Consider the following 55,670-nt stretch of genomic DNA (forward strand, 5'->3'; position numbering starts at 1 on the left):
CTCGGTTCACTTCCCGGCCAATGCCGCCAACGGCACCGCCTCGGCCATCGCCGCGTAGCCCGTGTCGCTCGGATGGATGTGGTCGCCGCTGTCGTATTCGCGGCGCAGTCGCACCGGATCGGCCGGATCGCGCAGCGCGGCATCGAAATCCGCGACATCGTCGAACGCGTGACTGGTCCGAATCCATTGATTCACCGACTCGCGGATCGCCTCGCGCTCCGGCGGCAACGAAGCCGGCGTCAGCGTCGCGCCGACAATGCGCACACCGTGCGCGTGCGCCTGTGCAATCACCCGCTTGTACCCCGCGATGAGGTCGTCAGCGTTCACATGCGTATGCGGCGCGTCGCAGTCGAGACCGCCGCGCGGCGGCATCGCCTGAAAGTTGATGTCGTTGATGCCGATGAGCAGCACGGCCGTCTTCACCCCGGGATGATCGAGTGCATCGCGTTCGAAGCGGCGCTCCAGCGCGTCGCCATAACAGGGCGAGTCGCTCAATAACCGGTTGCCGCTAATCCCGAGGTCGATCACGGCCAAACCCGGCTTCTGCTCGCGCGCGAGCCGTCTGACCAGCGCATCCGGCCAGCGGCGGTTCTGGTTCAGCGAGGAACGCATGCCGTCCGTGATCGAATCGCCGATCGCCGCGACGGTCGTGGCACCGTGCGCCTCGACGGCGAGCCCCGTCACCCACGCATACTGCGTGAAACGCTGCGAGAAGGCCGCACCCGATGCGTCGGCTACGTGATCGCCCGGCCGCGAGACGTAATTCACCTGGCTCGCCACCCTATGCCATGCGACCATCGTCTGCTCGGGTCCCATATAAGCGCTGATCGCGTACGCTGCGCCCGGGCGCAGTTCGACGCGCACCGGATCGCTGTCCACGGCTTCGCCGGGCGGCACCGTCACGCCTGGCCGTCCGCCGAACATCACCCGCACCGCGCCCGCTTCGCTCGCGGCCGTCCCGCCCGACGACGGCGCGATTCCCATCGCCTCGATAACGAGCGGTGTGCGCCCGTACTCATTGCTGACATGCACGCGCGCGGCCTGGCCACCCAAGGTCGGATAGACGATCTGCCGAACCGTGCGCCCCGCGACGGCCGGCGCCCGGTAGAGAGGCGGCGGCGCCTTGAGCGGGGGAATCGACTGCAACGCCGTCGCCCAGCTCGTCACCCAGGAGCCCGAAGGTTGGTCGGCAAACGAAGGCCCGATAACGGCCAGCGAAGCAAGAAGGGCGGCGCCGGCCGCAACGCGCGAGAGAGCAATCTTCATCCGGAAGAGCAGGGAAGAACAAAACGCCCATTGTGCCCGATGCCTCGCAACATCGACCTTCCAGTCCGCCGACAAGACGAAGATCTACCTTCGCCCCGTGATCGGGACACGCCGCGAGCGATTCGCGCCCGATCCGCTACAACTCAATAAGCCGGTTCGGTCACTCTTTTGCCCCAGCGCAAAAATTTATTTACCGACCGGTCGGTTGATTTATACTGCGCACCATACCCAACCTCGAAGAGAGCGTTCGCCATGTACACGCAATCCCTGGACATCCCCGGCAACGTCGCTCCGCTCGATGCGGACGCCGCCTCGCCGGAGCAGACCCGCTTCGATGCCGTGATGGCCGCCGACGGCAAGATCGAGCCGCAGGACTGGATGCCCGAAGCCTACCGCAAGACGCTCGTGCGCCAGATTTCGCAGCACGCGCATTCGGAAGTGGTGGGCATGCTGCCGGAAGGCAACTGGATTTCGCGCGCGCCGAGCCTCAAGCGCAAGGCGATCCTGCTCGCCAAGGTGCAGGACGAAGCGGGCCACGGCCTTTACCTCTATAGCGCGGCGGAAACGCTCGGCGTCTCGCGCGACCAGCTGGTCGACGCCCTGCACGCCGGCAAAGCCAAATACTCCAGCATTTTCAACTACCCGACGCCCACCTGGGCGGACGTCGGCGTGATCGGCTGGCTTGTGGACGGCGCCGCGATCATGAACCAGATCCCGCTGTGCCGCTGCACCTATGGCCCTTACGCGCGCGCCATGATCCGCATCTGCAAGGAAGAGTCGTTCCATCAGCGCCAGGGCTTCGACGCCCTGCTCGCGATGATGCAAGGCACCGACGCCCAGCGCGAGCTCGTCCAGCAGGCCGTGAACCGCTGGTGGTGGCCGGTGCTGATGATGTTCGGCCCGAGCGATGCCGATTCGGTCCACAGCAACCAGTCGGCCAGATGGGGGATCAAGCGCATCTCGAACGACGACCTGCGCCAGAAGTTCGTCGATGCGACCGTCGAACAGGCCAAGGTGCTGGGCGTGACGCTGCCCGACCCGGACCTCAAATGGAACGCGGCGCGCGGCCACTACGACTACGGCACGATCGACTGGGAAGAATTCTGGCGCGTCGTGAACGGCGACGGCCCCTGCAATCGCGAACGTCTCGGCACGCGCGTAAAGGCTCACAACGAGGGCGCCTGGGTGCGTGAAGCCGCCCTCGCCCATGCCGAAAAGCAGCGTCAGCGCGCGGAAAAGCACGCCGCGTAACTTACACAGGAACAAGGAAGGAGATCACAGATGAACAAGGAATGGCCGATCTGGGAAGTGTTCGTGCGCAGCAAGCAGGGTCTCGACCACAAGCATTGCGGCAGCCTGCACGCCGCCGACGCCTCGATGGCGCTGCGCATGGCGCGCGACGTCTACACGCGCCGCCAGGAAGGCGTGAGCATCTGGGTGGTGCCGTCGTCGGCGATCACGGCTTCCGATCCGAACGACAAGGCCGAGCTCTTCGATCCGGCTGGCGACAAGATCTATCGCCACCCGACGTTCTATACGCTGCCCGACGAAGTCAACCACATGTAAGAGCGCCAACATGACGACGCCCACGCAAGAACACCTGGCGTACGTGCTGCGCCTCGCCGATACGGCGCTGATCCTCGGTCAGCGCAACACGGAATGGTGCGGCCACGGTCCGATCCTCGAAGAAGACATCGCGCTCGCCAACATGAGCCTCGACCTGATCGGCCAGGCGCGCCTGCTCTACACGCACGCCGCGACGCTCGACAAGGCGCTCAACGGCCGCGAGCGCACCGAGGACGACTACGCCTACTTCCGCGCCGAGCGCGAGTTCGCCAACTACACGCTCGCCGAGCTGCCGCACTTCGGCCCGCTCGCCGGGACGACGCATTCGGCCAACGACTACGCCGTGACGATCGCGCGCAACTTCCTCTACGCCTCGCTGATGGCGCATCTGTGGACCGCGCTGCTGCGCTCCGCCGATCCGCAACTGGCCGCCATCGCCGAGCGTTCGATCAAGGAAACGCGCTACCACGTGCACCACGCGCGCGAGTGGCTGATCCGCTTCGGCGACGGCACAGAGGAATCGCACCGCCGCGCCCAGGCTGCGCTCGACTGGCTCATGCCGTACACGCGCGAATTCTTCAGCACCGACGCGGTGGAAATCGCCGTCGCCGAGGCCGGCATCGCGCCCCTCACGGCGCAGCTCGAAGCCGCGTGGCGCGCCGACGTGGAAGCCGCGCTCGAAGAAGCCACGCTCACGCTGCCGGAATCGGTCAAGCACGTCACGACCGGCAAGCTGGGCGAGCACTCGGAACATATGGGCTACGTCCTTGCCGAGATGCAAAGCCTCGCCCGCCAGCATCCGGGCGCGCGCTGGTAAGCCGGGCCCGCCCGCGCGACCAATCATGCAGCCAATCAAGGAAGTCACGATGCAAGCGATGGCAGATCACGCGCTCGAGCGCGCCTGGGAAGTGCTGGAATCGGTGCCCGATCCGGAGATTCCGGTGGTCTCGATCCGCGAGCTCGGCATCTTGCGCGACGTGCGCCGCGCCGCCGACGGCCAGCTTGAAGTGGTCATCACGCCCACTTACTCGGGCTGCCCGGCGATGTCGCAGATCGCCGAAGACGTCGCACACGCGCTCGATAGCGCCGAACTTGCGCCGTATCGCATCGCGACAACGCTCACGCCCGCGTGGACTACCGACTGGATCACCGACGAAGCGCGCGAAAAACTGCGCGCCTACGGCATCGCGCCGCCCACGGGCAATTGTGGCGGCAGCGCGGGTCATTACGCGGCCGAACAGCCGATTACGTTCATCCCGAAGCTGCCCGCGCCCGCCTGCCCGCATTGCGGTTCGCAGCACACCGAGCGCCTCGCGCAGTTCGGTTCGACCGCCTGCAAAGCGCTGTACCGCTGCCTCGACTGCCGCGAACCCTTCGACTACTTCAAACCCTACTGATATGGCCACTCCGCAATTCCATTCGCTGCGCATCCGCGAAGTGCGGCCCGAAACCGCGGACGCGGTCTCCGTCGCCTTCGAGATCCCGCCCGAGCTTCGCGACGCATATCGCTTCACCCAAGGGCAGTTCGTCACGCTCAAGACCCACATCGACGGCGAGGAAACGCGCCGCTCGTACTCGATCTGTGTCGGCGTGACCGACTACGACCGCGACGGCGAGCTGCGCATCGGCATCAAGCGCGTGCGTGGCGGGCGCTTCTCGAACTTCGCGTTCGAGCAGCTCAAGCCGGGCCATGAAATCGACGTGATGACGCCCGACGGCCGCTTCTTCACGCACCTGAACGCGGAACACGGCAAGCACTACGTGGCCTTCTCCGGCGGCTCGGGCATTACGCCGGTGCTCGCGATCATCAAGACCACGCTCGAAACGGAGCCGCGCAGCGCGTTCACGCTGGTGTACGGCAACCGCAGCGTGGACCAGATCATGTTCGCCGAGGAGCTGGAGGATCTGAAGAACCGCTTCATGAACCGCTTCATGCTCTACCACGTGCTCTCCGACGACCTGCAGGACGTCGAGCTCTTCAACGGCGTGCTCGATCAGGCGAAGTGCGCGTCGTTCCTCGACTCTCTGCTGCCGGCCGCCGAGATCGACGAAGCGTTCATCTGCGGCCCGGCGCCGATGATGGACGCCGCCGAAGCCGCGCTCGAGGCCGCGGGCGTGCCGTCCGGCAAAGTGCACGTCGAGCGCTTCGGCACGCCGCTGCCGCAAGCGGGCGTGCCTCCCGTCGAGATCACCGGGAACACCCCGGCCGCCGACCTCGAAATCGTGCTCGACGGCAAGAAGCGCAAGCTGCGCCTGCCCTACGAAGGCGTGAGCCTGCTCGACGTGGGCCTGCGCGCGGGCCTCGCGCTCCCCTATGCGTGCAAGGGCGGTGTGTGCTGCACCTGCCGCGCGAAGGTGATCGAGGGAGAAGTGAAGATGGACAAGAACTACACGCTCGAAGAGCAGGAGGTGAAGGACGGCTTCGTGCTGACCTGCCAATGCCATCCGGTGAGCGAGCGCGTGGTGGTGAGCTTCGACGAACGCTAACGCTAGAGGCCGCTCCCGCCACTCTTGCGGGGCGCTCGCGCAACAGAACGCTTTCGGCGCTCAGGCGATCCGCTTACACTAGGGGCCGCCCGCAACCGGCATGGTGCCGGAACGCGGGCGGTCCTTTTTGTTCTGGCATTCCTCCTGATGACCACGATCCACCTCACTCACAGCGAGCCGGCAGCGGCCGCGCTGCGCCAGGCCCTCAAAGCGGATGGCCGGACCGAACGCGTGATCGCGCTGTCCGACGACCTGACGGTCGGCCCGCTGCGCGACATCGACGAGCCCGCCGACCCGGCCGCGGCCCAGCGCGCCGCGTTCTGGCAGCGCTTGGGCGGCGTGCCCGAGACGCTGACGGCCCACGACTGCGCGGCGCTCGACGCGCTCGAAGCCGACGATGCGAACGTGGTGATCTGGCACACCAACGACGCCGCCAATCAGCTGACGCTGCGCCGCATCTGCTACCGGCTGCGCAACGTGCCGCAGCGCCTGAACGAAGTGCGTCTCGCACCCGACGAGGTCATGGGCGAAACGGCGGCGGCGCGCCTTGCGGCCCGCCTGCCGGACGCCGCGCCGATTTCGGTGCTGCGCATCACGCGGCTCGCGCTGGAATGGCAGGAAGCGAAGTTCGCGAACGGCGAGACGCGCCGCTGGCGCGACAATACATTTACGAGCGGCACCTGGGCGGATCTGGATCAGTTGATCCTCGACGCCGTGAGCGCAGCTCACACGCCGTGGCTCGCGCCGGACGCGATCGCGACGGCCCTGCCGCGCGCCGGAGCGGGCGCGCCGGTGGCCGAGCCCGTCGTGCTGTGGCGCCTGCGCGAACTGGCCGCAGCCGACGAACTGCGCCTGCGCGACGACATGCACGCGGCGCCGGCGAACGCCGAGCCGCAACCCCGCATGGCCACGCTTCGCGCGGCAACGCAGCTTCCCCTTCCCCGCTGACAAAAGTCCAACATGGCCCGTACCCGAGCGCCCGACCACGAGACCCAACGCGACCAGATTCTCGAACTCGCCGCCGCAAAATTCGCGCAGACGAGCTATCCGAGCACGTCGATGTCCGATCTCGCCGCGGCGAGCGGCACCTCGAAGGCGCGCCTCTACCACTATTACGAGAGCAAGGAAGCGATTCTCTTCGACCTGCTCGACCGGTACACGAAGCGGCTGATGCTGATCATCGCCGAGGTGGAAGGGGCAAGCCAAAGACGCCGCCTGGACGAACGGGAGACGTTTGCCGAGCTGGTACGCGCGTTCCTCGCCGAATATGAGACGTCGCACAGCCGCCATGTCGCGCTGCTCAACGACGTCAAATACCTCGTCGACGCACAGCGCGAGATCATCCTGAACCGCCAGCGCGACGTCGTGGCGGCGTTCACGCGCCAGCTCGCGCGCGCCTACCCCGGGCGCGTCACCCCGGAGAACCAGACGGCGCTGACGATGATGGTGTTCGGCATGATCAACTGGACCTTCACGTGGCTCAAGCCGGGCGGCCGGATGGCCTACCGGGACTTCGCCGAACAGGCGATCGCGGTGATCGACCACGGCTTGCAAGGGGCTTGAGCGCGGCGTGCGGGCCGGACTGCTGCGCTGCACCGCAGCATGATGTTCTTCCGCAACACTCCGGGTCCTTATGCGCCCCCCCAAAATTAATCTCATAAAAATCAATCCGTTGCGCCAATCAGACTCTTAATTAGGCGCAACACTCAAATCGGAAATACGGGTTTTCCCTAGCTCCACCCCAGGGTTTTCGCTAGAATTCGTTTTGCGGCGCATCATGCCGCATGAATTTTAAGGAGAACCGACCCATGAACAAGCTTTCGACCCAAGCCTTAGCGCCGACGCTTTCGTCCGGCCGCACGCTGACGTCCGGTCGTTCGCCCGCCATGGTGCGCGTCCTCACGTCGGCCGACCGCGAGCGCCTGCTCAAGCACTTCCTCGCGCTCGACCAGGACGATCGCCTGCTGCGCTTCGGCCAGGCTGCGCCCGACCATGTGATCGAGAACTACGTCCGCTCGATGGACTTCACGCGCGACACGGTGTTCGGCGTGTTCGACCATCAGCTGCAACTGGTCGGCGTAGGCCATCTCGCCTACCTCCCCGCGGACGGCAACGGCCGCACGGCCGAATTCGGCGTTTCGGTGCTGGAAAGCGCGCGTGGACAAGGCATCGGCTCGAAGCTGTTCGAGCGCGCCGCCATCCGCAGCCGCAACACGCATGTCACGACGCTCTACATGCACTGCCTGTCGCGCAACGCCACGATGATGCACATCGCGAAGAAGTCGGGCATGAAGATCGAATACGCCTACGGCGAAGCCGACGCTTACCTCTCGCTCGAGCCGGCCGACCAGAGCAGCATCATCGCGGAAATGCTGCAGGAGCAGGCCGCCGTGTTCGATTACGCGCTCAAGCGCCAGGCACGCCAGGCGTCCAGGCTGATCGAGTCGATCCTGCCGCAGGCTATCGCGGCCTGAATCCTGCCCCCGTCGGGGTGAACGAAAAAAGCGGCTTCGGCCGCTTTTTTCATTCCTGCTTCATTCCTGCGCCGCCGCCGGCATTTCAACGGATCAACGGATCGGCAGCGCCGTCGTCTCCTTGTACGTCTGGAGCGAAAAGCTCGACCGCACGTCGATCACCGAAGGATGGTGCAGCAACTGGTCCTGCACGAAGCGCGAGAAGTGCGCCATGTCCTCCACCTGCACGCGCAGCAGGAAATCCATGTCGCCGGTCATGGCGTGGCAGGCCACGACTTCCGGCCAGGTCTGCACCGCCGCGCGAAACAGCTCCGCGTGCGTGACGCCTTCCCGTCCCGCCGCTGTTGGGCCGCGCTTCTCCAGCCGCACGCTCACGTAGGCCAGCAGGTCCAGCCCCAGCTTCTGCGCATCGAGCAGCGCCACGTAACCGCGGATCACGCCGATTTCCTCCAGCCGGCGGATACGCCGCAAACACGGACTCGGCGAGAGATTCACGCGCTCCGCGATCTCCTGATTCGAAAGCCGACCATTCTCCTGAAGAATCGCCAGAATCCGCCGGTCGATCGCGTCCAATTCCAGATCAGCCATTTTCTGCCATCTAATGATTTCTTGATGGCATTTTATAGCTCAACTTGGAGATCTAAAGCTCAATATCGCAAGCTTCCTCCCGAATTGAACGACTACACTGCCTGCACGAAATTCGTGATTTGGGTTAGGAGACAACCATGCAGGTTCCCACCTGGGATAACCCCGTCGGCACCGACGGCTTCGAGTTCATCGAATACACCGCGCCGGACCCCAAGGCGCTCGGCAAGCTGTTCGAGCGGATGGGCTTCACGGCCATCGCCCGCCACCGCCATAAGGACGTCACCCTGTACCGCCAGGGCGAGATCAACTTCATCGTGAACGCCGAGCCCGACTCGTTCGCGCAGCGCTTCGCGCGCCTGCACGGCCCGTCGATCTGCGCCATCGCGTTCCGCGTGCAGGACGCCGCGAAGGCCTACCGGCACGCACTCGAGCGCGGCGCCTGGGGCTTCGACAACAAAACCGGTCCGATGGAGCTGAACATTCCGGCCATCAAGGGCATCGGCGATTCGCTGATCTACTTCGTGGACCGCTGGCGCGGCAAGAACGGCGCGACGCCCGGCAGCATCGGCGACATCAGCATCTACGACGTCGATTTCGAGCCGATCCCCGGCGCCAACCAGAATCCGAAGGGCCATGGCCTCACCTACATCGACCACCTGACGCACAACGTTCACCGCGGCCGCATGAACGAGTGGGCGGAGTTCTACGAGCGCATCTTCAACTTCCGCGAAATCCGCTACTTCGACATCGAAGGCAAGGTAACGGGCGTGAAGTCGAAGGCGATGACCTCGCCGTGCGGCAAGATCCGCATTCCGATCAACGAGGAAGGTTCGGAGACGGCCGGCCAGATCCAGGAATACCTCGACGCCTATCACGGCGAGGGCATCCAGCACATCGCGCTCGGCACGAACGATATCTACGGAACGGTCGATGGCCTGCGCGCGTCCGAGATCGCGCTGCTCGACACGATCGACACGTACTACGAACTCGTGAACCGCCGCATCCCGAACCACAGCGAGCCGCTTGAAGAGCTGAAGAAGCGCAAGATCCTGATCGACGGCGCCCCCGAGGACCTGCTGCTGCAGATCTTCACCGAGAACCAGATCGGGCCGATCTTCTTCGAGATCATCCAGCGCAAGGGCAATCAGGGCTTCGGCGAAGGCAACTTCAAGGCGCTGTTCGAGTCGATCGAGCTCGACCAGATCCGCCGCGGCGTGGTGCAGGACAAGGCCTGACCCAGGCCTGGCCGCGATGCGGCCATGAAAAAAGGGCGAAGACCGCAAGATCTTCGCCCTTTTTGTCTTTCTGGGCCGCCGCCGCACACCCGGCAGGCGCCCCGGTGAATGGAATGCCGCGCGGATCAACGCGGCATTGCGGAAATCATCAGGATTGGCGCTCGGCCTTCGCGGCCCCGGTAACGCCGATATCGGCCTTCGCGCACTGCGTGTATTGCGCGGTGCGGACGAGCGCATTCGACGAGCCATTGCTGCTCGCGTTCGAATGCAGCGGCGCGCTCATGGCGAAGAATGCGGCCGAGACCGTCAGAAAGGTCTGGATATGCCGATTGTTCATGCTGTACTCCTTTTTTCAGACTGCCTGTTGCGGTAGTACCCCTATTTACTGCCGGGGGCGCTGCGCGGTTTGCACAGGTGGGGGATTAGACAGAAATATCAAGATGGGTTCCGGATGCGTGTAGTTTTTACACGTTGTTACGCCAGACAGCATTCGGACACATCCTCTGTTACACAATTTCCACACAGTTGACACAAGGTGCGCGGCCGCGAATTCGGGCTTCCCTCGCCCAATCGCCCTTTCTCGCGCTAAGCGGCGGGTTTGCCCCAGTGCTACCATCGGTAAAAACACGCCAATATGGCGCCCCGGGCCGGAGCATCCACAAGATGCCGAGGCACTGAAGTTCTGGTGATCCCAAGACTAATGGTGGATGGAGGAGTACCCACAATGAATGCCCCGCTAGACGCTGGTCAGCGTGCTTCGCTCGAAGCCGCGCTAGCTTCCGTCACGCTCGACGACAAATACACCCTTGATCGCGGCCGCGCGTACATGAGCGGCATCCAGGCGCTGGTGCGTCTGCCGATGCTGCAGCAGGAACGCGACAAGACCGCCGGTCTCAATACCGCGGGGTTCATCTCCGGCTATCGCGGCTCGCCGCTCGGCGGTCTCGACCAGTCGCTCTGGAAGGCGAAGCAGCATCTCGCCGGCCATCAGATCGTGTTCCAGCCTGGTGTGAACGAAGACCTCGCGGCTACGGCCGTCTGGGGCTCGCAGCAGGTGAACCTGTACCCGTCGGCAAAGTACGACGGCGTGTTTTCCATGTGGTACGGCAAGGGCCCCGGCGTGGACCGCTGCGGCGACGTGTTCAAGCACGGCAACTCGGCCGGCTCGTCGCGTCACGGCGGCGTGCTCGTGCTCGCCGGCGACGACCACGCGGCCAAGTCGTCCACGCTCGCGCACCAGTCGGAGCACATCTTCAAGGCCTGCGGCCTGCCCGTGCTGTTCCCCTCGAACGTGCAGGAATATCTCGACTTCGGCCTGCACGGCTGGGCCATGAGCCGCTACTCGGGCCTCTGGGTCGCCATGAAGTGCGTGACCGACGTGGTGGAATCGTCGGCTTCCGTCGAGATCGACCCGCATCGCACCCGGATCGTCCTGCCCGAAGATTTCCTCGTGCCCGACGGCGGGCTCAATATCCGCTGGCCGGACCCGCCGCTCGTGCAGGAAGCGCGTCTGCTCGACTACAAGTGGTATGCCGGGCTCGCCTATGTGCGGGCGAACAAGCTCGACCGCGTCGAGATCGACTCGCCGCATGCGCGCTTCGGCATCATGACCGGCGGCAAGGCCTATCTGGACGTGCGCCAGGCCCTCACCGACCTCGGCCTCGACGACGAGACCTGCTCGCGCATCGGCGTGCGGCTCTACAAGGTGGGCTGCGTGTGGCCGCTCGAAGCGCAAGGCGCACAGGCGTTCGCGCGCGGGCTCGAAGAGATTCTGGTGGTCGAGGAAAAGCGTCAGATCCTCGAATACGCGATCAAGGAAGAGCTCTACAACTGGCCCGACGCGCAGCGTCCGCGCGTGTACGGCAAATTCGACGAGAAGGACGGCGCCGGCGGCGAATGGTCGGTGCCGATGGGCAACTGGCTCCTGCCCGCCCATTACGAGCTCTCACCCGCGATCATTGCGAAGGCGATTGCCACGCGCCTGGAAAAGTTCGACCTGCCCTCCGACGTGCGCGCGCGCATCGCCACACGCATCGCCGTGATCGAAGCGAAGGAAAAGGCGCTCGCGAAGCCGCGCGTGCAGGCGGAGCGCAAGCCGTGGTTCTGCTCGGGCTGCCCGCACAATACCTCGACGAACGTGCCGGAAGGCTCGCGCGCGATGGCCGGCATCGGCTGCCACTACATGACCGTGTGGATGGACCGCAGCACGAGCACGTTCAGCCAGATGGGCGGCGAAGGCGTGGCGTGGGTCGGCCAGGCGCCGTTCACGAACGACAAACACGTGTTCGCGAACCTCGGCGACGGTACGTACTTCCACTCGGGGCTGCTCGCGATCCGCGCGGCGATCGCCTCGAAGGCGAACATCACCTACAAGATTCTCTATAACGACGCCGTCGCGATGACGGGTGGCCAGCCCGTGGACGGCGTGCTCACCGTGCCGCAGATCACGCATCAGCTCGCCTCCGAAGGCGCGGCGAAGATCGTGATCGTCACGGATGAGCCGGCCAAATACAAGGGCGTTACGTCGCTCGCACCGGGCGTCACGATCCATCACCGCGACCAGCTCGACACGATCCAGCGCGAGTTGCGCGAGATCCCCGGCACGACGATCCTGATCTACGACCAGACCTGCGCCACCGAAAAGCGCCGTCGCCGCAAGCGCGGCACGTACCCGGATCCGGCGAAGCGCGTGGTCATCAACGAGGCGGTCTGCGAGGGCTGCGGCGACTGCTCGGTGCAGTCGAACTGCCTCTCCGTGGAACCGCTCGACACCGAGTACGGCACGAAGCGCCAGATCAATCAGTCCACCTGCAACAAGGACTTCTCGTGCGTGAACGGTTTCTGCCCGAGCTTCGTCACCGTTGAAGGCGGCCAGCTGCGCAAGCCGAAGTCGAGCAGCGTCGCGAACGACACGATGCCGGCCGTGCCGACGCCCGACCTCCCCACCCTCGCGCAGCCGTATGGCGTGCTCGTGACGGGCGTGGGCGGCACCGGCGTCGTGACGATCGGCGCGCTGCTGGGCATGGCCGCGCACCTGGAAAACAAGGGCGTGACCGTGCTCGACGTGACGGGCCTCGCGCAGAAAGGCGGCGCGGTGATGAGCCACGTGCAGATCGCGAACCAGCCCGCCGACATCCACGCCACCCGCATCGCCATGGGCGAGGCGAAGCTCGTGATCGGCTGCGACGCCATCGTGACCGCCGGCGACGACTGCGTCTCGCGCATGCAGGCCGGCCAGACGCACGTGGTGCTCAACAGCGCGCCGACGCCCACGGCCGAGTTCATCAAGAACCCGAGCTGGCAGTTCCCGGGCTCGAACACCGAAGCGGACGTGCGCGCGGCGGCGGGCACCGACAACGTCTCCGCCGTCGATGCGAACCGCTACGCCCTCGCACTGCTCGGCGACGCGATCTACACGAACCCGTTCGTGCTCGGCTACGCGTGGCAGCGCGGCTGGCTGCCGCTCACGCACGAGTCGCTCGCGCGCGCGATCGAGCTGAACGCGGTGCAGGTGGAGAAAAATCTGGCAGCGTTCGAGTGGGGCCGCCGCGTGGCGCACGACCGCGCCGCCGTGGATGCGCTCGTCAAGAAGCCGGCCGTCGAGCAGAGCACCGAAGCTGCGGGGGCGAAGATCGTCTCGCTGCACACGCCCAAGGCGCTCGACGCGCTGATCGACAAGCGCGCGCAATACCTCGCCGCGTATCAGAACGACGCCTGGGCGTCGCGCTACCGCGCGCTGGTTGCCGACGTGCGCACGGCGGAAGGCAAGATCGAGCGTCCCGATGGTCAGTTCCCGCTGACCGAAGCTGTCGCGAAGAATCTGCACAAGCTGATGGCGTACAAAGACGAGTACGAAGTGGCGCGGCTCTACGCCGACCCGGCGTTCATCGAGAAGCTGAAGGCGAGCTTCGAGGGCGACTGGAAGCTGAACTTCCATCTCGCGCCGCCGACCTTCGCGAAGCACGACGGCAAGGGCCACCTGGTAAAGAAGCAGTACGGCCCGAGCATGCTCACGGCAATGCGCGTGCTTGCGAAGCTCAAGTTCCTGCGCGGCACGGCATTCGATCCGTTCGGCCGCACCGAGGAGCGGCGTCACGAACGCGCGCTGATCGGCGAGTACGAGGCGCTGGTGCGCGAACTGGCAAGCGGCGCAAACGCGGAAAATCTCGCGCTCGCGGTGGAGCTGGCGAGCCTGCCGGACGGCATCCGCGGCTACGGTCACGTGAAGGAGAACAACCTCAAGGCCGTGCGGGCGAAATGGGCGGCGCTGCTGGACAAGTGGCGCTCGCCGCAAGGCGGCGCCGCGCGTCACGCCGCCTGAGGGCGAGCAACCGTTGGTCTGAAAAGACAAAGGCCGCTCCGTGAAAACGGAGCGGCCTTTTTCATTGACGGCCTGAATCAGGCGAATCAGGCATCAAGCCGGCGCGTTCAGCGTGCCGCCGCCTTCGCAACTGCCGCGTTCGCCGAAGCCACCGCCGTCATGTTGATGATGCGTCGCACGGTTGCCGCCGGCGTGAGAATATGCACCGGCTTCGCCGCGCCCAGCAGGAACGGACCGACCGTCACGCCTTCGCCGCCGATCACCTTCAGCAGGTTGTACGCGATGTTCGCCGCTTCCACGTTCGGCATGATCAGCAGGTTCGCCTCGCCCGCGAGCGTCGTGCCCGGGAACGACTGCTTGCGGATCAGCTCCGAAAGCGCCGCATCGCCGTGCATTTCGCCGTCCACCTCGAGCTGCGGCGCGCGCTGTGCGATCAACTCGCGCGCGGCCTGCATGCGCTGCGCCGTCGACGAACGCACGCTGCCGAAGTTCGAGCTGGAGAGCAGCGCCACCTTCGGCACGATGCCGAACTTCTCGATCTCGCGCGCGGCGAGGATCGTCATGTCGGCGATCTGCTCGGCGCTCGGCACTTCGTTCACGTAGGTGTCGGAGATGAACAGGTTGCGGCCCGGCAGCATCAGCAGGTTCATGGCCGCGTAGTTCTCGGCCTCCTTCGCCTTGCCGAACACTTGCTCGACGAACTTCAGGTGATAGTCGAAGCTGTTGAGCAGGCCGCAGATCATGCCGTCGGCGTCGCCCAGATGCACGAGGATCGCGCCGATCAGCGTGTTGAACTTGCGCATCGACGCCTTCGCGACCTCGGGCGTGATGCCCTGGCGCGCACCCAGGTCATGGTAGGCCTGCCAGCTCTTCTGGAAGCGCGGATCGTCTTCCGGATCGACGATCTCGAAGTCCGTGCCCGGACGCAGCTTCGAGCCCATTTTCTTCAGACGCATTTCCACCACCGAAGGACGACCGACGATGATGGGCTTCGCGATCTTCTCGTTGAGCACGAACTGCGCGGCGCGCAGCACGCGCTCGTCCTCGCCCTCGGCGAACACGATGCGCGCGCAGTTGGCCTTCGCCGCCGCGAACACCGGACGCATCACCATGCCCGAGCGGTAGACGGTCGCGCCCAGCTGCTCGCGGTACGCGTCCATGTCGGCGATCGGGCGCGTGGCGACGCCCGAGTCCATCGCGGCTTGCGCCACGGCCGGCGCGATCTTGATGATGAGGCGCGGGTCGAACGGCTTCGGAATCAGGTATTCCGGGCCGAATTCGAGCGTGTGGCCTTCATAGGCCTTCGCCACTTCGTCGCCCTGGTCGGTTTCCTCGGCGAGTTCCGCGATCGCGCGCACGCACGCGAGCTTCATCTCTTCCGTGATCGTCGTTGCACCCACGTCCAGCGCGCCGCGGAAGATGAACGGGAAGCACAGCACGTTGTTGACCTGGTTCGGATAGTCCGAACGGCCCGTGGCGATGATCGCGTCCGGGCGCACCTTCTTCGCTTCTTCCGGACGGATTTCCGGCTCCGGGTTCGCCAGCGCGAGGATCAGCGGCGTGTTGGCCATGTCCACGACCATCTCGGGCTTGAGCACGCCGGCGCTCGAACAGCCGAGGAACACGTCCGCGCCCTTGATGGCGTCGCCGAGCGTGCGCGCGTCGGTGTTCGCCGCGTAGCGGGCCTTCGACGGATCGAGATTGCCGCGGCCTTCGTAGATCACGCCCTTCGAGTCGACGACGAGGGTGTTCTCCTTCTTCAGACCGAGCTTCACGAGCAGGTCCAGACACGCGATGGCCGCCGCGCCCGCGCCCGAGCACACGAGCTTCACGCTGCCCAGTTCCTTGCCCACGACCTTCAGGCCGTTCAGGATCGCCGCGGAGGCAATGATGGCCGTGCCGTGCTGGTCGTCGTGGAAAACGGGGATCTTCATGCGCTCGCGCAGCTTCTGCTCGATGTAGAAGCACTCGGGCGCCTTGATGTCCTCGAGGTTGATGCCGCCGAGCGTCGGTTCGAGCATGGCGATGGCGTCGACGAGCTTGTCCGGATCCGACTCGGAAAGCTCGATGTCGAACACGTCGATGCCGGCAAACTTCTTGAACAGGCAGCCCTTGCCTTCCATCACGGGCTTGGCCGCGAGCGGGCCGATATTGCCGAGACCCAGCACGGCCGTGCCGTTGGTCACGACGCCGACGAGGTTGCCGCGCGAGGTGTACTTCTGCGCGTCGAGCGGATCCGCGTGGATCGCCTCACACGCGGCGGCGACGCCGGGCGAATACGCGAGCGAGAGATCAAGCTGGTTCGAGAGCGGTTTGGTCGGCGTGACCGAAATCTTGCCCGGCTTGGGATTCTGGTGATACGCCAGCGCGCTTTGCTTCAGTTGTTCATCCATTTTCAGGCCTGCCTGGACGTGAGAGACGTGAGAGGTTTTATGGTCATGAACCCGCCGTCCCGCACGGCACGCTCAGGGCTTCGATTGCGTCAGGCCTGCGGCCGGACCCATGGCGAAGCCACCTCTTGCGGCCGGCGAAGCGGCGAGGGCGAATTGGCGGGGGGAACTAGTGTACACCCCGGGCACAGCGCGGGAACTCGGGGTGAGGACTGATACCCGGGATAGCGCGGACAGAACTGTCCACGGGTGAAACGGCGCGACGGGAAGGGGATGTGCGGGCGCCGCTACGCCAGCGCGGCGCCGCGCCGTTCCGGAATCAGGAACAGCGTCGCGAGTATGTCGAGCAGATAGATCGAGGCCAGCATCGCGAGCGCCGCGCCGAACGAAAACCGCGCCGCCAGCGCGCCGACGGCCAGCGGCCCGAAGCCGCCCACGGCCCGCCCGATGTTGAAGAGCACGTTCTGGGCGGTGGCGCGCGCGGCCGTGGGATAAAGCTCGGAGATGAGCGCGCCGTACCCGCCTATCATCCCGTTCACGAACAAGCCCATTGCCGCGCCGCCCAGGAGCAGCGCGACCGGCGTCGAGAGATGCGCGTAGGCAAACACCATCGCGACCGCCCCGGCCTGGTAGAACAGGAACGCGGGCTTGCGCCCGAAACGGTCGGCGGCAATACCGAAGAGCCAGATGCCGAACGCCATGCCGGCGACCGTCGCCGCCGTCCAGAGCCCGGACTTCGTCAGCGAGTAGCCGAAGGATCGGGACAGATAAGCGGGCAGCCAGATCATGAGCCCGTAGTAGCCGAAGTTCTGCACCGAACAGAGAACCACGACACCCAGGCTCGCGCGCGCCGTGCGAGCGTCGGCCACGAGCAAACGCAGCGCGCGCGGGCGCTCGCCCCGTACCGCCTGCCCCACGCGCGACGCGTGGGCGACGAAGAGCGCCGGCTCCTCGACGCGCCGGCGCACCGCGAACGACACGACGGCCGGCAGGAGACCGAGCGCGAACATGCCGCGCCAGCCGATCACGGGCAAGAGCCACGGCGTGAGAAGCGCGGCGGCGAGCACGCCGAGCTGCCAGCCAAGCCCGACATACGACGAGGCCCGCGCGCGCAGGTGAGCCGGCCACGCCTCGGCGACGAGCGCCATGCCAATGCCGAACTCGCCGCCCAGACCGACACCGGCGATCGTCCGGTAGACGAGCAGATCCGCATAGCCGCGCGCGAGCGCGCAGAGGCCGGTAAAGACGGCGAACAGCAGGATCGTCCAGGTGAGGACGCGCACGCGGCCGTGGCGGTCGGCGAGGAGCCCGAACACGACGCCGCCGGCCACGGCGCCGACGAGCGTCCACGTGACGAGCGAGCCGGCCTGGGCGGTGGAGAGATGCAACTCGGCGCTGATGGCCGGCAGCATGAAGCCGAGCATGAGCAGATCGAAGCCGTCCATCGCATAGCCGAGCACCGACGCGACGAGCGCGCGCAAGGCGTGGCCGCGTGTCGTTTCGACAGCAGCAACGGGAGGAGAGACGACGGTCATGGAGACTTCCTGTACGCGAGCCGGGTGCTGGGTGTCGGCCCGGATAAACCCGCGAGAGTGTAATGGCGAGCTCGCGCGGTCACAACCGCGAAAGAAAAGCGGTGAAAGAAAAGCGGCGAAAGCAGGATCGACCGGGGCACGATCGATCCCCCAAATACCGCTCATACGGTGCGCGACGCACACCGATCCGGCGCGCCAACTCGTCTCAAAAGATCAAGTCGGGTAAAATACCGGCCTACGCGCGCAAGAGAAGCCGTCCGGACCGAGCGGGTGAACGTCACCCCGCATCGCCCCGCACCTTCGAACCGCGCACGCCAGAGACCCCTGCGGTACAGCCGGGTCCGCCGTGCCAGCGCCGCCGGGCTTTGCGCCCACCCTCCCTCGCTCTCATATCCAAGGATTCGCCCATGACAGGCTACGATCGCCAGACGATCTCGGACACGACCGCCAAGATGCTGCTCGAAGTGAAGGCCGTGCACTTCAACGCCGAAAAGCCCTTCATCTTCACCTCCGGCTGGGCGAGCCCGGTCTACATCGACTGCCGCAAGCTGATTTCGTATCCGCGCGTGCGCCGCGGCCTGATGGAAATGGCCGAAGCCACGATCCTGCGCGACGTCGGCCATGAGCAGATCGACGCCGTGGCCGGCGGCGAAACCGCGGGCATTCCGTTCGCCGCGTGGCTCTCGGACCGCCTGATGGTGCCGATGCAGTACGTGCGCAAGAAGCCGAAGGGTTTCGGCCGCAACGCGCAGATCGAGGGTCTGCTCACCGAAGGCCAGCGCGTGCTGCTCGTCGAAGATCTGACCACCGACAGCCGCAGCAAGATCAACTTCATCAACGCGCTGCGCACGGCGGGCGCGACGGTGAACCACTGCTTCGTGCTGTTCCACTACAACATCTTCAAGGAAAGCGTGTCGGTCCTCAAGGACATCGACGTGGACCTGCATGCGCTCGCCACGTGGTGGGACGTGCTGCGCGTCGCGAAGGCGTCGGGCTACTTCGAAGCGAAGACGCTCGACGAAGTCGAGAAATTCCTGCACGCGCCGGCCGAATGGTCCGCGGCGCACGGCGGCGCAACGGCGGCACCGCAGTAAGTCCGCGTACGCGGCGCGAGCCGCCGTGCCAACGCAAAAGGCCATCTGCCCGCCAGGCGATGGCCTTTTTTCATGGGCGCCGCGCCGTGGGCGCCACGAGCGCGTTACCCGACCGCACCGGGCAGCATGGCGTCAATGCGAAGCTTCGACATCGTGACGCGTGTCAGGCATGTGCGAGGAGAGGTTCAGCAAGCCATTGCTCTGCGCATACTGAAACAGTTCCGAGTCGCGGTCGAGCCCGAGCTTGCGCATGGCCGTGTTCTTCTGCGTGCTGATCGTCTTGATGCTGCGGTTGAGCCGTTCCGAGATCTCCTTGATCGTCATGCCCGACACGAAAAGCCGCACGACCTCCAGTTCGCGCCTCGACAAGAGCACTTCGTCGGTCTTGCCGCCGCTGTTCAGGCGCAGCGATTCGAGCGCCACCCTCACCTGCGGGCTCATGTATTCGATGCCGCGGCTCACCTGCTGCACCGCGAGGCCGATATGGCCCAGATCGTCGGACTTGTGAACGACCGCGATCCCCCCCAGTTCCCCGAGGCGTTTGAGCAGGGCGGCATTCTCGAGCATCGTCAGGACGACGATGGGAATACCGGGAAAGTTGCGGCGCAAATAGCCGATCAGCGGCAACCCGTCGCCGAACTGCCCACCGGGCATGGCGAGGTCGGTCACGAGCACGTCGCACGGAGTCGTCAGCAGCGCCTTGATCAGCTCGGTGGACTGGCGTGCCCGCGCGACAACCTGGACACCCGGAAATTTGAGGAGCGCTTGTTCCGCGCCGAACAAGATAACAGGATGATCGTCCGCAACTACGATCCTGATTGGCTGCTGCATTCCCCCTCCTCTCGGCAGACCTGTATTCCTTCGGGCAAGCCTGCTTGTTCTGTTCTGGCGTACCCTCACGTACATGCTGCAAGCCTCTGCCTGACACAGCCCGCGATCCTCGCCGGCAGACGAGGGCGCACGCGACTATAGCCGATGTCCTCTGCCGCGAAACGCCCGTTGTGGCGAAGCTTCGCCCAGAAATGCCGCTATATTTGATCGAGTTCAATTCGGAGCACAATTCGAATCAGCTCGGCAGCCCATGCCGGGTTGGCCCAAAAAATAAAGGAAACCGTCCGATGGCTTGCCCGTATGTCGCGATCACGGCTCCGCTCGCCCGTCGCGCGCTCGGCGTGGCGCGTGGTTCGGTCTTGCTCGCCGCTGCCCTGCACGCCGGCGGCATGGCGTATGCCGAAGGTCCGTTTTCGGTTTCCAGCACAACTTTCGCGAATGGCGGCAGTGTCGCGGCTGCTCAGGTCTTCAATGAAGGCGGCTGTGAGGGCGGCAACCGCTCACCGCAGCTCTCGTGGCGCAATGCGCCCGAAGGCACGCGCAGCTTCGCGATCACGATATTCGATCCCGACGCGCCCGGCCGCGGCTGGTGGCACTGGGCCGTCGCGAACATTCCGGCGCGCGTGAAGGCTTTGCCGGAAAATGCGAGCGGGTCCGGTGCATTGGCAAAGCTCGGCGCCATCGAGGCGCGCAACGACTTCAACACGGCCGGCTACGGCGGTCCCTGCCCGCCGCCCGGCAAGCCGCATCGGTACGTGATCACGGTCTACGCCATCGGCACCGACAAAATAGCGGGGCTCGAACAGGGGCGCCCGGCGCAAATGTTCGATCACGAGATAGGCGGCGCGATGCTTGGCCGCGCCCAACTCACCGTCGGCTACGGCCGCTGAGCGAGGCCAGCCACGGCATCGCGCGAAGCCATGCGCCGACACGATGCTGGCCGGCCAGCCAAGCGCGCTGGCTAGCGGAGAAAAGCCTGGGAAAAGCCACGCCAAAGCGCCGCCGCATTACGGTCACACGACAGCCGCACCATGGGGTTGCGGGGCGCCGGCAGAGCCGCGAGCCGCGAAGGTTCCCGCCGGTACGGGTTACTCCCGATTTTTTTCCGGCCAGCCCGCACCGCCGCGCGCATGAAGTCTTAAAATATCGTTCCGGCGCCGAACGGATCCCCCGTTGTCCACGCGCGCCCCGGGCCCATTTAACTGCGCACCCCGCACCCCGCGTTCAGAGAGATCGAGATGAGCACGAAAGTTTTTGTCGACGGACAGGAAGGCACGACCGGCCTGAAGATTTTCGAATACCTGTCGGCGCGCGCCGACGTCGAAATCCTGCGGATCGACGAAGCGAAGCGCAAGGACGTCGAGGAACGCCGCCGTCTCATCAATGCCTCCGACGTGACGTTCCTCTGCCTGCCCGATGTCGCCTCGCGCGAATCGGCTTCGCTGGTGGAGAACGACCGCACCGTGCTGATCGACGCGAGCACGGCGTTCCGCACGAGCTCCGACTGGGCCTACGGCTTGCCCGAACTCACCCGCCAGCAGCGCGAGCGCGTGCGCACGTCGAAGCGCATTGCGGTGCCGGGCTGCCACGCGTCGGCATTCGTGCTGGCGATGCGCCCGCTTGTCGAGGCCGGCCTCGTCGGTCCCGATTTCGCGGCGCACGCTTACTCGCTGACCGGCTACAGCGGCGGCGGCAAGAAAATGATTGCGGAGTACGAAGCAGGCGGCAACCCGAAGCTGATGAGCCCGCGCCCCTACGCGCTCGGCCTCGCGCACAAGCACCTGCCGGAGATGAAGGCACACGGCGGACTTTCGTCCACGCCCGTGTTCACGCCGGTAGTCGGCCCGTTCTACAAGGGTCTCGCGGTCACGACCTACTTCTCGCCGAAGCAGCTCACGCGCGGCGCGAAGCCCGAGGACGTGCTGGCGCTTTATGCCGAGTACTACGCGGGTGAGGCGTTCGTGCGCGTAGCGCCGTTCAACGCCGACGAGAACCTCGATGGCGGCGCCTTCGACGTTCAGGCGAACAACGACACGAATCGCGTGGATCTCTTTGTGTTCGGCAACGACGAGCAATTCGTGACGGTCGCGCGCCTCGACAACCTCGGCAAGGGCGCCTCGGGCGCGGCGATCCAGTGCATGAATCTCGCGGTGGGCGCGGCGGAAGACACCGGCCTCAAGGGCTAAGCGGGGCTGAACGACCCGCCGCCGCTCGCACACTGCTGCGGGCGCAATGCAAAACCGGAGCCTCGCGCTCCGGTTTTTTTATGCCTGTCCACGGGCACGCCGCAGCATGCGAAGTGTAGGGACGAAAAAAAGCCCGCCTAAGAGGCGGGCTTAATCCATATCAGAGGAGACATGGAGGAGACAGAAACAAGTATAGCCGCCTAGGTGATGCAATGCAACATGTAAAGTAGTACGCACCCTAGTATGCCCCCTGAGTGTTGTGAATTTGCAACATCAACCTAACCGCCGATCATCGAAAGAATGAAGGTCAGCTGATCGAGCCCCACCGGACGCACGAGATGCACGTCGAAGCCCACAGCAAGCACCTCGTCGCGGCGGCGCGAGTCGGGCCATCCGGTCAGCGCGATCAGCAGCGGCTCGTGTGCGCCGCAAGCGTCGCGAAGGCGCCGCACAAGGATTGCCGGTTCGTCCTCCAGCAGGGAAAGCGCGACGATGGCCACGTCCGGCGTAAAGCGGGCGGCCGCCAGCAACGTGTCGTCGAGCGTGCGCGCAATGTAAGTCGCGTAACCGAGATCGGCTAACAGCGTGCCTAGTCCCGTCAGCGACTGTTCGTCGTTGTCGGCGATCAGGATGCGCTTGTCCATCCCCCGTCTCCCCATCCCATGCAGAACTGTCGCGCCCGGCGTCGTTGTCATGCCGGCCGGTTCCGGCCGCGCGGAGCGGCGCTCTACGCCTCCGCGCTCGTCATTGTGGCCGCCCGTTTCGACGCGCATCGTGCGTCAACGCGCAGTCATATGAGGATTGTCAGGCCGACACCCCGGCCGCCGCCAATACTTCGACGAGCGAATCGCGCAACAGTGCGACGGCCCGCACGAGCCGCCCCGGCAGCGCATGATGCACGAGCCAGGCGTCGACACCGGAATCGAAATCCACCACCTCGACCGCCTGGAGCGCGTCGCGGAACGGACTGCGCGCCAGCACGTGCGGCGACACGATGCCGATGCCGAGTTGCCGCGCCACGAGCGAGAGTTGCAGATCGGAGCCGAATGCCTCGACGGCCACGTTGAACGGCAAACCGGCGCGCGCCAGCGAGCGCGAGAGCGCCGAGCGCATGCCGCAGCCGTCCTGGTTGAGCACCCACGGATGCAACGCCAGATCCTCCAGCGTGACCGGATCGCTGGGCAGACCCAGCGCGCGTGCCGCGACCACCGTCGTCGGCATGAAGGCGAGGCGTGTGCGCTCGAGCGATTCCGGCAGCGCGCTGTCGCCCGGCATCAGCACGACGGCGGTGTCGATTTCGGCACGCTCGACGGACTGCAGCAATCCCGGCGACCAGCCCGCCGTCACGCGCAGCGTGAGCTTGGCAAAGGCGCCCCGCAGGCGATCGAGCGGCTGTTCGAGCGCGAGGTCGGAGAGAAACGGCGGCACGCCGATGCGCAGTTCGCCGGCCGGCTCGCTCTCGGGCGACCCGACGGCCAGCAGTTCATCCACGGCGCCCAGCACGTTGCGCGCGAGGCGGTAGACCTCGCGGCCCGCGGCGGTGGGCTTGAGCGGCTTGGCCTGACGGTCGAGCAGCGCGAGACCCAGCGTGCTTTCGAGGCTCTGGACCCGGCGCGTCAGCCCGGGCTGAGTGAGATGGAGCCTTTCGGCAGCGCCGACGATCGAGCCGCTTTCCACCACGGCCACGAAGGCTTGCAGATCACGCGTGTTCAAAACAATCTCGCATAATTAATATCAAGATATTTCAATTGTCGCATAACCATGTGGCTTCTAGGATAGGCGAAACCGTCTCATCTGGAGCGCCAACATGACTCGCCTCGCCGAGCTTTCCTCCCCGTCCTGTCCCGTCGTCACCGCCGACAAGCCGCACGCCGACCTGCAAGGCGAACTCCACGCCGGCCAGCTCACCACGGCGATGACGCTGTTCTTCAGCGCGACCGTGGGCTTCATCGTCATCAATCTGTTCGCCGCGCAGCCGCTCACCGGGCCCATGGCCGCTTCGCTGCGGCTGCCGCACGCGTTGGCCGGCCTGATCTCGATGCTGCCGCAGCTCGGCTACGCCGCGGGCCTCGTCCTGCTTGTCCCGCTGTCCGATCTGATCGAGAACCGCCGTCTGATCGTGCGCACGCTGCTCGCCTGCGCGGCGCTGCTCGCCGTGCCGCTTTTCGCGCATTCCGCCTGGGCGTGCCTCGCCGCGCTATTTCTCGCGGGTGCCACGTCCAGCGTGATCCAGATGCTCGTGCCGATGGCCGCCTCGATGGCGCCGGAAGCGCAGCGCGGCCGCGCGGTCGGCAACGTCATGAGCGGGCTCATGCTCGGCATCCTGCTCTCGCGGCCGCTCGCGAGCCTGATCGCCGGATCGATGGGCTGGCGTGCGTTCTATGGTGCGGCCGCGCTCATCGACGCGCTGCTCGCCATCGTGCTCGCGCTGCGCCTGCCGCTGCGCACGCCGCACGCCCCTACGCGTTATACCGGCTTGCTGCGCTCGCTCTGGACGCTGCTCGCCACCGAGCCCGTCCTGCAACGGCGCGCGATCTCGGCGAGCCTCGCGATGGGCGCGTTCAGCGTGTTCTGGGCGTCGATCGGCCTGCGGCTCGCGCAAGCGCCGTTCGGCTTCGGCATGCACGGTGTGGCGCTGTTCGCCCTCGCGGGCGCGAGCGGCGCCATTGTCACGCCGCTCGCCGGGCGGACCGGCGACCGGGGAGGCGGTCGCGCCGCCCTGTGCTTCGCACATCTGCTGATGCTGGCTGCGCTCGTGCTTGTCGCCGTGGCCGGAGCGGGCGGATTCGGCTTTTCGCCCCGCGCGCACCCGCACCTCGCGCTCGCCGCGCTCGTGATCGGCGGCGCGGCGCTCGACGCCGGCGTCGTGATCGATCAAACGCTGGGCCGGCGCGCCGTCAATCTCATGAATCCCGCCGCGCGCGGGCGGCTGAACGGATTGTTCGTCGGCGTGTTTTTCATCGGCGGCGCGCTGGGCGCCGCGCTTTCAGGCGTCGGCTGGGCTTTCGCGCAATGGCCGGGCGTGTGCGCCGTGGGCGTGGCGTTTGCCGGAGGCGCGTTCCTGTATGGCATCGTGGGGCGAACCAACCGGGTCGGGACGTAGCGGCATTATCAATACCGCTCAACGCCAGGCGGCGGGCCTCACGCCCGCCCTGCGCGCCGCGCCGCCACCTTGCCGAGCACCGCGAAGTCGCGCTCCCCGTCGCCGTGCGCGACAGCTTCGATCAGGCTGTCACGCACGACGCTTGCCACCGGCATCGGCGTGGACACCGAATCGGCCGCCGCCAGCGCGAGCCGCACGTCCTTGAGACCGAGCCGCGCCTTGAACAGCGCGGGTTCGTAACGGTCTTCCGCAATCATGGCGCCGTAGCCCGCGTACACCGGCCCCGGGAACGGGCCGCCCGTGATCATGTCGAGAAAGTCGCGCATCCCCACGCCATGCCCCGCAAGCAGCGCCGCCGCCTCGCCCAGCGTCTCCACCGCCGCCCCCAGCATGAAGTTCGCCGCGAGCTTCATCACGTTCGCCTGCTGCGGCAGCGAGCCGATGCGGCAGGTCCTCTGCCCCACGGCGTCGAAGAGCGGCTGCACGCGGTCAACCGCCTCGGCGTCGCCGGCCGCGATGATCGTGAGCTTTGCCGCCTTCGCGACGTCGGGACGCCCCATCACCGGCGCCGCCACGTAATGCAGACCCCGCTCGGCATGCTCGCGCGCCAGCTCCCCGGCCAGCGCGACCGAAATCGTCGCCATGTTGACGTGCACGAGACCGCGCGGCGCCGCATCGAGCAACGCCGTGCCGAACACGTCGCGCAGCGCCGCGTCGTCGGCGAGCATCGAAAAAACGGCGTCGCCCGAAAAGGCCTCGGCAGCCGTCGCGACGATCTGCGCGCCCGCCTCGGCCAGCGGCCGCGCGCGCTCCGACGTGCGGTTCCAGACGCGCACCCGATGCCCCGCCTTCAGCAGATTCGCGACGATCGCGCTGCCCATCTCGCCAAGGCCAATAAATCCGATATCCATTACATCCTCCTTCGTCTCAAGAACGCGCAAGTAAAGCATAGGCTCCCGCGCGCTGCCGACGGACGCCCCGACGCGGACAGTCGGTGCGATACTGACCGCATGGTCACCGCCACCTTTCGCTTCTACGAGGAGCTGAACGATTTCCTCGCGCGGCCGCTGCGCCGGCGCTCGTTCAGCCGGCAGTGCGCGCCCGCCGCCACGGCCAAGCACATGATCGAGGCGCTCGGCGTGCCGCACACCGAAGTGGAGCTGATTCTCGTGAACGGCGAATCCGTGGGCTTCGACCATCCGCTCGCCGACGGCGACCGCGTCGCTGTCTACCCGAAGTTCGAGGCGTTCGACATTCGTCCCTTGCTCCGCGTGCGCACCGCGCCGTTGCGCGAACTGTGTTTCGTCGCCGACGCGCATCTGGGAGGCCTCGCTCAATTGCTGCGCCTGGCGGGCTTCGACACGCTGTACGACAACAACTACCCCGACGACGAGATCGAGGCGCTGGCCGCCGCACAGCATCGCGTCGTGCTCACGCGCGACCGCGAATTGCTCAAGCGCCGCTCGATCACGCATGGCTGCTACGTGCGTGCGCTCAAGCCCCAGCTACAACTGCGCGAGATCTTCGAGCGGCTCGACCTCGCCGCCAGCGCGCGCCCGTTCCGGCTCTGCCTGTCCTGCAATGCGCCGCTGCACACCATCGATCGCGACGCGGCGCGCGAGCGCGTGCCGGAGGGCGTCTTCGAGCGCCAGACGCGCTTCGTGACCTGCGACATCTGCCGGCGCGTGTTCTGGGAAGGCTCCCACTGGCGGCGCATGCGCGCCCTGATGGACGGCCTCGCGGCCGACGGACACGCCGCGCCCGCCGCTTCTGGCCCGTGATCGGGCCCGGACTCGCCCCTGACTGGCCCCTGATTCGCCGGGATCCTCAGGGGGCGGCGACAACGAACGTAGCAATGGACGCTGCCGCGCGAATGCGTACAATGCGCGCCACTGCCCAATACCGGAGCCGCAAACATGGCGATGAAAAAAACCGACCTTGAGAAGAACAAGGCGCTGAAACTGATGCAATCGACGAAGCAGGCGGGGCCCGAGCGCTTTGGCAAAGGCTCGGCGCCGGCCGAGCTGGACCGCCGCGAGCGCCGCAAGCTCGACCAGGCGCAAGGGCTCGTGCCGTTCGCGTGCAAGCTCAACGCCGACCTGGTCGCGCAACTGAAGTCGCGTGCCGAGAGTCATCCGGGCGGCCTGAACGGGCTGCTGGCCGACTTGCTGGAAGCGGGTCTTGCGCGCGAGGCGTCCTGAACGTCGTCGCAACCCATCGGTCGTGTCGGCAAGACACGGCGGCAAAAAAGCCAGAGCGTCGCTCTGGCTTTTTTTTGCGAGGTGCCTGGCGCAAGACAATCTGCTTTCAGTTCGGATACGATCTGGATTCGTCTTCCCGGCAAATCGCATACAGACCGTTGCTCCCGCAGCCGTCTTCGCAGAACGAGAAATCCCGCTTGAAATCCTTCTTCCGCCCACATCTGCGCGCCAACCTGCTCATGCTGGCCGCCGCCATGATCTGGGGCTCGGCGTTCGTCGCCCAGCGACTGAGCCTCGACGCCATCGGACCGTTCCTCTTCACCGGTCTGCGCTTTCTGCTGGGCGCCGCCGTCGTGTCGGCACTCGTGCTCGCGCAGCGCCGCACGACGGCGCGCCGCACCCTGACCGCGCCGCCACCGCTCCTCGATGCGCAGCTGCTGCGTTCGGGCTGCATGCTCGGGCTCGTGCTGGCCGTGGCCATCTCGCTCCAGCAGATCGGCCTGCGCTATACGAAGATCGCCAATGCCGGCTTCATCAGCTCGCTCTATGTCGTGATCGTGCCGCTGCTGGGCGTGCTGCTGCGTCATCGCACCGGCCCCGGCACCTGGATCGGCGCGCTGCTGGCCGCAGTCGGGCTTTATTTCCTGAGCATCAACGATCACTTTTCGATCATGTACGGCGACTGGTACCAGCTCGGCTGCGCGATCGTCATTTCGATTCAGGTGATGCTCGTGGGCCACTATGCGCCGCGTCACGATCCGCTCGTGCTTTCCGTCGTGCAGTTCGTCGCCTGCGGTGCAGCCTGCCTGCTGGTCGGCCTCGCCTGCGAACCGCTCCAGCTCGCGAGCCTCGTGCGCGCCGCTCCGGCCATCCTCTACGGCGGCGCACTCTCCGTGGGCGTCGGCTACACGATCCAGGTCGTCGCGCAGCGCGACGCCGCACCCGCGCATGCGGCGGTGATCTTCAGCATGGAAGGGGTATTTGCGGCCATCGCGGGATGGGTCGCGCTTGGCGAGACGCTCACGTCGCGCGCCCTCGCCGGCTGCGCGCTCATGCTGGCGGGCCTGCTCGTCTGCCAGTTGCTGCCGTCCCGCCAGCCCGAAACACATCGAGCCGCTCAGCCGCAGCCGGCCGAACCGGCCTGATCCCGCAGCGATTCGTAGCGCGCATCGATCGTCGCGCGCGAGCAGGTTATCCACGGCGCCTTTTGGACAAGCTGGGGATGACCTGGCGAACGTCCTGTGGAGGACTTCTTGATAACTGCCGCACACACGAGAGATGCGCAAAAGTTATCCCTGAAGCGCGAACGGCATTCAGGGTTTATCCGCATGGCTATTCGTTCGGCATCGTTTTGAACCGGCAGGTATTTTCTGCCTTGTCCACAGTAAATGCCCTGCTTTGTTAACTGTTATTACGTATACATATAGATTGGTATTAAAACCAATAACGTGTTCGGCATTGGCTGCGCGCCTATGCTGCACAGATGCGCAGCGTCGATGAAGAACAAACGCTGGGCCGTTCTAGCCAACCGCCATCATGCGCTCGACGGTATCGGCCAGGTTATGCAGGCCGACCGTGGCCGGATTGCGTTCCACCACGCCAAAGCATTCGGTCCGGCGCGGCGCCGGGTCGACGACAAAATTCCGCGGGTACTGTCCGAGCCGTTCGAGCGGCAGTAGCCGCTCGGGCGGAATCACCTCGAACGCCGTGCCCACGGCGATGAATAGATCGTCGGGCGTCATGGCCGCCTGGATGCGCCAGAGCGCCTCGTATTCGGGCGCGGCTTCGTTGAAGAACACCACGCCGGGCTTCACGCCCTCGATCTCGCCACAGGCGGGACAAGCCGCCTTCGGATCCAGCCCAGGGCCGCTCGCCGGGAAACGATAGTCGCAGTCGGTGCAAAGCAGCGAGATCATGTCGCCGTGCAGGTGCGTGACCTGGCGTGCGCCCGCCTGCTCCAGCATGTCGTCGATATTCTGGGTGACGAGGTGCACACGCTCCGTGCCCCAGGTGTCCTGCCACTGGGCGAGCAGCCGATGCGCCTCATTGGGCCGCGCGCCGGCGCATTCGCTGATGCGCTGGTTGTAGAAACGGAAAACCGCCGGCCGGTTGCGGCGCCAGGTCAGGTAGTTGCACACCTCGTCGATGCTGGCGTGCGACCAGATGCCATCGCCCGTGCGGAACGTGGAGATGCCGCTCTCCGCAGACAGTCCCGCCCCGGAAAACACGTACAGGCGCGGCGCCCGTCCTCGCTGTTGTTCGGCCAATTTCATCTCCTTGCTTGATCGGCGCCATTATGATGCCGCCTCGCGCTTCGGGCAGCCTTCGCACGCGCCTCCACCGTCTGAGGGCAGCCCAGAAACACGAAGGGCGCTGAAGACTGCTTCAGCGCCCTTTCCGACTACCGCTTATCGACGTTCGTGGAGAGATGGATTAGAAGTCGTTACACAATCCATCTCGCTCAGTCGCGTACCAAATCCCCTGAATAATCATGGCTCTGCGCGGAGCGCAACCGTTTCTCTCGCCAACGCTAGCAGCCAAAGTGCACAGCGAATGAATTTTCGGCACATACGGATTAGAAACCGATACGCCCGCCAGGTAAGGCATCTCGTGAGAAAGTGCGCTTGCCTCGGATGCGCCAACCTCACTCTGCCTCCCGCCGACGTTCGTCCCTTGCCGCCTTCCGTGCTTGCAGCCATGCATCGTATTCAGGGTCCTCAGGCACCACTGACGATGATGGCACAGTAGCGGTCGGCGCAACAGGCCGCTTTTCACGCCCAAGTGCGGCGGCCGTCCGCTCGTCCCATTTACGGTTGTTCTCAAGTATGACGGGCGCCCTCGCGTCAACGACGGAGGTACCCGCGAGGTCCTGGATGTTCCCGTTAGCGGCGCGGTGGCGCACTGCATCGGCAGTACCTTTTTGCTGCTCGACGGTAAGCTGGCCCTTAACCTTCCGCTGCCTCTGGTCGCTCTCCGTCTCGAGCATCGCGTCAGCCATTTTGGTCAGTGAGAGCTCCTGCCAAGTGACATTCTGAATCCGGTCCAAGTCCTCCCGGATAACCGTCAGTTCTTCTACCTCCTCGCTATCGGGGAGTTTCCAAAGGAGATACAGAGGGTCTGAGGTGAATCGCTTCACCTTGACGGCCAATGACAGGCCATATTTGGTTCGCTCTTCAGCCCAAGCCTTCATGCGCAGCGACGAATAGCGAGGGCCTCCGAAAACGACGCGCCCGTTTACGACGACGCGGTCTTCCCATGCAATGAATCGGGTGAGGAGTTCACGCTCAGTCCACTTCTTTCGAGCGTCGCCTCGGCGCTCCCCCTGCTGGGACAAAGCCGACGGCCGTCAACGACGCGAACGAGATACGACATGAAATGGCCCCGCAAGTTTGCTGAATGGCTTTTCCGCTTCGCTTCATCGCAGGAGAATATCGACCGGGTCGCGTTCTGGCTCGGAGGGACCGTCTCGATTCTCGGACTCGCAGTGGCCGTCGTCGTCCTGGTCGCGATAATACTTCGGTGAATCACCAGCCACACCAGAATTTCGTTCGGTCAGCAGCATGACGGCCGCTCTCGGAAACAACGTGATATGTCAGCAGCCTTTCGTCGTTATGTGGGAATCGACTACTCGGGAGCGCGCACTCCGACTGACGGTCTGAAGGGGTTGCGCGTGTACGTTGCGCAGGCCCCGGACGCGCTGCCGGAGGAGGTTCTTCCACCTCCCGGTCCGCGCAAGTACTGGAGCCGGCGCGGCGTAGCCTTCTGGCTCGCTGACCTGCTGAAAGAGGACATTCCGACCATCGTCGGCATCGACCACAGCTTTTCGTTTCCGCTGCGCTACTTCGAAGTCCATCAGCTCGTACGGGACTGGTATGCGTTTCTGGAGGATTTCCAGGCACACTGGCCGACTGACCAGGAGCACGTATACGTCGATTTCGTGCGGGACGGGCTCATCGGAAATGGCAGCGCGCGGCAGGGAAATTCGCGCTGGCGGCGCATTGCGGAGGAACGGTGCAGGGCGAAATCCGTGTTCCACTTTGACATACAGGGAACCGTCGCCAAGTCGACGCATTCCGGGCTGCCGTGGTTGCTCTACCTGCACCGTCAACTCGGAGAGAGAGTCCACTTCTGGCCGTTCGACGGATGGGATATTCCGCCGAAACGCTCGGCGATAGTCGAAGCCTATCCATCGATGTGGAGACGCGGTCGCACTACGCCGGTGAATATGACCGACGACCAGTACGACGCGTACACCATTGCCGCATGGTTGCAACTCGCCGACCAGGGGGAACGCCTTCAGTTGGCCCTGCGTCCACCGCTAACTCAGGCGGAACGGTCCGTGGCTGAGCTCGAAGGGTGGATTTTAGGAGTCGACTCTCCCGCCACGCCCGATGCACTGAAATGAGCGCTAGCACAGCCGAGACTGGTCGTCGGCAGACTAGCTTCTAGCCTCAAGAGTTCATATCCTCGATGTCGCCTGAAACGACCGCCAACTCAGGCCGGAGAGCCGGGAGACCAGGCCGTGAGCGGCGAAGACTCTCTCCTGAATGAGTTCGCGTGTTGCTTTCCCGGCGGGAGATTCGTCGCGCCAGATTATCCCGCCGGACAGTGACCAGCGGTTCTTTCGTGCGTCCTGACTACGCCGACGCGAAGCTGCTGGATGGGACCTGCGCACGATTCTTGATAGGTCCCGGTAAAAACGGCGAAAAATTGTCAAATACGTTCCATATTCTCGCAAATTAATCGTATTGCATAAAATTGTGGTTTTCTCTATGTACTGGCGAGCATAGTCGAGAATTCGATGTTGTCTCGAATCTTGATTCATCATACGATGCGCATCACGCGTTAAAAGCAATAATCTGGACAAGGCAGGCCGTTATGGGTGTACAGGACCTTATCTCAATAATCAATACGGGCATCAGTCAACAGGAGCGGCTTCTCAAGCTGGATACGCCCCTGGGTTCCGGGGTCCTGTTGCCACAGCGCGCCATCGGCCAGTCGCATATCGGGCGGAACTTCCAGTTCACCGTCGATGTCGTTTCTCTGAAAGACTCGCTGGAACTTAAGAGCCTTATTGCGCAGCCTGTAACGCTCTGGATTCAGCAGCTGGACAAGTCGTATTTGCCGCATAACGGCTACGTGCATACTGTCCGTCGTCTTGGCTCAGATGGGCGACTCACCAGCTTTCAGATTTCTTTCTCATCATGGCTCCATTTTCTGAAATTCCGGAAGGACGCGCGCATATTTCAGGACATGTCCGTTGAATCCATCCTGACGACGGTATTCAATAATCATCCGCAAGCGCGAGGTGCGTACCGCATCGCGCTGCGAAAGCCCACACCCAACCGTTCATTCTGCGTGCAGTACGAAGACGACTGGAATTTCGCGAATCGCCTGATGGAATCAGAGGGGCTGTTCGGGTATTTCGAGCAGGCGGAAGACGGCAAGTCACACACATTCGTTGTGACCGACGATGTGTACAGTTTCAAACCACTGGAGCCCGTGCAGGTCGAGTTCTCCCGGGCTACCGTCAACAGCGAGACGGATGCCTTCGTGCAGTGGACCGCTACGCGTACGCTGCAGAGCGTGTCCTATGCGACAAGCACGTTTGATTACAAAGCACCGCTATCGGTGAAGAGAAAGCAGTATCCAACGCTCGGCAATCAAGGGGCGCTCCCCGGGCAGACGGAAGTCTACGAGTACACGGGACCCTACACATACCTCGGGAGCGACCGCGGCGACCAATTGACCAGGTTGCATCTGGAAGAGTGGGAGTCGCGCGCCAAGCGCTTCGTTGGCATCGGTGGTGTGCGTCGCGTCGATACCGGCCGGTATTTCCGGCTCGAAGACCATCCCGAGCACGACCGCGACAGCGCACAGGACCGCGAGTTCTCGATTATCTCGGTTGACTGGTACATCGAGAACAATCTACCCGTGGGCAACAACCTCCCCTTCCCGCATAGCCTGGAGCGCCAGCTGGCATCGATGCGTGAGGACTACAAGGGGGTGGACTCGGCCCTCGTAGTTAGAGATATGGATGGAAGCGAAGGCTTCTATCTGGCAGAGGTCGAGGTTCAGCGGCGCTCAGTGCCATTCCGCAGCCCGTTCGAGCATCACAAGCCGCGGATGCAGATGCAAACGGCGACCGTGGCGGGACCTGCGAACGAGGAGGTCTATACCGACGAGCTGAACCGCATCAAGGTTCAGATGCATTGGGACCGGCTCAATCCCGGAGACCAGAACGCTTCCTGCTGGATGCGCGTGGCGTATTCAGATACGGGTGGTGGCTACGGCGGCGTGCATATCCCCAGGGTTGGCGAAGAGGTGGTGGTCGACTGGCTCAATGGAGACTGCGACCGGCCGATTGTGACGGGGAGGCTGTACAACGGGGCCAACACGCCGCATTGGCATTCCAACGGTTTGCTCTCGGGCTATAAGTCCAAGGAGTATGGAGGTAGCGGCTACAACCAGCTGGTAATGGATGACGCGACTGGTCAGAACCGGGTCCAGCTTTACTCGAGTAGCGCGAACGCGACCCTTCATCTCGGGTACCTGATTGACCAGAGCGGCAACGCGCGCGGTAGCTATCTTGGCAGTGGCTTTAACCTCTCGGCCGATAGTTATGGCGCTGTCCAGGCAGCGCAAGGCCTGTATGTCTCGACAAATTCGCGCTCAGGACCATCGAGCCAGCCCTTCGATGCACGCGAGGCGACGACCCAGCTCATCGGCTCGGAAAGCGTCATGGAAGCCCTGTCGGATGCCAGCACACAGCACCAGGCGGAGACTCTGCAGCCCGGACATGACGCCTTGAAGGCCTTTACCGACGCCACCGACCATAGCGTTGCTGGAGAAACCTCGGGTGGCCAGACGGCCGGCGGTGGCACCGGCAAGGCCAAGGCCTTCAAGGACCCGGTGATGCTGTTTTCGAGTCCAGCCGGTATCGCGATGTCCACGCAGAAGTCGGTGCACGTCGTGCCCGACGAGCAGCTTAATCTTGTGAGCGGCCAGAATACGCATGTTGCGACCGGCAAATCGCTGATTGCCAGCGTCAAGGAGCGCCTCAGTCTCTTTGCGCAGAATGCGGGAATGAAGCTTTTTGCCGCGAAGGGCAAGGTCGAGGTGCAAGCCCACTCGGACAACATCGAGCTGACGGCCCAGAAGACCATCAAGATTCTCTCCGCGACTGAGAAGGTGGAAGCTGCGTCGGCTAAGGAGGTGCTGCTTACCAGCGGGGGCGCTTATATCCGCATCGCAAACGGCAATATCGAAATTCATGCGCCCGGCTCAATTAGCGTGAAAGGGACCCAGCACGCCTTCTCGGGGCCGGCACGGACCAACTACGCCCTGCCAGACCTGCCTCAATCGTCGCCGGTACCGTTCAGTCAGAAGCTGCTGTTCCGTTCGGCCGACGACGGTACGTCTGCGAGCCAGGTCGGTTACGCGCTGTTCGGGACGACTGCCGCGAGCGAAGTGCCGCAACGCTTGCTCAGCGGTATCTCGACAGCTGACGGTTCGGAGCGGAAACTCAATCCCGATGAGACAGAACAGTTAACGGCGCTCTATGGGCAGGGAGATTGGGGAGCCTATTACGACCTCGACATCGACCGCGAGAAGGACGAGGTCGCCAGCGCTGACAGGACCGGCCAATCTGGAGTTGCATGACGATGACAAGCGCAAGTGAATATGTCGTTCAACCCGGTGACACGTTGAGTGCCATCGCAACCCAAAATAATACGACCGTCGACCAGCTCGTATCACTGAACAACATTGCGAATCCGAGGCTCATCTATCCAGGCCAACGACTGCAGCTTCGTGACACGAGGGCCGACGATTCAGAGGCATTCTTCAGCGAGCTCTGGATTCGCGTTTCCGATGCGAATGACGTGCCCATTCCCAATCTCAAGACGACGGTCGTAACAGACGCGGGCGAAGACGAACATGTCACCAATGAACACGGTCTCGTTCCGCCAGTTCAAACGAAAAAGTCGGATGAAAAGGTGCACGTTTTTGTTGCCAAAATCGATGGGGGCAAGAAGAAGGTCGCGGAGCTCAAGCCGCCGGCGGGCGTACATCAGGTGAGGCTTCAAAGTCCCAAGTTGAAGGCCGACCTGCCCCTGCGGGTGCACCAGGGAGGCTCCGACCATCAGGAGGCTGCCCCACTGCCTTTGCAGCCGGGTGAAATCCAGCACAATCGTGACAGCGCGGGCAATCCCGTTGTGAACTGCGGCGTTGAGTGCCCAAACAAGGACAACCTGCGACTAGGTCCGAACGCCAAGTACCGCGACTTCATTCTTGCGGCGTCAGCACGCGCGGGCATCATCCCACAGGGCATCGCCGCATTCTGCGAGGCGGAAGCGCTCAAGATATTCATCCCCAAGCTCGACAAGGATGGCAAGCCGGTCAAGAACAAAAAGAGCCACCTGACGGTCATGTTGAATACGGGAGAGTGGAACCCTGACAGCTACAACGAAGGGGGCGCTGGCGGACTGACCCAGTTCTTGCCCAATACGTGGCATGTGATGGCCACTGCGAGCGGTTCGTTCCTGCACGACAAGATTCAGGAAAAGTGCGCAAGCGAGCACGTTACCCAGCTGCCATCCCATGAAATTCTGGAGATGCGCAAGGACCCCGAAACAGCCATCCTGACAGCAGGGGACTACGCAAAGATGAATCTGCAAGACTTGCGAGGCAGGGGCTACAAGCTTGATAACGTTGCCGATGTTGACAAGGCCAAGCTCGCCTATTGCGCGCATCACGAAGGCGCGCGCGGCCTTTCCCGAATCGTGAATGGCACGTTGGACGACCAGGATGCTCACAAGCTGCTGGTCGCCCAGTTCAGAACCAAGTATTCAGATGGCACCGAGAAGGCGAAAAAGTATGAGAAGGAGGTTGGCCTTACTGGCGCGGCCGCCTACAAGAAGTTCCTGTTTGACTACATTGATTCCAAGATAAAACCGATAAACTTTGCATGTGACCCTTCAAAGCTGAAGACCCCGAAGGGAATCGAAGCCATATTGAATGACATCAAAGGTTGAGAATGCGGAAAAGAAAGCTGGTCGCGCTCGCTACGATGCCCCTTCTGAGCAGCGTTTTCGTGCCCCTTGCCGGGGCTTCGGATGCTGTCAGGACCTTGGAGTGCTCCGCTGTCACCAAGGACGGTGTTTCGCATGACCTCTCACTGACCGAAGCAGGTGGTGTCGTGACGAAATTCTCGTATCTGTCGAGCGTCCGCACGCCTGGACTGGCAACGAACTGCACGGTTGATTCCGGAGATGTTCACGGCACGCCAGTTGTTGCAGGAGATATCACAACCTTCAAGATGGAAGGCGATGACGTGGTGCTTATCCAAAAGTCTCCGAAAGGGTGGGTCTTTGATTTGTCGAAGCTCAAGGCCACAAATTATTGTGACGGGACCATTGCGCAACGCGTCGTACTGAAGCCGGGTGTCAAGAAATGTGGCGTCGTGTCAGCGCCGGTCTGGTAACGCAAGTCGCGTAGAAATCACGCGAACCAGGTTGACCTTTTGACATTAGGCATTGACCGCTATCGCTCCTTTTTCCGCCGTGATTACCGCCAGCCCTTCGGTGTAGTCCGTGGACTCACTGAGCTGCGTCCATAGACTCGACATCCAATCGATGAAATCTTGGTCACGTAACCTAACGCCACATGGGCATCAAGCCTTGGGCGCCACATCCCGGCGGCATGGCTAAACGAAAATCAGTAACGATATGGGCGGCGCTTGAGCTGCTGACTCCGGTATTCACACCGACACAAAGGTGGCCGACGCCGCACGGTCAATTACAAGAACCAGTCTTTCACGGAAGAGCAGAAGGCCTATAACGGCCTGGGAGCGTAGTCATGGCATGGGACGGCCCATTCTGGGTGAAGCTGCGCCGTCAGCTGACCGATGAGGAAAAGCCGCGGCAACTACGGGTCGACCTACCTGCCAGCAGTCAGACGCAAACCGACCGCTCGGTGTTCGCGATGAACGAATCGTGGCTCGAGATGACGAACACTGCATACCTGCAACGGGGCATGCTGACATATGGATGCCTCATGCTCCTGCCGCTAGGTGTGCTTTTCGTCGGCGGGATGATATGGGCAATGCTCAATCCGCCGCCCAACACCCACGGGGCCGAGCTGGCTCTCGCAATGGCCTTCGTAGTCTGCTTCATGCTGTTCGGGTGCTTCCTCGTGTTCGCGTCGCTGTGGGGCCTTCATCAGGAAAACTTCACCTGGACGCGAATCCCCATTCGCTTCAATCGCCAGACGCGCATGGTGCACGCGTTTCGTGGGGCGGGCGCCAAGGGAGTGATTTCGGTCCCTTGGGAAAGAGCGTTCTTCTTTATTGAGCAGCTGTCGAAGGACCCGATTTCGCGCGGCACACCGTACGGCTTGCGTTGCCATGTACTGGACGACCAGGGGTGCGTGACGCAGTCGTTTTCGTTTGGCCGACGGGTCTACACCCTTGACGATGAGACGACCGAAAACGGTCGCTCCATCGTCCACAACCTGAACGACCAGTTCGAATACATACGCAGATACATGGAGGGCGGAACGTCCGGTGTGCCCGCTCCCGACCTGGTGCGGACCGAGGTGTCATTTCGAAATAGTTGCAGAGTAGTATTTCGCAATGACAAGAAGCTGCTTGCCGAAGGCAACATAGTCGCCACGTTGCTAGTTAGGGTGCTCAAGCCGTTCGCCGCGCTGACCGCGGTTCTGCACTATATCGGCATGCGCACCAGCCGCGAGCCCGTCTGGCCCGCGGATTTAGACGCAAGTCCGACCTCGTTCGCAAAGGTTGGAGCACCTCACACCCTGACCGTTATGAGCAAACAGGTCGCGCTCGAGGGAGACCTCTGCCAGTGCAAGTGCGAACCACTACCCAAGCTGATAGCCTCGCAGACAACGGGGACGCATTCAGCGTGAATCGGGTCCCTTGAAAATCGGCAGGCTCCGGAGTGCGATTCGCCCCGATTTATGTTGCTCTGGCGACTCGACTCTCATCGGAGAGACAAGGCAGTTCAAACGGGGCGCAAGGTTTGTGATGGAATCCGCCCAACTGATAGCATGGTCAAGGCAGACCGTTCTTTCTTGGCGCACATACTGCATACAGCCGAGGGTCACTATGCCGCGCCGTTCGAGCACGTGAGCCGCGAAGAAGCGAAACGATTCATTTTGACCATGTTTCGCGCGAAACCAGTCGAAACACCTCGATAGGAACACGACAACGATGCAGCAGGCTACCTATACCGTCGAGAACGCGGTGGCGTTGTGCCCAAACTGTCATCGCGAGCGCCACTACGGAATCAACTACGCCAGTGACGCTACGAAGTGAGTGCGAGGCTGGCTTTTTTTCGTCCGAACGCTAAAGCGAAATGGGCGGGCCAAGGCTGCGCGGTTGCAGCATGATTTCGCCTCTCGCGCGCCAAGCTGATACCATGAGTGCATAACAACTATAAAAGAGACGCACTCATGAATTCAACTCATACATCCTGCCGCGAAGTTCGCGCGACTCAAACGATTGCCCGTTTGTACGAGGCAGAGGCAGAACAGCACAGTTCATACTGCCCCGTCCGCGTGGCCAACATCCAGCGCTGGGCAAAGTATCTCGAAAAACTCGCCGAAAAAGCCAACAAGCGCAAGCAAACAAGCGATGCCGTCCTGTGGAGGCTCCATGCTAGTGTCTTTCTAGCGACGTAGCAGCTACGCACCGGAGCATGCGTTTGGACTGCGGGGAAAACGAAACGGGCGGGCCAAGGCCGAAGCCCCGGTCCGCCCGTTTCGAGAAATTCATTCGCGTACACCTTTTCCGGGATTTCCCCTTTAAAAGCAGGCGATTTGGTGTTTTGGGATTAGAAGTGTTTACCTCGCAAATTCAACTGCTTGGAAGCGTGTAACGGCTTCTTTAGCGGAGATTTCGGCATTGTGTAACGACTTCTAATCCATCTTGCCAGTTCGTCGCCAACAACGAACTCAACTCACTCCACCGTCACCGACTTCGCGAGGTTGCGCGGCTTGTCCACATCGGTGCCGCGCGCGCAGGCCGTGTGATACGCCAGCATCTGCAGCGGCACGACGTGCAGGATCGGCGAGAGCAGCCCATAGTGCTCCGGCATGCGAATCACGTGTATGCCCTCTTCGCTCGTGATATGCGTGTCGGCATCGGCGAACACATACAGCTGGCCGCCGCGCGCGCGCACTTCCTGCATGTTCGACTTGAGCTTCTCGAGCAGCGTGTCGTTCGGCGCCACCGTCACCACCGGCATGGCCTCTGTCACGAGCGCGAGCGGCCCGTGCTTGAGTTCGCCGGCCGGATAGGCCTCCGCGTGGATGTACGAGATTTCCTTGAGCTTGAGCGCGCCTTCCAGGGCGATCGGATAGTGCAGCCCGCGGCCGAGGAAGAGCGCATTCTCCTTGCGCGCGAACTCCTCCGACCACGCGATGATCTGCGGCTCCAGCGCGAGCACGCCGTTGAGCGCGGCCGGCAGGTGGCGCAGCAGCTTGAGGTACTGCGCTTCCTGCTCGGCGCTCACGTGGCCGCGCAGCTTGCCGAGCGTCACCGCGAGAATGAACAGGCCCACGAGCTGCGTCGTGAACGCCTTCGTCGACGCCACGCCGATTTCGCGGCCCGCGTGCGTGAGGAAGCGGAATTCGGTGAGGCGCGCCATCGCACTCGTGGCCACGTTGCACACCGCGAGCGTGTGCTGCATGCCCAGCGACTGCGCGTGCTTGAGCGCGGCCAGCGTGTCGGCGGTTTCGCCCGACTGCGAGATCGTCACGACGAGTGCGCGCGGATTGGGCACCGACTCGCGATAACGGTACTCGCTCGCGATCTCGACCTCGGTTCGGATCTTCGCCACCGACTCCAGCCAGTACTTGGCCGTGAGGCCCGAGTAATAGCTCGTGCCGCACGCGAGGATCAGGATGCTGTCGATACCCTGGAACACCTCGCGCGCGTTCTCGCCGAACAATTCCGGTTCGAACGACTCGGCGGCCGGAATGGTATCGCCGATGGCGCGCGGCTGCTCGAAGATTTCCTTCTGCATGTAGTGGCGATACGGGCCGAGCTCGACGGCGGCGCCGTAAGCCTGCACCTCGCGCGCCTCGCGCACCACGATGTTGCCTTCACGGTCGGCAATGCGCACGCCTTCGAGCGTGATCTCGCAGACGTCGCCCTCTTCCAGATAGCTGATGCGGCTCGCGCTGCCGGCAATGGCGAGCGCGTCCGAGGCGATGAAGTTCTCGCCCGCCTCGCCGTAGCCCACCACGAGCGGCGAGCCCGCGCGTGCGCCCACCACGGTATGCGGCTGATCCTTGTGCACGACGCCGATCGCGTAGGCGCCCGCGAGCTGCCCCACGGCCTCGCGCACGGTGGCGAACAGATCGCCCTGGTAGAGGCTGTGGATCAGGTGCGCGATCACCTCGGTGTCGGTCTGCGTGACGAACTCGTAGCCCTTCGCGCGCAGCGTCTCGCGCAATACTTCGTAGTTCTCGATGATGCCGTTGTGCACGAGCGCCAGCGCCTCGTGCGAGAAGATCGGGTGCGCGTTGTTCACGGTCGGCGCGCCGTGCGTGGCCCAGCGCGTGTGGGCGATGCCGGTCACGCCTTCGAAGTGCGCTTCGCGCACCTGGTCGTCGAGCTCGGCCACGCGCGCGACGCTGCGCACGCGCTGCGGTCCTTCGGACGTGACGATCGCCACGCCGCACGAGTCGTAGCCGCGATATTCGAGGCGCCGCAGTCCTTCGATCAGAACGGGCACGATGTTACGTTGCGCTACTGCGCCGACAATGCCGCACATGGATTTCGATCCTTTGCAAAGAGAGGCTGCACGGTAGCGCTGCCATGGCGCGCTGCCGGCTGCTGCAATGAATTACTTCTTTTTCTTGACGGGCCGCACATAACCCGCCTTCTCGACCTGGGTCTTGCCGTTGAGCACGAGCATGTCGTCGGCTACGTCCTTCCACACGGTCGTGCCGGCCGCGACGGTCACGCCGCTGCCCACACGCACGGGCGCGACGAACTGCGTATCGGAACCGACGAAGACGTGGTCGCCGATCACCGTGCGATGCTTGTTCGCGCCGTCGTAGTTGCAGGTGATGGTGCCCGCGCCGATGTTCACGCCGGCGCCCACGTCCGCATCGCCCACATAGCTCAGGTGATTGGCCTTCGAGCCCGTGCCGATGTTCGCGTTCTTCACCTCGACGAAGTTGCCCACATGAACCTCGTTGGCGAGCTTCGCGCCCGGGCGCAGCCGCGCATAGGGTCCGAGCACGGCCGCTTCGCCGACCGTCGCGTCTTCGATATGCGTGTAGGCGTCGATGCGCGTGCCCGCGCCGATCGCGGCGTTGCGGATCACGCAGTTCGGGCCGACCGTGACGTTGTCCGCCAGCGTCACGTCGCCTTCGAACACGCAGTTCACGTCGATCGACACGTCGCGCCCGCACTGGAGCGAGCCGCGCACGTCGATGCGCACCGGGTCCGCGAGCGTGACGCCCGCCACGAGCAGCGCCTCGGCGACGTTGCGCTGGTGCACGCGCTCGAGTTCGGCGAGCTGCTGCTTGCTGTTGACGCCGAGCGTTTCCCACTCTTCGTCGGGCTGCGCCGTGACAACGGGGTGTCCCGCCGCGATGGCCTGCTCGACGACGTCGGTGAGATAGAACTCGCCCTGCGCGTTGTCGTTTTTCAGCGCACTGAGCCAGCCCGCCAGCGGCGCGCTCGGCGCGATGACGATGCCCGTGTTGATTTCGGCGATACGGCGCTCGGCCTCGCTCGCATCCTTCTGCTCGACGATGCGCACGACCTGGCCCGCCGCGTCGCGCACGATGCGGCCGTAGCCGGTGGGATCGTCGAGCGTGACGGTCAGCACGCCGTAGCCGTCCTTGCCTGCCGCCTCGGCGAGGCGCCGGAGCGTCGAGGCGCGCGTGAGCGGCACGTCGCCGTACAGAACGAGCGTGGGCACGCTCGTGTCGATGAACGGCAGCGCCTGCTGGAGCGCGTGGCCCGTGCCGCGCTGCTCGTGCTGGACGGCGAACTGGACGTCGGGCGCGGCGACGGCCGCGCGCACCGCGTCGCCGCCATGGCCGATCACGACGACGAGTCGCGTGGGCTTGAGCGTGCGGGCGGTATCGATGACGTGCGAGAGGAGCGGCCGGCCGGCCAGCGGGTGCAGGACTTTGGGCAGCGCGGAGTGCATGCGCTTGCCCATGCCCGCAGCCAGAATCACGATGTTCATGGCATCGGCGAACAGGAATTTGAAGCTGTCGATTCTAGCATGCGGGTTTGCCCCGAAAGCGCGCCGCGGCGGCCAGTTGAGCCTTGTTTAACAAGGCTTTACGCGCGAGCCGGGGAGTGCGCGCAGCGGCACCGCCGGACGGGGTCAAAACCCCGCATCCGGCGGCGGTCAAACGTTAAAGTTCGTCGAACTTCGTGAACGAGATCGGCGCGCCTTCGGTGGAGGGTGAAGGCGTATCCGTCGAGCACGGCTCCTCGTCGAAGGCGATATCGCCCTGCGGGTCGGCCTCGCCCGTCGCGCGCAGGCCCTTGAAGCCGAACAGCGAAGCGTCCATCAGGTGCGACGGCACCACGTTGCCGAGCGCATTGAACATGTTCTCCACGCGGCCCGGGAAACGCTTGTCCCATTCGCGGATCAGCGCCTTCATCTCGGCGCGCTTGAGGTTCGGCTGGCTGCCGCAGAGGTTGCACGGAATGATCGGAAATTCGCGCAACTGGGCGTACTTTTCGAGATCGACTTCCTTCACGTAGGCGAGCGGCCGGATCACGATGTTCTTGCCGTCGTCGGACTGCAGCTTGGGCGGCATGCCCTTGAGCTTGCCGCCGTAGAACAGGTTCAGCAGCAGCGTTTGCAGGATGTCGTCGCGATGGTGGCCGAGCGCGATCTTCGTCGCGCCCAGTTCGCCCGCCACGCGGTACAGAATGCCGCGGCGCAGCCGCGAGCACAGCGAACACGTGGTCTTGCCCTCGGGCACGAGGCGCTTGACGATGCTGTAGGTGTCCTGATTCTCGATGTGGAACGGCACGCCGATCTGCGTCAGGTACTCGGGCAGCACGTGCTCGGGAAAGCCCGGCTGCTTCTGGTCGAGATTGACGGCCACGATCTCGAAGTCGATCGGCGCGCGCTCGCGCAGGCGCAGGAGGACGTCGAGCATCGCATAGCTGTCCTTGCCACCCGACAGGCACACCATCACCTTGTCGCCGTCCTCGATCATGTTGTAGTCGCCGATCGCCTGGCCGACCTGGCGCGCGAGCCGCTTGAAGAGCTTGTTGTTCTCGTAGGCTTCCTTCTGCTCGCGGCGCGTGAGCGCGCGGTGGCCTTCGGCTCCGGTCTCCGGCGCGGCCCCTTCGAGCGGGCCGCGGTCCTCCACCGGGAGGGTTTCGGGGGCGTTCATGAATCAGTCCTCTTTGATGCGAAAGACCTCGACGCCCACCGCGTCGCAGTCCGGATAAACGTCGGGCTTTTCGGTCGAAAGGCGTACCGCGCGCACGAGCGGATGCGCGAGCAGGGCCGTCGCGAGATCGTCGCAGAGGGTTTCCTGCAAATGGATGTGGCCCTGGCCCACGCGCGCGGCCACGGTCGCGCGCATGTAATCGTAGTCGACCACTTCGCGCAGCTTGTCCTCGCGCGGCGTGGTCTGCGCGAGCGGCACGAACAGGTCGACGTTGATGACGACGCGCTGTTCGCCGCGCTTTTCGAAGTCGTGCACGCCGATATTGATGTTCACTTCGTAGTTGCGCAAAAAGAGCCGGCGGCAATCGGCGAGCCGGGGGTGCAGCAAGACGGCGGACATAGTCGTTCCAGTCGGTAAAAAAACCGTGCCTTCGCGGCACGGGCGGCGCCGCTCAGGCGCCGGTCAAAAACATCACGTCACGCGGCAGCGGCACGAGGTGCTGGCCGCCGTCCACGACGAGCGTCGTGCCCGTCACGCCGGACGCACTCGCCAGATACAGCGCGGCCTCCACGAGATCCGCGGGCCGCGACGCGCGCTTGAGCGGCGTCACCTGGTGCGCGGCCGCGAAGCTCTCCGGCGTCTGGTCGCCCGACTGCAGCGTGAGGCCCGGCGCGAGCCCGACCACGCGCACCTTCGGCGCGAGCGCCTGGGCGAGCGCGACGGTGGCGTTCGCGAGCGCGGCCTTCGTCAGCGTGTACGAGAGATAGTCCGGATTCATGTTGTACAGCTTCTGGTCGAGCACGTTGATGACACACGTGCGCAGCGACTCGTCGGCCGCCGCGGCCTCGGGCGTCGCCTCGTACAGCGTGCGCGCCAGCACGAGCGGCGCGCCGACGTTGATCGCCATGAGCTGCAGCAGCTTTTCGTAGCCGACGTCGCGCGCCGAGTCTTCGTCGAAGCGCGACGCGTTGTTCAGCACGCACGCGGGGCGCCCCAGCGCCGCCGTGCAGGCAGAAACGAGCCGCGCGACCTGGCTTTCGTCGGCGAGGTCGGCATGCAGCGCCACCGCGCGGCGGCCCAGTGCCTCGATCTGCGCGACGACTTCGTCGGCTGCCGCGCGCGACTCGCCGAAATGCACCGCCACGTCCCAGCCGTGCGCCGCAAAGCCCACCGCCAGCTCGCGCCCGATCCGCCGCGCGCCGCCTGTCACCAGCACCACGCGCGCGGCGGCCGGGCCGCCCGAAAAATCGGGGCCGGATTCAGAGGCCGCCGTGCGGGAGCCGGAAGCCGGGTGGATGCCGGAAGTAGCGCTCATTTACAATGCCGGGATGAATCCGAAAGCTCACGAGCCCGATAGTTTACCTGTTCCCGAGCCGATCGCGCTCGCGCAGTCCGAGGCACTCGCCGCGACGCTGCGCGCGCAGATCGCGGCGGCGGACGGCTGGCTGCCGTTCGACCGTTACATGGAACGTGCGCTCTACGCGCCGGGGCTCGGCTACTACGGCGGCGGCGCGCGCAAGTTCGGCTTCGATGCCCGCGACGGCAGCGACTTCGTGACGGCGCCGGAGCTCTCGCCGCTCTTCGCCGCCACGCTCGCGCGCGCGCTGGCCGAGGCGCTGGCCGCGAGCGGCACGCGCGCGCTGATGGAGTTCGGCGCGGGCACGGGCAAACTCGCGGCAGGCATCCTGCTCGCGCTCGATGCGCTCGGCGTCGACTTCGATTCCTATGCGATCGTCGATCTGTCCGGCGAGTTGCGCGCGCGCCAGCGCGAAACGATCGAAGCGCTCGCGCCGCATCTCGCGCCGCGCGTGACGTGGCTCGACGCGCTGCCGGCGCAGTTCGAAGGGGTAGTGATCGGCAACGAAGTGCTCGACGCGATGCCGGTGCGCCTCTTCGCACGCAAGGATGCGGTCTGGCACGAGCGCGGCGTGACCGTCGACGCGCAAGGCGCGTTCGTTTTCTCCGACCGCCCCGCCATGAGCGGGCTCGATGCGCACTGGCCCGAAGGCGTGCTTGCAGGCATCGAGGGCAGCGAGGACTATGTGGCCGAAACGCATGAAGCGGCGCTCGCATTCACGCGCACGGTCTGCGCGATGCTCGTGCGCGGCGCGGCATTCTTCATCGACTACGGATTCCCGCGCCGCGAGTACTACCACCCGCAGCGCGCGCAAGGCACGCTCATGTGCCACTACCGGCACCGCGCGCACGGCGATCCTTTCCTGTACCCCGGCCTCCAGGACATCACGGCGCACGTCGAATTCACCGGCATTGCGGAAGCCGGTGTCGAGGCCGGCGCGGAGCTGCTCGGCTATGCGTCGCAGGCGCGCTTCCTGATGAATGCGGGCATTACCGAGGTGCTTTCCGAGATCGATCCGCGCGATGTCCAGCGTTTTCTGCCCGCCGCGAACGCCGTGCAGAAGCTCGTCTCCGAGTCGGAGATGGGCGAGCTCTTCAAGGTGATCGCGTTCTCGCGCGGCATCGACGCCACGCTCACGGCGTTCGCGCGCGGCGACCGCAGCCACACGCTATGACGAGGCGCGCAACGCCATGATCCGCTGGCTCCTGACCACCTTCATCGCCGTCGCGATCCTGTCGAGCGCGCAGCCCTGGCTGCGCAAGCTCGGCATCGGCAGGTTGCCAGGCGACATTACGCTGCGTATTTTCGGCCGCGAATATCCGCTGCCGTTCATGTCGACGCTTGTGCTTTCGATGGCGCTTTCGCTGATCGTGCGCGCGCTCTGAAGGTCACGCGGCTGCGAGCGCATCCTCCACCGCTTTGACGCGCGCGCGGTGCACCGCTTCCTTGATTTTCTCCGCCTCGCCGCCGCAATCCCGCGCGACGGCGCCCGCGTCGACCGAGCGCGCCGCCACCAGCGCCACACGCAGCCGCTCGGCCTGCGGATAAGGCGCGTTCTCCCAGCCGAGGCGCCCGCGCAGATCCGCTTCGCAGGCTTGCAGCGCTTCCGCGAAACGCGCGGGCTTGCGCAGCGCGTCGCCGCGTTCGAGCATCCGCACGAGCGCCGCGCCGCCCATTTCCATCACGCGGTGCATGTTGCCGTGTTCGCGCGCCACGAGCACGGCCAGGTCGCGGCACTCGTTGGGCACGCGCAAGCGGTCGCACAGCGGCTTGAGCAGATCGACGCTGCGCCCTTCGTGGCCGATATGGCGCGGCAGCACGTCCTCGGGCGTGGTCGCCTTGCCGAGGTCGTGCGTGAGCGCCGCGAAGCGCACCGGCAACGCATAGCCTTGCGCCGCCGCGTAGTCGATCACCATCATCACGTGCACGCCGGTATCGACTTCCGGGTGGTAGTCGGCGCGCTGCGGCACGCCGAAGAGGCTGTCCACTTCGGGCAGCACGCGCGCGAGCGCGCCGCACTCGCGCAGCACCTCGAACATGCGCGAGGGCTTGTCCTCCATGAGGCCGCGCGCCACCTCTTGCCACACGCGCTCGGGCACGAGCGCATCGGCTTCGCCCGCTTCGACCATGCGGCGCATCAGCGCCATGGTTTCGGGCGCGACGGTGAAATCCGCGAAACGCGCCGCGAAGCGCGCGACACGCAGAATGCGCACCGGGTCTTCGAGAAAGGCCTCGCTCACGTGACGGAACACGCGCGCGCGCAGGTCGCCCGCGCCGTCGAACGGATCGACCACCGGCCCGCTCATTACGTCGCCCGGCAGCATTTCGCGCGCCATCGCGTTGATCGTGAGATCGCGGCGCGCGAGGTCCTCTTCGAGCGTCACGTCGGGTGCGTAGAAGAACTGAAAGCCGTGATAGCCGGCTGCGGTCTTGCGCTCGGTGCGCGCGAGCGCGTATTCCTCGTTCGTCTGCGGATGCAGGAACACCGGAAAGTCCTTGCCCACGGGACGATAACCTTGCGCCGCCATCTGCTCGGGCGTCGCGCCCACCACCACGTAATCGCGGTCGCGCACCGGCAGCCCGAGCATCTCGTCGCGGATCGCTCCGCCTACGACGTAGATCTTCATGGAGCGAGTTCGTCGTCCGCCACGATATGCGTCTCGCGGCGCGCGGCTTCGATCCAGGCGGCCACGGCCGGCAGCGCCGTCACGCGCTGCACGTAAGCGGCGGCCTCAGGAGAAAGCTTCGGCTGGTAGCTGTTGAAGCGCATCGCGACCGGTGCGTACATCGCGTCGGCAATGCCGAACTCACCGAACAGGAATGGCCCGCCGCTCGCGGCGAGGCACTCGCGCCAGAGCGCGTCGATGCGTGCGATGTCGGCGAGCACGTCCGGCTCCGTGCCTACGCCAGGACGCGTGCAGCGGATGTTCATCGGCATCGCGTTGCGCAAGGCGCCAAAGGCCGAGTGCATCTCGGCGCTGATGCTGCGCGCGCGGGCGCGGGCATTCGGCTCGCGCGGCCAGAGCGCGTGCTGCGGATAGCGGTCGGCGAGCGTTTCCGCGATCGCGAGCGAGTCCCACACGGCAAAGCCCTCGTCGGACACGAGGCACGGCACCTTGCCCGAGGACGAGTACGTGAGGATCGCGGCCTTGGTGCCCGGCTCGTCGAGTTCGATCAGCACCTCCTCGAACGGAATGCCGAAATGCGTGAGCAGCAGCCACGGCCGCATCGACCACGACGAATAGTTCTTGTCTCCGATTACGAGTTTCATCACAGGCTTGAAGTGTAGGGTTGGAAAGATGCGGCTAGCGCCCCGCGTGCGTGCGGAACAGATTGAGCCGCGAACGCTGCGAGGCATCGCCGAGATACAGCGGCGCGACGGCTTCGATGCTGACCGGTTCGATGCCGAGTTCCGGCGCAAGCGGGCCCGACAGCACGCTGTCGACTTTCATCGAATCGAGATTGTCGCGCGTGAGCATCGGCTCGCCCGGTGCGATTTCGAACGAGAGCGCCTGCAGCCGCGCAAACGCATCGGGCAGCCGCATGATGCGCGCATGGCGGCCCACCACCTCGCCGCAATACGCGACCAGCTGCTCGAGCGTATAGACGCTCGGGCCGCCGAGTTCGTAAGTGTGCCCGCTGGCGGCGTCGAGATCGAGCACGTTGACGATCGCCTTCGACACGTCGCCCACGTACACGGGCTGGAACTTCGCGTCGGGCATCGCGAGCGGTATCGCGGGAAAAAGCTTCTGCAGCAGCGCGAAGCGGTTGAGAAACAGGTCGTCGGGGCCGAACACCACGGAAGGCCGGAAGATGGTCGCGGCGAGCGCGGCCGACGCATGCACGGCCTTCTCGCCGTCGCCCTTCGAGCGCAGGTACATGCTGGGCGCGCGCGGATCGGCGCCGATCGCGCTCACGTGCATGAGCCGGTGCACGCCCTTGCCTTCGCAGGCGGCCACGATCTTCGTCGGCAGCTCGACGTGCAGCTTCGCGAAGCCGGCCCCATAGGGATCGCCGCGCCCGCCGTTGAGCGTGCCGACCAGATTGATGACGGCGTCGGCGCCTTCCACGAAGCTCGCGAGCGCAACGGGATCGAAGACATCGGTCTCGATCACGTCGATGGGAAGCAGCGTGAGATGGCGGGCGCTGTAACGGCGCCGCGTGGCGATGCGCACGTTCTTGCCCGCCTCGACGAGCGCGTTGACGAGATGACTGCCGATGAACCCCGAACCGCCGATCACTGCGATGGTTTGATGTCTCATCTCCGACCTCCCTGGTGCAGGCGGCGGCACTGCCGGCTGCGGGGTTCGCCTTCAGGTTCACCCCGCGCGGTTTCGCCCGGCCGGCGCGCGCAAGCCGCAGGGGCCGAACGTGCCGTCATGCGCCGTCATGAACCGCGAGCGCCCAGGGCGGACGCGGCGGCGCGGCGCCTAAGGCGCAATGTAACCGAGACGCGCCTTCAGCGATTGCGGGCGGCCCTCGAACAGCGCCGCATAGTAGACCGTGTTCGACAACACGTTTTTCACGTAATCGCGGGTTTCCTGGAACGGAATGGTTTCCGCGAAGATGGCGCCCTCAACGGGCTGCTGCAACGACTGCCGCCACGCGCTCGGGCGCCCCGGTCCGGCGTTGTAGCCCGCGGTGGCAAGCACGGCGGAGCCGTCGAACTGATTGTAGATCATCGACAGATAGTTGGTGCCGAGCAGGATATTCGTGTCGATGTCGTTGAGCTGGTCGCGCGACAGCGGACCAAGGCCGATCTTCCGCGCCACCATCTGCGCCGTGGCCGGCATGATCTGCATGAGGCCGCTCGCCCCCACGCCCGAACGCGCGTTCATGATGAAGCGCGACTCCTGGCGCATGAGGCCGTAGGCCCATTCGACGTCGAGGCCTGTCGTTTGCGCGTCGCGGTCGACGATGTCGCGATACGGCGCGAGATAGCGCAACGAGAAGTCGTGCTCGCTCACGGTGCGGTCTGCCGTGTTGACGGTGCGGTCGAGCAGCTGGATGCGCCTGGCGTATTCGGCGGCGGCAAGCAACTGGCGGTCCGTCATGCTGCGCAGCGGCCAGTTCCATTCGCGATTGCCTTCAAGCCGCAGGTTCAGCGCATAGAAGCGCTGCGCGAGCGCGAAGCCGGGCGTTTGCGCGGCCTGGGCGATTTCGGCGTCGGTGACCGTGGTCTTCGGCGGAATCGTGATCTTCTGGCCAAGCTCTTCGAGCGCCAGTTGCCCGTAGAAATTGTAGCCCTGCGAGATCTGCGTGAACTCCTGGTTGGCGCCGGCCACGTCGCCCGCCTGCTTGAGCGCGCGGGCGTGCCAGTAAACCCACGAAGGCTGCGCGCGCAGCGCCGCGGGCATCTGCTCGATCGACCAGCGCACCATGGTCCAGTCGCCGCCCAGCAGCGCGGCGCGCACGCGCCACTCGTAAGCGGGATTCGAGAGCGGCGCGTTGGCCGAGAGGCGATACCAGTCGAGCGCGCCCGGCACGCGCTTCTGCGCGGCCTCATAGCCGATCGTGCCCCAGCCGATCCCGCGCTCCGGCAAGGCCAGCGACGGGGCCACCGCCGCGAAGGTCGCGGCGGCCATCGCCGGATCGTTGCGCGCCATCACCGTGACGGCGAGCAGCGCGAGCTGATGCGAGAGCGGGTCTGCGCTCACGCCGGCGGCCAGCGTGATCGGCGGCGTGTTCACGGCCTGCGAGAACGCGGCCGGATCGGGCTGCGTGGCGAGGCCGCCAAGCAGCTTGAAGCCCGTGCTGGTCTGGTTCTGTTCGTAGGCGAGACGGATTTGCTGCCACACGTCGTCGCTCGTGAACTGGCCTTTGATCGCGAGCGCGGTCACGAGGTCCACGCAGCCGTCGCCGTAGTAGCGCGGATCGGTGAGCAGCGCGCGCGCGTCGTTCGCGACGTTCTCGCCGCGCGCCGCGCGCGATTCGAGCGCGTAGCACTTCACCTGCGTATCGTCGTTGAGCACGAAGCGCGGATACTGCTGATCGAAATTCACCCAGTCGTGGCGCGCGCCGAGCACGAGCAGATAGTCGTTGCGCAGCCGGTCGGCAATCGCCTCGCCGTCGTGGCGCTGCAGGAACGACAGCACGGGCGCATCGGGCGCGTCGGTACGCGCGTGGCCCTGCGAATCGAAAAGCTGCGGCTTGAGCTGGAAGTACTCCAGATACGAGGGCGCCGGATAGTCCGGAATCATCGCGGCCAGCTGCGCGGCGCGCGACGGATCGTTGTTGCGCGCGGCTTCGCGAAGCTGGATGAACGTCTGGTCGTCGGGGGAAAGCTGGGCGTCGAGGGGAAGCGCAACGGGACGCACGGCGGACGCCGTGCTGCACGCGACGAGTGCCGCGGCGGCCAGCGCGAAACCGGCCGCGCGATATACTCGGACAAGGCGTTTGGACATCGTTATTTCTGGAGCACGAGGTGAGCCCAAGCATAGCACGCAACCCCCGCGCTCAATCCAAAAAGACGTGGCGCGCAACGCTCGCCGCAACGCGTCTTGAAGCCGCGTCAGACGTGGCGCTCGGCGCTGCGCTGGAGCAGCGTCTCGGCTCGCTCGTCGAGCGTCTCGCGCCGCGTTCGATCGGCTTTTACTGGCCCTTGCGCGGCGAGTTCGACGCGCGCGCATGGATCGCCGCCTGGCTGCTCGACGACCCGTCGCGCGGCGCGGCGCTGCCCGGCATTCCCGAGCGCCACGCGCCGCTCGCGTTCTACGCATGGACACCCGAGGCTCCCCTGCGCGAAGGCCATCACGGCATACCCGAACCGGCATCGCAGGAACGCGTCCTGCCCGAGCTGCTGCTCGTGCCCTGCGTGGGCTTCGACGCGCAAGGCTACCGCCTCGGCTACGGCGGCGGCTACTACGACCGCACGCTCGCCACGTGGCCGGGCGAGCGCTTGCCGCTTACCGTGGGCATCGCCTGGGAAGCGTGCCGTATCGACGAGGGCGTGCCCGAGCGCGAAGCGCACGACTTGCCGCTCGACGCCATCGTCACCGACGCCGCGACGCATCTCACGCCGCGACTGGATTCGCGCCTCGGCGCGCGCTGATGCATGCCCTGACGCACACCCACGCGGCGCGCCGCTTAAAGCGAAGCCGCCGCGCGCGCCGCCGTATCGTAGAGTCCCGACGCGTTGCGCATGATTTGTGCGGCGTCGCCAATCTGCTCGTTGCTGAGGCCGCTTTCCTTGAGCGTGGCGATCAGGCAGCTCTCGCGCACGTCGCGGTAGCGCAGGCACAGGTCGCGCCCTTCGGGCGTAACCGAAAAGAACACTTCCTTGCCGCTCTTCTCGCTTTTTACATACCCTCTGGCAACGAGCTTCTTCAGCGCATAGGTGGCGACGTGCGTGTCCTCGATGTTGAGCACGAAGCAGATGTCGGCCAGCTTCTTGCGGCGGTCGCGGTGCCCCACGTGATGCAGCAGCGACACTTCCACGGACGTCATGTCCTTCACCCCCGCCGCCGACATGCAGCGCACCATCCAGCGGTTGAACGCATTGCTGACCATGATGAGGGCGTATTCGAGTTCGGAAAGCTCGGCGCTCGATTCGGAGACGAGATGCTCGGACGAAACGATCTTGGTCGGCTGGCGCGACATGAGGGGAATCCGTGGTCGGAGAGGATCGTGGCGAGAGTGTAGTGGCGCGCGAGGGCGCCAGCGCCTGGCGAAAACGCTTATTGAGATATTGTAGGTAATTTATCGACAATATGTCTCGAATGAGGAACGGCGGCCGCTCCGGCCTCCCCCTTGCGCGCAGCGCTCCCACCCTTATGCACCGCGAGCCGCCGCGACGATCCGCGCGGCCTGCGCCGCGGCGAGGCACAATCCCGTGAGGAACCGCATCCTTTAACCGCCATGCCGAACCCTACTCCACGCATCTTTCCGCTTGGTGACGTGGCGCTTGTCTGCGAAGCGCCGCCGCCCGCCACGCTCGAAGTCCAGCGCCGCGTCTGGGCCGTTGCCGCGCTCGCGCGCGACTGGGCGCCCGTGCGCGAGGTCGTGCCCGGCATGAACAATCTGACCGTCACCTTCGACCCGCTCGAGGCGAACGCCGACGAGCTCGCCGGCTGGCTCGAAGCCGCCTGGCGCGACGCGGATGTCGCGCCGCACGCGGGCCGCGACGTCGAGATTCCCGTGTCGTACGGCGGCGAGGCCGGTCCCGATCTCGAAGTCGTCGCGCGTCACACGGGCCTTGCTCCCGCCGACGTGGCCGCGCGCCACGCGGCAGGCGTCTATATCGTGTTCTTCCTCGGCTTCCAGCCCGGCTTCGCCTATATGGGCGGACTCGACGCCGCGCTCCACACCCCGCGCCGCCGCGAGCCGCGGCTTGCCGTGCCGGCCGGATCGGTGGGCATCGGCGGCGAGCAGACGGGCATCTATCCCGCGCGGTCGCCCGGCGGCTGGCAGTTGATCGGCCGCACTTCGCTCGCGCTTTTCGACCCCGCGCGCACGCCGCCCACGCTGCTCATGCCCGGCGACCGCGTGCGCTTCACCATCGCGGAGCTCCTCGCATGATCGAAGTGCTCCGCGCAGGCCTCCTCACCACGATCCAGGATCTGGGCCGGCCGGGCTACCGGCATCTGGGCATCGCGACGGGCGGCGCGCTCGATCCGCTGGCGCTCGAAGTCGGCAACCGGCTCGTCGGCAACCGGCCCGACGCCGCCGGCATCGAAGTGACCTTCGGCCCCGTTGCGCTGCGCTTTGCGCGCGCCACGCGCATCGCCATCACCGGCACCGAGTACGGCTCGACGCTAGGCGGCCGCCCTGTCTGGTCGTGGTGGAGCCTGCCCGTCGCCGCCGGCGAGGAACTCGTGCTGAACGGCGCGAAACGCGGCATGCGCGCCTATCTGTGCGTGGCGGGCGGCATCGACGTGCTGCCGATGCTCGGCTCGCGCAGCACGGACCTCGGCGCCGGCTTCGGCGGCCTCGCCGGCCGCGCGCTCAAGGACGGCGACCGCCTCGCGACCGGCGCAAGCGCCGCGCCCGGGGGCGAGCGCGCGTCGCTCGCCCCCGGTGCGCCGCCATTCGGCGTGAAGGCGCCGGCGCACTGCAACTGGGTGCTCACCGACGAGCCGCCGCACCGGCGCGGGCGCCATCCCGACGGTCTGCCGTGGGCCGTGCCGGTGCGCGTGCTGCGCGGCCCGGAATACGAGAGCTTCGCCCCCGAGGCGCATCGCGTGTTCTGGTCGGACGAATGGCTCGTTACGCCGAACAGCAACCGCATGGGCTATCGCCTTTCAGGCGCGGCGCTAGAGCGCGAGAGCGGCGTGGACCTGCTCTCGCATGCGGTGCTGCCGGGCACGATCCAGGTGCCGCCGAACGGCCAGCCGATCGTGCTGATGAGCGACGCGCAGACCACGGGCGGTTATCCGAAGATCGGCTCGGTGATCCGCGCCGACCTGTGGAAGCTCGCGCAGGTCCGCCTGAACGGCGGCGTGCGCTTCGTGGAGACCACGCTCGCGGCCGCCCGCAAGGCGCTCGAAGAGGAACAGACATACCTGCGGCAGATCGACATTGCGATCGCCATGCACGACGAACGCTACGCGAGCCGCCGGGCGGCGGCGCCGCGCGCGTAGCCCGGCAGCAACGACACAGGGCAACAGCGCCAGGAGGAACATCATGACCACCATCGACCTGAACGCCGATCTCGGCGAGGGCTGCGGCTCGGACGAAGCGCTGCTCGACCTCGTCAGCTCCGCGAACATCGCGTGCGGCTGGCACGCGGGCGGCGCCAACGCCATGCGCGAATGCGTGCGCTGGGCCGTCGGCAAGGGCGTGTCGATCGGCGCCCACCCGAGCTTCAACGACCCGGAAAATTTCGGCCGCAAGGAGATGCATCTCCCCGCTGGGGAAATCTACGCGGGCGTGCTCTACCAGCTCGGCGCGCTTTCGGCGATCGCCCAGGCCGAGGGCGGGCGCATCGCCCATGTGAAGCCGCACGGCGCGCTCTACAACCAGGCGGCGCGCGACGCGGAAATCGCGGACGCGATCGTCTCCGCCGTGCACGACTTCGATCCCTCGGTGGCGGTGTTCGCGCTCGCGGGCAGCGGCCTCGTGACGGCCGCGCGCAACGCGGGCCTCGCCGCCGTGGAGGAAGTGTTCGCCGACCGCGGCTACCGCGCGGACGGCTCGCTCGTGCCGCGCAGCGAACCGGGCGCGCTGCTCGACGACGAAGAGGCCGTGCTCGCGCGCACGCTCGCGATGATCCGCGAACAGCGCGTGCAGGCCGTGGATGGCGCATGGGTGCCGCTCAACGCGCAGACCATCTGCCTGCACGGCGACGGGCCGCATGCGCTGGCGTTCGCGCGGCGCATCCGCGCGGCGCTCGACGAGGCGGGCATCGGCGTGCGCCCCATGGAGACGGACGGCGGCTGAACGAGAGGCAGCACTCACGAGAACACCAACTATCCGGAGGAGATCGAGATGCCCCACACCGTCAGCCTGTGGCCCCTCATCGGGGTGGCCGTGATCATCGTCGGGTTCGTACTGCGCTTCAATCCGATGCTGATCGTGGTCGCCGCCGCCGTCGCCACGGGCTTCGCCGCCGGGTTCCCGCCCGGCAAGATACTCGCCGCAATCGGCACCGGCTTCATCAAGACCCGCAACATTCCGCTCATCATCCTG

General features: G+C 65.1%; 51 protein-coding genes and 1 pseudogene (1 of these 52 running past the window's edge). 31 read left to right on the forward strand and 21 right to left on the reverse strand.

The window, feature by feature from the left end:
• Positions 1-6 precede the first annotated feature (6 nt).
• Positions 7-1,266, reverse strand: a complete 1,260-nt coding sequence (locus BAC01S_RS00005) for an SGNH/GDSL hydrolase family protein (RefSeq protein ID WP_027792915.1) — start codon at positions 1,264-1,266, stop codon at positions 7-9.
• Between the two features lie 252 nt (positions 1,267-1,518).
• On the opposite strand from BAC01S_RS00005, the gene paaA reads away from it, so the two are divergent.
• From paaA to BAC01S_RS00045, 8 genes are all read left to right on the forward strand, one after another.
• Positions 1,519-2,517 (forward strand): 1,2-phenylacetyl-CoA epoxidase subunit PaaA, encoded by a 999-nt coding sequence (gene paaA, locus BAC01S_RS00010; RefSeq protein ID WP_027792916.1) that lies wholly within the window; start codon positions 1,519-1,521, stop codon positions 2,515-2,517.
• A gap of 30 nt (positions 2,518-2,547) precedes the next feature.
• Complete coding sequence (gene paaB / locus BAC01S_RS00015) at positions 2,548-2,832, forward strand: 1,2-phenylacetyl-CoA epoxidase subunit PaaB (protein ID WP_027792917.1); 285 nt, start codon at positions 2,548-2,550, stop codon at positions 2,830-2,832.
• Positions 2,833-2,842: 10 nt separating this feature from the next.
• Positions 2,843-3,649: a 1,2-phenylacetyl-CoA epoxidase subunit PaaC gene (paaC, locus tag BAC01S_RS00020; protein ID WP_027792918.1), complete on the forward strand. Its 807-nt coding sequence runs from the start codon at positions 2,843-2,845 to the stop codon at positions 3,647-3,649.
• A gap of 49 nt (positions 3,650-3,698) precedes the next feature.
• Positions 3,699-4,229 carry a 1,2-phenylacetyl-CoA epoxidase subunit PaaD gene (gene paaD, locus BAC01S_RS00025; RefSeq protein WP_043200641.1) on the forward strand — a complete coding sequence of 177 codons (531 nt, stop codon included), beginning with the start codon at positions 3,699-3,701 and terminating at the stop codon, positions 4,227-4,229.
• Between the two features lies 1 nt (position 4,230).
• Positions 4,231-5,319: a 1,2-phenylacetyl-CoA epoxidase subunit PaaE gene (gene paaE, locus BAC01S_RS00030; RefSeq protein ID WP_027792920.1), complete on the forward strand. Its 1,089-nt coding sequence runs from the start codon at positions 4,231-4,233 to the stop codon at positions 5,317-5,319.
• A 147-nt stretch (positions 5,320-5,466) separates the two neighbouring features.
• Positions 5,467-6,267 carry a DUF1835 domain-containing protein gene (locus tag BAC01S_RS00035; RefSeq protein ID WP_027792921.1) on the forward strand — a complete coding sequence of 267 codons (801 nt, stop codon included), beginning with the start codon at positions 5,467-5,469 and terminating at the stop codon, positions 6,265-6,267.
• Between the two features lie 12 nt (positions 6,268-6,279).
• Positions 6,280-6,882, forward strand: a complete 603-nt coding sequence (locus BAC01S_RS00040) for a TetR/AcrR family transcriptional regulator (RefSeq protein ID WP_027792922.1) — start codon at positions 6,280-6,282, stop codon at positions 6,880-6,882.
• Positions 6,883-7,127: 245 nt separating this feature from the next.
• Positions 7,128-7,793 carry a GNAT family N-acetyltransferase gene (locus BAC01S_RS00045; RefSeq protein ID WP_027792923.1) on the forward strand — a complete coding sequence of 222 codons (666 nt, stop codon included), beginning with the start codon at positions 7,128-7,130 and terminating at the stop codon, positions 7,791-7,793.
• 93 nt (positions 7,794-7,886) lie between these two features.
• On the opposite strand, the gene BAC01S_RS00050 is transcribed toward BAC01S_RS00045, so the two are convergent.
• On the reverse strand, positions 7,887-8,381 hold the full coding sequence (locus BAC01S_RS00050) for an Lrp/AsnC family transcriptional regulator (RefSeq protein WP_027792924.1): 495 nt from the start codon (positions 8,379-8,381) through the stop codon (positions 7,887-7,889).
• 137 nt (positions 8,382-8,518) lie between these two features.
• On the opposite strand from BAC01S_RS00050, the gene hppD reads away from it, so the two are divergent.
• Entirely contained in the window at positions 8,519-9,616 is a 1,098-nt protein-coding gene (gene hppD, locus BAC01S_RS00055) for a 4-hydroxyphenylpyruvate dioxygenase (protein WP_027792925.1), read from the forward strand.
• 148 nt (positions 9,617-9,764) lie between these two features.
• On the opposite strand, the gene BAC01S_RS00060 is transcribed toward hppD, so the two are convergent.
• Positions 9,765-9,953, reverse strand: a complete 189-nt coding sequence (locus tag BAC01S_RS00060; protein WP_027792926.1) for a hypothetical protein — start codon at positions 9,951-9,953, stop codon at positions 9,765-9,767.
• A gap of 387 nt (positions 9,954-10,340) precedes the next feature.
• Here BAC01S_RS00060 and BAC01S_RS00065 point away from each other — a divergent pair, with 387 nt between their 5' ends.
• A complete protein-coding gene (locus BAC01S_RS00065; RefSeq protein ID WP_027792927.1) occupies positions 10,341-13,937 on the forward strand; it encodes an indolepyruvate ferredoxin oxidoreductase family protein in 3,597 nt (1,198 codons plus the stop codon).
• Positions 13,938-14,044: 107 nt separating this feature from the next.
• Here the strand turns inward: BAC01S_RS00065 and BAC01S_RS00070 are convergent, their stop codons facing one another.
• Both BAC01S_RS00070 and BAC01S_RS00075 read right to left on the reverse strand, forming a co-directional pair.
• Positions 14,045-16,330 (reverse strand): NADP-dependent malic enzyme, encoded by a 2,286-nt coding sequence (locus BAC01S_RS00070; RefSeq protein WP_027792928.1) that lies wholly within the window; start codon positions 16,328-16,330, stop codon positions 14,045-14,047.
• Between the two features lie 284 nt (positions 16,331-16,614).
• The gene (locus BAC01S_RS00075) at positions 16,615-17,862 is read right to left on the reverse strand and encodes an MFS transporter (protein ID WP_027792929.1); all 1,248 of its coding nucleotides are present in this window, start codon (positions 17,860-17,862) and stop codon (positions 16,615-16,617) included.
• A gap of 407 nt (positions 17,863-18,269) precedes the next feature.
• Here BAC01S_RS00075 and BAC01S_RS00080 point away from each other — a divergent pair, with 407 nt between their 5' ends.
• Complete coding sequence (locus BAC01S_RS00080; RefSeq protein WP_027792930.1) at positions 18,270-18,956, forward strand: orotate phosphoribosyltransferase; 687 nt, start codon at positions 18,270-18,272, stop codon at positions 18,954-18,956.
• A gap of 132 nt (positions 18,957-19,088) precedes the next feature.
• Here the strand turns inward: BAC01S_RS00080 and BAC01S_RS00085 are convergent, their stop codons facing one another.
• Positions 19,089-19,787, reverse strand: coding sequence for a response regulator transcription factor (locus BAC01S_RS00085; RefSeq protein WP_027792931.1), 699 nt, complete (start codon positions 19,785-19,787; stop codon positions 19,089-19,091).
• A 287-nt stretch (positions 19,788-20,074) separates the two neighbouring features.
• Between BAC01S_RS00085 and BAC01S_RS00090 the strand changes: the two genes are divergently transcribed.
• Together BAC01S_RS00090 and argC are read left to right on the forward strand one after the other, a co-directional pair.
• Complete coding sequence (locus tag BAC01S_RS00090; protein WP_027792932.1) at positions 20,075-20,677, forward strand: YbhB/YbcL family Raf kinase inhibitor-like protein; 603 nt, start codon at positions 20,075-20,077, stop codon at positions 20,675-20,677.
• A gap of 348 nt (positions 20,678-21,025) precedes the next feature.
• Positions 21,026-21,973: an N-acetyl-gamma-glutamyl-phosphate reductase gene (gene argC / locus BAC01S_RS00095; protein WP_027792933.1), complete on the forward strand. Its 948-nt coding sequence runs from the start codon at positions 21,026-21,028 to the stop codon at positions 21,971-21,973.
• Between the two features lie 278 nt (positions 21,974-22,251).
• Here the strand turns inward: argC and BAC01S_RS00100 are convergent, their stop codons facing one another.
• Both BAC01S_RS00100 and BAC01S_RS00105 read right to left on the reverse strand, forming a co-directional pair.
• Positions 22,252-22,617, reverse strand: a complete 366-nt coding sequence (locus BAC01S_RS00100) for a response regulator (RefSeq protein WP_027792934.1) — start codon at positions 22,615-22,617, stop codon at positions 22,252-22,254.
• A 160-nt stretch (positions 22,618-22,777) separates the two neighbouring features.
• The gene (locus BAC01S_RS00105; protein ID WP_027792935.1) at positions 22,778-23,686 is read right to left on the reverse strand and encodes a LysR family transcriptional regulator; all 909 of its coding nucleotides are present in this window, start codon (positions 23,684-23,686) and stop codon (positions 22,778-22,780) included.
• A 94-nt stretch (positions 23,687-23,780) separates the two neighbouring features.
• On the opposite strand from BAC01S_RS00105, the gene BAC01S_RS29815 reads away from it, so the two are divergent.
• Positions 23,781-25,076 carry an MFS transporter gene (locus tag BAC01S_RS29815; protein WP_084168070.1) on the forward strand — a complete coding sequence of 432 codons (1,296 nt, stop codon included), beginning with the start codon at positions 23,781-23,783 and terminating at the stop codon, positions 25,074-25,076.
• A 38-nt stretch (positions 25,077-25,114) separates the two neighbouring features.
• Here the strand turns inward: BAC01S_RS29815 and BAC01S_RS00115 are convergent, their stop codons facing one another.
• A complete protein-coding gene (locus tag BAC01S_RS00115; RefSeq protein ID WP_027792936.1) occupies positions 25,115-25,987 on the reverse strand; it encodes an NAD(P)-dependent oxidoreductase in 873 nt (290 codons plus the stop codon).
• 99 nt (positions 25,988-26,086) lie between these two features.
• Here BAC01S_RS00115 and BAC01S_RS00120 point away from each other — a divergent pair, with 99 nt between their 5' ends.
• From BAC01S_RS00120 to BAC01S_RS29820, 3 genes are all read left to right on the forward strand, one after another.
• Positions 26,087-26,857, forward strand: coding sequence for a Mut7-C RNAse domain-containing protein (locus BAC01S_RS00120; RefSeq protein WP_027792937.1), 771 nt, complete (start codon positions 26,087-26,089; stop codon positions 26,855-26,857).
• A 135-nt stretch (positions 26,858-26,992) separates the two neighbouring features.
• The gene (locus BAC01S_RS00125; RefSeq protein ID WP_027792938.1) at positions 26,993-27,277 is read left to right on the forward strand and encodes a hypothetical protein; all 285 of its coding nucleotides are present in this window, start codon (positions 26,993-26,995) and stop codon (positions 27,275-27,277) included.
• A 239-nt stretch (positions 27,278-27,516) separates the two neighbouring features.
• The gene (locus BAC01S_RS29820) at positions 27,517-28,422 is read left to right on the forward strand and encodes a DMT family transporter (RefSeq protein WP_084168087.1); all 906 of its coding nucleotides are present in this window, start codon (positions 27,517-27,519) and stop codon (positions 28,420-28,422) included.
• Between the two features lie 375 nt (positions 28,423-28,797).
• On the opposite strand, the gene BAC01S_RS00135 is transcribed toward BAC01S_RS29820, so the two are convergent.
• Entirely contained in the window at positions 28,798-29,550 is a 753-nt protein-coding gene (locus tag BAC01S_RS00135; protein ID WP_043200643.1) for an SIR2 family NAD-dependent protein deacylase, read from the reverse strand.
• Between the two features lie 371 nt (positions 29,551-29,921).
• A complete protein-coding gene (locus tag BAC01S_RS00140) occupies positions 29,922-30,611 on the reverse strand; it encodes a hypothetical protein (RefSeq protein WP_027792940.1) in 690 nt (229 codons plus the stop codon).
• A 36-nt stretch (positions 30,612-30,647) separates the two neighbouring features.
• Here BAC01S_RS00140 and BAC01S_RS35325 point away from each other — a divergent pair, with 36 nt between their 5' ends.
• The 7 genes from BAC01S_RS35325 to BAC01S_RS34265 all read left to right on the forward strand — a co-directional run bounded on the left by BAC01S_RS35325 (position 30,648) and on the right by BAC01S_RS34265 (position 38,980).
• Positions 30,648-30,800, forward strand: a complete 153-nt coding sequence (locus BAC01S_RS35325; protein ID WP_218001592.1) for a hypothetical protein — start codon at positions 30,648-30,650, stop codon at positions 30,798-30,800.
• 66 nt (positions 30,801-30,866) lie between these two features.
• On the forward strand, positions 30,867-31,682 hold the full coding sequence (locus BAC01S_RS00150; protein ID WP_027792941.1) for a hypothetical protein: 816 nt from the start codon (positions 30,867-30,869) through the stop codon (positions 31,680-31,682).
• A 473-nt stretch (positions 31,683-32,155) separates the two neighbouring features.
• Complete coding sequence (locus BAC01S_RS29825) at positions 32,156-34,939, forward strand: type VI secretion system Vgr family protein (RefSeq protein WP_043200645.1); 2,784 nt, start codon at positions 32,156-32,158, stop codon at positions 34,937-34,939.
• Complete coding sequence (locus tag BAC01S_RS00160) at positions 34,936-36,312, forward strand: LysM peptidoglycan-binding domain-containing protein (protein ID WP_052408657.1); 1,377 nt, start codon at positions 34,936-34,938, stop codon at positions 36,310-36,312. Before BAC01S_RS29825 ends, BAC01S_RS00160 begins: the two co-directional genes overlap by 4 nt.
• Before the next feature lie 164 nt (positions 36,313-36,476).
• Entirely contained in the window at positions 36,477-36,761 is a 285-nt protein-coding gene (locus BAC01S_RS00165) for a hypothetical protein (protein WP_218001594.1), read from the forward strand.
• A gap of 374 nt (positions 36,762-37,135) precedes the next feature.
• Positions 37,136-38,206 (forward strand): DUF6708 domain-containing protein, encoded by a 1,071-nt coding sequence (locus BAC01S_RS35900; RefSeq protein WP_052408658.1) that lies wholly within the window; start codon positions 37,136-37,138, stop codon positions 38,204-38,206.
• A gap of 546 nt (positions 38,207-38,752) precedes the next feature.
• On the forward strand, positions 38,753-38,980 hold the full coding sequence (locus BAC01S_RS34265; RefSeq protein WP_156954247.1) for a hypothetical protein: 228 nt from the start codon (positions 38,753-38,755) through the stop codon (positions 38,978-38,980).
• Positions 38,981-39,258: 278 nt separating this feature from the next.
• Here BAC01S_RS34265 and glmS read toward each other — a convergent pair whose 3' ends face one another.
• The 5 genes from glmS to BAC01S_RS00195 all read right to left on the reverse strand — a co-directional run bounded on the left by glmS (position 39,259) and on the right by BAC01S_RS00195 (position 45,002).
• Positions 39,259-41,079 (reverse strand): glutamine--fructose-6-phosphate transaminase (isomerizing), encoded by a 1,821-nt coding sequence (gene glmS, locus BAC01S_RS00175; RefSeq protein ID WP_027792944.1) that lies wholly within the window; start codon positions 41,077-41,079, stop codon positions 39,259-39,261.
• A gap of 72 nt (positions 41,080-41,151) precedes the next feature.
• Positions 41,152-42,513, reverse strand: a complete 1,362-nt coding sequence (gene glmU / locus BAC01S_RS00180) for a bifunctional UDP-N-acetylglucosamine diphosphorylase/glucosamine-1-phosphate N-acetyltransferase GlmU (RefSeq protein WP_027792945.1) — start codon at positions 42,511-42,513, stop codon at positions 41,152-41,154.
• 175 nt (positions 42,514-42,688) lie between these two features.
• Entirely contained in the window at positions 42,689-43,687 is a 999-nt protein-coding gene (ttcA, locus tag BAC01S_RS00185) for a tRNA 2-thiocytidine(32) synthetase TtcA (RefSeq protein WP_027792946.1), read from the reverse strand.
• Positions 43,688-43,690: 3 nt separating this feature from the next.
• Positions 43,691-44,086: a dihydroneopterin aldolase gene (locus BAC01S_RS00190; RefSeq protein ID WP_027792947.1), complete on the reverse strand. Its 396-nt coding sequence runs from the start codon at positions 44,084-44,086 to the stop codon at positions 43,691-43,693.
• A 52-nt stretch (positions 44,087-44,138) separates the two neighbouring features.
• Entirely contained in the window at positions 44,139-45,002 is an 864-nt protein-coding gene (locus BAC01S_RS00195) for an SDR family oxidoreductase (RefSeq protein ID WP_084168072.1), read from the reverse strand.
• Positions 45,003-45,015: 13 nt separating this feature from the next.
• On the opposite strand from BAC01S_RS00195, the gene BAC01S_RS00200 reads away from it, so the two are divergent.
• Both BAC01S_RS00200 and BAC01S_RS00205 read left to right on the forward strand, forming a co-directional pair.
• On the forward strand, positions 45,016-46,218 hold the full coding sequence (locus BAC01S_RS00200; protein WP_027792949.1) for a class I SAM-dependent methyltransferase: 1,203 nt from the start codon (positions 45,016-45,018) through the stop codon (positions 46,216-46,218).
• Between the two features lie 16 nt (positions 46,219-46,234).
• Positions 46,235-46,429, forward strand: coding sequence for a DUF2905 domain-containing protein (locus tag BAC01S_RS00205; RefSeq protein ID WP_027792950.1), 195 nt, complete (start codon positions 46,235-46,237; stop codon positions 46,427-46,429).
• A gap of 3 nt (positions 46,430-46,432) precedes the next feature.
• Here the strand turns inward: BAC01S_RS00205 and BAC01S_RS00210 are convergent, their stop codons facing one another.
• The 4 genes from BAC01S_RS00210 to BAC01S_RS00225 form a co-directional block, all read right to left on the reverse strand.
• A complete protein-coding gene (locus tag BAC01S_RS00210) occupies positions 46,433-47,671 on the reverse strand; it encodes a multifunctional CCA addition/repair protein (protein WP_027792951.1) in 1,239 nt (412 codons plus the stop codon).
• Positions 47,668-48,315 (reverse strand): glutathione S-transferase family protein, encoded by a 648-nt coding sequence (locus BAC01S_RS00215; protein WP_027792952.1) that lies wholly within the window; start codon positions 48,313-48,315, stop codon positions 47,668-47,670. Before BAC01S_RS00215 ends, BAC01S_RS00210 begins: the two co-directional genes overlap by 4 nt.
• A 34-nt stretch (positions 48,316-48,349) precedes the next feature.
• Positions 48,350-49,306 (reverse strand): complex I NDUFA9 subunit family protein, encoded by a 957-nt coding sequence (locus tag BAC01S_RS00220; RefSeq protein WP_027792953.1) that lies wholly within the window; start codon positions 49,304-49,306, stop codon positions 48,350-48,352.
• Positions 49,307-49,474: 168 nt separating this feature from the next.
• Positions 49,475-51,448 (reverse strand): lytic transglycosylase domain-containing protein, encoded by a 1,974-nt coding sequence (locus BAC01S_RS00225; protein WP_027792954.1) that lies wholly within the window; start codon positions 51,446-51,448, stop codon positions 49,475-49,477.
• A gap of 8 nt (positions 51,449-51,456) precedes the next feature.
• On the opposite strand from BAC01S_RS00225, the gene BAC01S_RS00230 reads away from it, so the two are divergent.
• Positions 51,457-52,095 (forward strand): 5-formyltetrahydrofolate cyclo-ligase, encoded by a 639-nt coding sequence (locus tag BAC01S_RS00230; RefSeq protein WP_027793107.1) that lies wholly within the window; start codon positions 51,457-51,459, stop codon positions 52,093-52,095.
• Positions 52,096-52,130: 35 nt separating this feature from the next.
• On the opposite strand, the gene BAC01S_RS00235 is transcribed toward BAC01S_RS00230, so the two are convergent.
• The gene (locus BAC01S_RS00235; protein WP_027792955.1) at positions 52,131-52,643 is read right to left on the reverse strand and encodes a winged helix DNA-binding protein; all 513 of its coding nucleotides are present in this window, start codon (positions 52,641-52,643) and stop codon (positions 52,131-52,133) included.
• 258 nt (positions 52,644-52,901) lie between these two features.
• Here BAC01S_RS00235 and pxpB point away from each other — a divergent pair, with 258 nt between their 5' ends.
• The 4 genes and pseudogenes from pxpB to BAC01S_RS29835 form a co-directional block, all read left to right on the forward strand.
• Positions 52,902-53,561, forward strand: a complete 660-nt coding sequence (gene pxpB / locus BAC01S_RS00240; protein WP_027792956.1) for a 5-oxoprolinase subunit PxpB — start codon at positions 52,902-52,904, stop codon at positions 53,559-53,561.
• Positions 53,558-54,622 (forward strand): 5-oxoprolinase subunit C family protein, encoded by a 1,065-nt coding sequence (locus BAC01S_RS00245; RefSeq protein ID WP_027792957.1) that lies wholly within the window; start codon positions 53,558-53,560, stop codon positions 54,620-54,622. The genes pxpB and BAC01S_RS00245 overlap by 4 nt, the downstream gene beginning before the upstream one ends.
• A 43-nt stretch (positions 54,623-54,665) precedes the next feature.
• A complete protein-coding gene (gene pxpA / locus BAC01S_RS00250) occupies positions 54,666-55,421 on the forward strand; it encodes a 5-oxoprolinase subunit PxpA (RefSeq protein ID WP_043200653.1) in 756 nt (251 codons plus the stop codon).
• Positions 55,422-55,469: 48 nt separating this feature from the next.
• Positions 55,470-55,670 (forward strand): annotated as a pseudogene (locus BAC01S_RS29835) (DUF969 domain-containing protein) (its annotated part continues 495 nt past the right edge of the window); the annotation flags it as partial.

The organism is Paraburkholderia acidipaludis NBRC 101816 (assembly GCF_000684975.1).
Classification (GTDB): domain Bacteria; phylum Pseudomonadota; class Gammaproteobacteria; order Burkholderiales; family Burkholderiaceae; genus Paraburkholderia; species Paraburkholderia acidipaludis.

What these genes read in the sequence shown, in the direction of transcription:
- BAC01S_RS00005 (WP_027792915.1), bottom strand. Translation starts at nt 1,266, where the DNA reads ATGAAGATTGCTCTCTCGCGCGTTGCGGCCGGCGCCGCCCTTCTTGCT.
- paaA (WP_027792916.1), top strand. Translation starts at nt 1,519, where the DNA reads ATGTACACGCAATCCCTGGACATCCCCGGCAACGTCGCTCCGCTCGAT.
- paaB (WP_027792917.1), top strand. Translation starts at nt 2,548, where the DNA reads ATGAACAAGGAATGGCCGATCTGGGAAGTGTTCGTGCGCAGCAAGCAG.
- paaC (WP_027792918.1), top strand. Translation starts at nt 2,843, where the DNA reads ATGACGACGCCCACGCAAGAACACCTGGCGTACGTGCTGCGCCTCGCC.
- paaD (WP_043200641.1), top strand. Translation starts at nt 3,699, where the DNA reads ATGCAAGCGATGGCAGATCACGCGCTCGAGCGCGCCTGGGAAGTGCTG.
- paaE (WP_027792920.1), top strand. Translation starts at nt 4,231, where the DNA reads ATGGCCACTCCGCAATTCCATTCGCTGCGCATCCGCGAAGTGCGGCCC.
- BAC01S_RS00035 (WP_027792921.1), top strand. Translation starts at nt 5,467, where the DNA reads ATGACCACGATCCACCTCACTCACAGCGAGCCGGCAGCGGCCGCGCTG.
- BAC01S_RS00040 (WP_027792922.1), top strand. Translation starts at nt 6,280, where the DNA reads ATGGCCCGTACCCGAGCGCCCGACCACGAGACCCAACGCGACCAGATT.
- BAC01S_RS00045 (WP_027792923.1), top strand. Translation starts at nt 7,128, where the DNA reads ATGAACAAGCTTTCGACCCAAGCCTTAGCGCCGACGCTTTCGTCCGGC.
- BAC01S_RS00050 (WP_027792924.1), bottom strand. Translation starts at nt 8,381, where the DNA reads ATGGCTGATCTGGAATTGGACGCGATCGACCGGCGGATTCTGGCGATT.
- hppD (WP_027792925.1), top strand. Translation starts at nt 8,519, where the DNA reads ATGCAGGTTCCCACCTGGGATAACCCCGTCGGCACCGACGGCTTCGAG.
- BAC01S_RS00060 (WP_027792926.1), bottom strand. Translation starts at nt 9,953, where the DNA reads ATGAACAATCGGCATATCCAGACCTTTCTGACGGTCTCGGCCGCATTC.
- BAC01S_RS00065 (WP_027792927.1), top strand. Translation starts at nt 10,341, where the DNA reads ATGAATGCCCCGCTAGACGCTGGTCAGCGTGCTTCGCTCGAAGCCGCG.
- BAC01S_RS00070 (WP_027792928.1), bottom strand. Translation starts at nt 16,330, where the DNA reads ATGGATGAACAACTGAAGCAAAGCGCGCTGGCGTATCACCAGAATCCC.
- BAC01S_RS00075 (WP_027792929.1), bottom strand. Translation starts at nt 17,862, where the DNA reads ATGACCGTCGTCTCTCCTCCCGTTGCTGCTGTCGAAACGACACGCGGC.
- BAC01S_RS00080 (WP_027792930.1), top strand. Translation starts at nt 18,270, where the DNA reads ATGACAGGCTACGATCGCCAGACGATCTCGGACACGACCGCCAAGATG.
- BAC01S_RS00085 (WP_027792931.1), bottom strand. Translation starts at nt 19,787, where the DNA reads ATGCAGCAGCCAATCAGGATCGTAGTTGCGGACGATCATCCTGTTATC.
- BAC01S_RS00090 (WP_027792932.1), top strand. Translation starts at nt 20,075, where the DNA reads ATGGCTTGCCCGTATGTCGCGATCACGGCTCCGCTCGCCCGTCGCGCG.
- argC (WP_027792933.1), top strand. Translation starts at nt 21,026, where the DNA reads ATGAGCACGAAAGTTTTTGTCGACGGACAGGAAGGCACGACCGGCCTG.
- BAC01S_RS00100 (WP_027792934.1), bottom strand. Translation starts at nt 22,617, where the DNA reads ATGGACAAGCGCATCCTGATCGCCGACAACGACGAACAGTCGCTGACG.
- BAC01S_RS29815 (WP_084168070.1), top strand. Translation starts at nt 23,781, where the DNA reads ATGACTCGCCTCGCCGAGCTTTCCTCCCCGTCCTGTCCCGTCGTCACC.
- BAC01S_RS00115 (WP_027792936.1), bottom strand. Translation starts at nt 25,987, where the DNA reads ATGGATATCGGATTTATTGGCCTTGGCGAGATGGGCAGCGCGATCGTC.
- BAC01S_RS00120 (WP_027792937.1), top strand. Translation starts at nt 26,087, where the DNA reads ATGGTCACCGCCACCTTTCGCTTCTACGAGGAGCTGAACGATTTCCTC.
- BAC01S_RS00125 (WP_027792938.1), top strand. Translation starts at nt 26,993, where the DNA reads ATGGCGATGAAAAAAACCGACCTTGAGAAGAACAAGGCGCTGAAACTG.
- BAC01S_RS29820 (WP_084168087.1), top strand. Translation starts at nt 27,517, where the DNA reads ATGCTGGCCGCCGCCATGATCTGGGGCTCGGCGTTCGTCGCCCAGCGA.
- BAC01S_RS00135 (WP_043200643.1), bottom strand. Translation starts at nt 29,550, where the DNA reads ATGAAATTGGCCGAACAACAGCGAGGACGGGCGCCGCGCCTGTACGTG.
- BAC01S_RS35325 (WP_218001592.1), top strand. Translation starts at nt 30,648, where the DNA reads ATGAAATGGCCCCGCAAGTTTGCTGAATGGCTTTTCCGCTTCGCTTCA.
- BAC01S_RS00150 (WP_027792941.1), top strand. Translation starts at nt 30,867, where the DNA reads ATGTCAGCAGCCTTTCGTCGTTATGTGGGAATCGACTACTCGGGAGCG.
- BAC01S_RS29825 (WP_043200645.1), top strand. Translation starts at nt 32,156, where the DNA reads ATGGGTGTACAGGACCTTATCTCAATAATCAATACGGGCATCAGTCAA.
- BAC01S_RS00160 (WP_052408657.1), top strand. Translation starts at nt 34,936, where the DNA reads ATGACGATGACAAGCGCAAGTGAATATGTCGTTCAACCCGGTGACACG.
- BAC01S_RS35900 (WP_052408658.1), top strand. Translation starts at nt 37,136, where the DNA reads ATGGCATGGGACGGCCCATTCTGGGTGAAGCTGCGCCGTCAGCTGACC.
- BAC01S_RS34265 (WP_156954247.1), top strand. Translation starts at nt 38,753, where the DNA reads ATGAATTCAACTCATACATCCTGCCGCGAAGTTCGCGCGACTCAAACG.
- glmS (WP_027792944.1), bottom strand. Translation starts at nt 41,079, where the DNA reads ATGTGCGGCATTGTCGGCGCAGTAGCGCAACGTAACATCGTGCCCGTT.
- glmU (WP_027792945.1), bottom strand. Translation starts at nt 42,513, where the DNA reads ATGAACATCGTGATTCTGGCTGCGGGCATGGGCAAGCGCATGCACTCC.
- ttcA (WP_027792946.1), bottom strand. Translation starts at nt 43,687, where the DNA reads ATGAACGCCCCCGAAACCCTCCCGGTGGAGGACCGCGGCCCGCTCGAA.
- BAC01S_RS00190 (WP_027792947.1), bottom strand. Translation starts at nt 44,086, where the DNA reads ATGTCCGCCGTCTTGCTGCACCCCCGGCTCGCCGATTGCCGCCGGCTC.
- BAC01S_RS00195 (WP_084168072.1), bottom strand. Translation starts at nt 45,002, where the DNA reads ATGAGCGCTACTTCCGGCATCCACCCGGCTTCCGGCTCCCGCACGGCG.
- BAC01S_RS00200 (WP_027792949.1), top strand. Translation starts at nt 45,016, where the DNA reads ATGAATCCGAAAGCTCACGAGCCCGATAGTTTACCTGTTCCCGAGCCG.
- BAC01S_RS00205 (WP_027792950.1), top strand. Translation starts at nt 46,235, where the DNA reads ATGATCCGCTGGCTCCTGACCACCTTCATCGCCGTCGCGATCCTGTCG.
- BAC01S_RS00210 (WP_027792951.1), bottom strand. Translation starts at nt 47,671, where the DNA reads ATGAAGATCTACGTCGTAGGCGGAGCGATCCGCGACGAGATGCTCGGG.
- BAC01S_RS00215 (WP_027792952.1), bottom strand. Translation starts at nt 48,315, where the DNA reads ATGAAACTCGTAATCGGAGACAAGAACTATTCGTCGTGGTCGATGCGG.
- BAC01S_RS00220 (WP_027792953.1), bottom strand. Translation starts at nt 49,306, where the DNA reads ATGAGACATCAAACCATCGCAGTGATCGGCGGTTCGGGGTTCATCGGC.
- BAC01S_RS00225 (WP_027792954.1), bottom strand. Translation starts at nt 51,448, where the DNA reads ATGTCCAAACGCCTTGTCCGAGTATATCGCGCGGCCGGTTTCGCGCTG.
- BAC01S_RS00235 (WP_027792955.1), bottom strand. Translation starts at nt 52,643, where the DNA reads ATGTCGCGCCAGCCGACCAAGATCGTTTCGTCCGAGCATCTCGTCTCC.
- pxpB (WP_027792956.1), top strand. Translation starts at nt 52,902, where the DNA reads ATGCCGAACCCTACTCCACGCATCTTTCCGCTTGGTGACGTGGCGCTT.
- BAC01S_RS00245 (WP_027792957.1), top strand. Translation starts at nt 53,558, where the DNA reads ATGATCGAAGTGCTCCGCGCAGGCCTCCTCACCACGATCCAGGATCTG.
- pxpA (WP_043200653.1), top strand. Translation starts at nt 54,666, where the DNA reads ATGACCACCATCGACCTGAACGCCGATCTCGGCGAGGGCTGCGGCTCG.